Genomic DNA, 57671 nt, shown 5'->3' with positions numbered 1-57671 from the left:
GGCCAATCTGGGACAGAATACTCTGATAATCCTTCTCCATCTTTTCAAGATATTGATTTTCAACGCGGGAAATAAAATCCTTTTCGTGCCGACGCATCATGAGCATGGTGTTGGCCGTTTGGAGAACATCTTTTTGTAATTGAATTAGCTGCTGTTTGGTTGAGTCAAACGAGCGTTCTATGTAAAAGAAAATGGCCAGCAGCGCCATGATGGCAGATGCGCCTGAAATAAGTATCTTGCGAAGCGATTGAGACGTGTCTGAACGACGGTTTGGCATAGCCTAGCATCCTTGTTATGACAGCAAACAGGCTTCAGTTTAGCGCATTGTGGGCTGTAACGAAAATGAAACATTAACGCTTAATTTCTATAAATCAGTCGGTTACTTGTCGGATTAAACCTATCATTTTGCAAATATGTGCGACTTATCTAACATACGGGGTGCTATACCCTAAAGCCAAAGAGAAAGCAGGCGATAACATAGGGAGATAATAAAAGCCTAATAATTTGGAGTAATGTATGCAATGGTTTGACAATACCAGCCTCAGGCTGAAAATGTTGCTTCCTGTGTTGTTGATGGCGGTGATCTTTAGTGGTCTCGCGGTTTACAATGTATTGCTGTTCAACAAACAAGCAGCGATTAATGACCAGCTCAACGATCAAATAACCCCGGTAATGAACTCATTAGAGGATGCTTATCGCGACTACTACCAAGTCGTCGGAGCGAGCTACGCAATGCTGGTCGCCAAAGGTGACCCTATCGAGTTTGATAAGCAGAAGTTCGAGTTTGAAGATAATGCTTATAATGCGGTACCTCGAGTTGAAAAGGTTCAGCAGCTTATCGACTTGGGTATTCTGGATTCGCGTTTCCAACCTTATCTCGATACTTTGCTAAGCGACACGAAGTCGTTTGTGTCTGGCTATGAAGCGATGTTTGTCGATCCAGAGCGGTCTATGGTGGCGTTTGCTGAAAACAAAGAGCAATTAGTGGACTTGTTTACAGCGATGAGAGGTGATCTCAAAGTCATTCTCAATGAAATGGAAAGACTTCAGGATCAGGCGCGTATTGATAGTGACAAAGCGGTGAAAGAGGCCGAGTTTGCCATCGAAGTCGGTACACTGATGGCGATCGTTATTGCATTGGCATTGGCAGCTTGGGTTACGAGGCTTATCGTTAGTCCAATTCAACGTTTAGAGCAATCCATGGCTGACATCGCTTCGGGTGAAGGTGATTTGACGCGCCGTGTGGATGTGACGTCAGGAGATGAAATAGGGCGTCTTGGTCAATCATTTAACCTTTTTGTTGGCAAGATCCAAACCACAGTTACGGAAGTGATTGAGTCAACCTCTCAGGTAAGACAGCAAACACAAGATTTGATAATGCTTGCCTCCGAAATCACCGAATCTTCACAGTCTCAACAGCAAGAGAGCGACATGGTTGCTACGGCCATCAATGAGATGCGAGTTACTAGTGAGAATGTAAGCCAGAATGCTCAAGAAGCCGCACAAGCGACCGATAGAAGTGCCGAAGAAGCAGCGGTAGCAAATCGCGGAATTGGTGACACTGTCACTTCGATCCAAGGGCTAGCTGTTGAGATATCCTCTGCCGAGGAAAGCGTACAGCGCCTAAATCAAGATGTCACTAACATTGTCTCTGTACTGGACGTTATACGTGGCATTGCAGAGCAAACCAACTTGTTGGCATTGAATGCAGCGATTGAAGCTGCACGCGCTGGTGAGCAAGGACGTGGCTTTGCGGTTGTTGCTGATGAAGTACGTTCATTGGCAAGTAAAACACAAGAAAGCACTGGCGATATCCAAACCATGATTGAGCGCCTTCAAGAGGGGACCAGTGTCGTTGTGCATGCAATGGAATCGAGCCGTTCAACTAGTGAACAGACCATCGCTCTTGTGCAAAGTGCATCTAGCGCACTGGGTGAGATTTCGTACTCTGTTGGTATCATCAATGAAATGAACACGCATATTGCAACAGCGGCATCGCAACAAACATCTGTGAGCGGTGAGCTCAATGCGAGTATTCAGAAAATTGCTGAGGATAGCCATAAAATGGCAGAAATCATTAAGCGAGCAGAAGTTTCCTGTGTTGGCTTAGAGCAGCGTTGTCAAAGTCTAGATGAGGTAGTTGGACAATTTAGGGTATAAAGATAAGCGCTGTTGAAAGCGTGAATAATCAATCCCTAGCACCTCCTCTTATCGTTAATAAGGGGAGGCTAGGGCAATCAGTCTAGAGTCACATACTAACACTTCCCCACACCCCTTCTCTATTAACGGACTATAAATACGCTACCGTGGTTAATTTGCTAGTTGAGTCCACTAACAACTCTAATGTTGAAACAGGCCCAACGGGCATCAGATATCGATGTGCTGTTTTGGTCTAGCCCGGTTTTTGATAAGCACGGCATGTTGAAACTGTACATATTTCAATTTGCGACTACTCTCTAAAGTTTCTGTTGGTATTGGCCTTGCCTTTTGTGGGTGAATTTGCTCACGTTATTTTGCAAAGCCCCGCGATGAAACACTATGCGACCCATTTTGGGGCGGTTGTTTTTGATATGTGAAATATTGTTATTATATTGTTAAATGTCGACGTAATGACTCTATTTGAATACATAGCTATTTCAGGGGGTTAATAAGATAACTCTATTAATTAGCGGTTCATGTTTATTATTGTTCTTGTACTTAATTTACGATTGAATGCACATATTTAGTGCAATGGCTTTGGGGTTAATATACTGATATGAATATCAGTATATGTTTATTTCCTTTTTATTCAATAGGTTACTAAGATGTTGTAATAATGATTTACAAACTAAATGTGAAAGCGGCGTTTGCATGGTTATTTGTGATAATGATCAACTTTAGAGGGCGTAACTAAAATAATCGATGGTCAATTATTAAGTTTCCTTTAAATTTATATTTAAAAGTCAAAGCGTAATAAAAGCTGTGTAATTTCAATAATAAAAGTCAGCTAAGTAAAAACACGCACTATGTCGTCTGATTTTAATTTTTATAAAATAGCTAATAAAGCTAGTTGCTAGGAATGGAGTCACCAATGAAAAAGCTCGCAATAATTACGGGATCAAAAGGCGGAATTGGTTCTGCTATCTCTTCGAAACTCGTTGAACAAGACTATCGGCTTATCGCTACATTTAGTACAGGCAATTATGATTGTGCTAAACGTTGGTTCGATGAGAAAGGCTTTACAGAAGATCAGGTTCGATTGTTCGAACTCGATGTGACGAATACTGAAGAGTGCAAGGAAAAGCTAGGGCTATTGCAACAAGAAGAAGGTACGTTTGACCTTGTTGTTAATAACGCAGGCATTACTCGTGACGGCCAATTTAAAAAAATGTCATCGGATAACTGGTTTGATGTCATTAACACTAACCTCAATAGCGTATTCAACGTAACCCAACCTCTCTTTGCTGCCATGTGCGAAAAAGGCAATGGCCGCGTCATCAATATCTCATCGGTAAACGGACAAAAAGGTCAGTTTGGTCAAACAAACTATGCTGCAGCAAAAGCAGGCATGATCGGTTTTACTAAAGCTCTGGCTGCAGAAGGTGCCCGCGCTGGCGTTACTGCGAATGTTGTGGCGCCGGGCTATACCGGTACACCTATGGTTGAAGCCATGCGAGAAGAAGTCTTGGATTCAATCAAAAGCACTATTCCTCTAAAACGTTTAGCGAAGCCAGAAGAAATTGCAGCGTCAGTGGCTTATTTAGCAAGTGACGAGGCAGGTTATATCACAGGTGAAACTATCGCTATCAACGGCGGCTTATACATGGCGTAATGCTAATAAGGGATAATAATGGAAAGAGTTTTTATAGTTGCAGCAAAGCGTACTGCAATTGGTAGTTTTGGCGGTACCCTTAAAAATATTTCAGCGGGTGACTTGGCGGCAGTCGCAATTAAAGGCGCGTTAGAGTCAACGGCAATATCAGTAGATGATATCGATGAGGTGATTGTCGGTAATGTGGTCAGTGCTAATCAAGGTATGGGTATTGGACGACAAGCATCCATTAAGGCTGGTATTCCTGCAAAAGTCCCGGCTTATACGTTAAATATGGTTTGTGGCAGTGGCATGAAAACCTTAATGGACGCTGCATCACACATCAAAGCCGGCGAAGCTGAAGTAGTGGTTGCGGCTGGAGTTGAGGTGATGTCACAAATTCCATTTGCTATGCCAGCTACAGCACGTAATGGTCATAAAATGGGCGACATGACGGCAAAAGACCTTTTGGTTTCCGATGGTTTGACAGATGTATTTAACGCTTACCACATGGGTGTAACTGCAGAAAATATTGCCAAGCAAGTGGATATTTCTCGCGATGATCAGGATGCCTATGCATTAAGCAGCCAACAGAAGGCAGTAGCGGCGATTGAGGCGGGTAAGTTTGAACAAGAGATCGTCCCGGTTGAAGTAAAAGTCCGTCGCAATGTCATCGAGTTTGCTACAGATGAATATCCAAAATTGGAAGCAACGATGGAAGGCCTGGCTAAGTTGAGACCAGCATTCGATCGTGAAGGTAGTGTGACCGCTGGTAATGCATCGGGGATCAATGATGGTGCAAGTGCACTTATTGTCGCTTCTGAGTCGGCAGTCGAACGTTTGGGTCTAACACCACTTTGCGAGCTGGTGGCGAGTGCTCAAACGGGTCTAGAACCCGAGATTATGGGCTTGGGCCCAGTGCAAGCGGTGACCGATGCATTGGCGAAGGCTGAGCTGACCATTTCGGATGTAAACGTATTTGAACTCAACGAAGCCTTTGCGGCTCAAGCTCTTGGTGTGATTAGGAATTTAGCATCTGAGCACGGCGTGTCAGCAGAGTCAATTTTGCAACGTGCAAACCCTAATGGTGGAGCAATTGCCTTAGGTCATCCACTGGGTGCGTCAGGTAATCGCATTATCGTGACTTTGATTCACGAGATGCTACGAGAAAACAAAGATCTAGGTGTTGCCTCTCTATGTGTAGGTGGTGGCATGGGAACTGCAGTCGTTGTTAAGCGCTGTTAATTGTGTTGTCGGAAGCCCAATTTACTGGGATAGATTTGATTTAGAAACTGGAATGTTTATTTCTTAGGAGAAATGATTATGTACACGGATATTTTCAAAGTGATCAACGAGCAGTCTGAAAAAACGTTTGAACCTTATACTAAGTTCAACAAGCTCATGACTAAAAATGTTGAAACGCTCACGGATCTTCAACTGAATGCTATGCGCGCATACAGCGAGCTAGGTGTGAATCAAATGAAGGCAGCAACAGAGATCAAAGATGTGTCATCTCTCGCTGTTTTCAATAGCCAACAGTTGAATACGCTATCTCGTTTGTCACAACAGATGATGGACGATAGCAACAAGCTTCAACAAGTGGCGAAAGAGTTTAAAGAAGACCTAGAAGCGATTACTACTGAAGCGGTTAAAGCGAGCACACCTGCTTAACCTTGCTAGTATTTAGATAGAATACTTATAAATAGAGGGTTGCGGGGGCACTCGTTCCCGCAACCTTTTTTGTTTCCAAGAAAAGGGTTTTAGCTATGTTCCAAAACTTCTTTTCGGACTACCTTGTGAAACTGCAGGAGAGCAACCAGCAATGGTGGAAAGACTTCGAGCAAGGCAAGGCAGCCGTAAATAGCCCTCTGACTAAAGCGATGCAGGAACTCAATGCTGAGGATACTGCAGAGTTTATGGATAAGGCATCCAAGCAACCCGCCGCAATGTTGGATATGCAAACTAAGTGGTGGATGCAACAACTCGAGATATGGCAACGCGTTGCGTTGCAAGCCAGTAATGAGCAAGTTGTTGACGTTGAAAAAGGCGACCGTCGATTCCAAGACGAAGCGTGGAAAGAAGAAGCGTTTTACAACTTCATCAAACAGTCTTACGTTTTGTTCAGTAAAACGTACCTCGATACCATCAACTCGGTTGAAGGTGTGGACGAAAAAATCAAAGAACGTCTCACGTTTTTCTCTCGTCAAACTCTAAACGCTCTATCGCCAACCAACTTTATCGCGACTAACCCAGAGCTTCTAAAACTCACTCTTGAACAAAATGGTGAAAACTTGCTCGCAGGTTTGCAGCAGTTTCAGGAAGACATGGAAGCGAGCGCGGATGTACTGAAAATTCGCATGACGAATACAGATGCGTTCCAGATTGGTGAGCATGTCGCGAACACAGCAGGGGATGTGGTATTTAAAAATGAGCTGTTTGAGCTCATTCAATACCGTCCGCTGACAGAAAAGGTGAATGCCACTCCGCTATTGATCGTTCCGCCGTTTATCAATAAGTATTACATCCTCGATCTTCGTGAGAAGAACTCGATGGTGAAATGGCTGCTAGAGCAAGGTCATTCAGTATTTATGATGTCTTGGCGAAACCCTGGTCCTTCGCAAGCCAAAGTAGAATTTGGCGACTATGTAACGGAAGGGGTGGTTAAAGCGGTAGCGGCCATCGAGTCCATTACCGGTAAAGATCAAATTAATGCTGCAGGCTACTGTATTGGTGGCACAGTATTGGCTTCAACCGTGGCTTACTATGCCGCAAAACGTATGAAGAAGCGTATTGTATCCGCTTCTTTCTTTACTACATTATTGGACTTCAGCCAGCCTGGTGAAGTCGGTGCCTACATCAACGATACCATCATTCGTGCAATAGAACTTCAGAACAATTCACTGGGTTACATGGACGGTCGCTCTCTGAGTGTGACCTTCAGTTTACTGCGTGAGAACAGTTTGTACTGGAATTACTACGTTGATAATTATCTCAAGGGCAATAGCCCCGTCGATTTTGATTTGCTGTACTGGAACAGTGATAGTACCAACGTTGCGGCAGCGACGCACAACTTCTTACTACGCCAACTGTACTTAGAGAACAAGTTGATTGCTGACAAAGGGGTTAAAATTGGCGGCGTTTGGATTGACCTAGATAAGATTCGTATTCCAAGCTATTTCATCTCCACAAAAGAAGACCATATTGCTTTGTGGCAAGGTACGTATCGCGGTGCCTTGAAGATGGGGGGTAATAAAACCTTTGTACTTGGTGAGTCAGGGCATATCGCAGGTATCGTTAATCATCCAGAAAAAGAGAAGTATGGTTTTTGGACAAACTCAACGCTGGATGAGTCAGCGGAAGAGTGGATTAACAACGCCGATCACCACAAAGGCTCTTGGTGGTTGCACTGGAATGAATGGCTGGGCCAATATATTCCAGAAGAACAAGTTGACCCATTCCCAGTGGGCAATGATGACTATCCAGTACTTGGCACGGCGCCAGGTGAGTATGTTGCTCAAACCCTTCCAATCATCGAACCTATCGATGCGAATGAGCAAACCGAGTCAGATACGTCTGAAACAGCGTAAATCATTAAGGGCCCACTGCGGCCCTTAGCTTTTTCTGCTCAGTTCGAGTATCCGTAACATACTTTTCTTTTCTAGGTTGATACGTATGATAAACCCATAACCAGAATCCAAGAGGTTGTTATGGAAATCGAAACACTAGAACAAAAAGTAAGCTACATTTATGGCCGTGAAATTGCCAAGGAGCTTGCTCAAAAATCATTTCCAAAAATGAACATCAAGATCATTCAAGAAGCGATCATGGAAGCGTTTATGCAAAAACCGTGGCCTTTCGATCCAAGTGAAGCGGAAGCGCTCAAAAAGGAGATGGAAGAGAAACGTAAGCTTGCTCAAGCTGAACACTTACAGCAAAAACAGCAATTTGAAGCAACGTTTTTTGAACGTAACGCAGCACGTGAACAAGTCAAAACTCATAGCTCAGGTATTCAGTATGAGATCATTGATGAAGGTGGTGAGCGTCAAGAATCCGATCCGAGTAGCCAATTTTTTATCCGCCACAAGACTTGGCTGTTGAACGGTCAGCAAGTTGATGGGTCTGCACATTTGCCAGAGCCAATGACAGTTATGCTGCATCAGGCGCCCGTGGCATGGATTGTTGCGCTTAAAGAAATGCCAATTGGCGCTACTTGGCGACTGTATGTCCCTTCTCATCTTGCCTATCAAGAAGATGCTCATCCAACGGTACCGGCGGAAACGGCAATTATCTTTGATATCAAATTAGAGTCGATAAAAGCGCCGTAGTATAAATATCTGCGTAGACAGCAAGGCTAGCATTTAATGCTGGCCTTTTTCATGTCGGTGACATTGAATCTTGACATAACAATTACCAATAAATAAAACTTATCTGAAATGGGAAAGAATATAATGCTTAATTGGTTAAAATAGGTTGTTCTTTATGGTGTGATGTTGGTTATTTGTAGAATTAATGCTGACTTTGCCTCGCTATTGGTAACAACTAAAGTGATCTGTGTCACGTCGTGTGATCGGAAAACAAATTTGTGATTCTAATTTCCTAGAGGGTACTGCTAATCTGCTCCGGCTTTTGATGTCTCCATCAACAAGCACTATAAAAAAAAGGAGTAATTATGACTAATGCAAAGAAACCAATGTCACTCACTAGCCGAGTGATTATCGGTATGGTTGCAGGTATTTTGACAGGCTTCGCGATTCGAGGTCTATTTGCTGAGAACGGATTTGTCGACGCGTACATCGTAAACGGCCTTTTTGAGGTTGGCGGTCAGATCTTTATTGCCAGCTTGAAAATGCTCGTTGTCCCACTGGTATTTGTCTCTCTTGTGTGCGGTACCAGCTCTCTCAAGGACGTCACCACACTAGGCCGTTTAGGTGGTAAGACAGTTCTATTCTATGTTGCTACAACAGCAATTGCCATTACGTTGGCCCTCACTATGGGTACGGTATTCCAACCAGGTGCGGGTGCCGACCTAACTGCAGCAAGTTCATTTGCGGCGACAGAAGCGCCATCATTGGGACAGGTTATCATCGATATGTTCCCAACCAACCCTATCAGCGCTATGGCTGAAGGTAAGACCCTTCAAGTTATCGTGTTTGCCGTGCTATTCGGTATCGCGATCAGTGCAGCGGGTGAGCCAGGAGAGCGCATTGCTGCGACATTCCGCGATCTGAATGACGTGATCATGAAGCTTGTTGCGCTATTGATGAATATCGCCCCATACGGCGTGTTCTTCCTAATGGCGAAACTGTTCACAGGTCTTGGCTTGGGTGCCATCTTAAACCTAGCTGAGTACTTCCTAGTGCTTACAGCGACGCTATTGCTACACGGCTTAGTTACCTACAGCGTGATGCTTAAGTCTTTCACTGGACTAAGCCCAATCACCTTCCTTAAGAAGATGGAAGATGCGGTGATGTTTGCGTTCTCGACCGCATCATCAAACGCAACCATCCCTGTTACGATGGAAACTGCGCAAAACCGTTTAGGCGTGGATAACAAAGTATCTTCGTTTACCATTCCACTTGGCGCGACCATCAACATGGATGGTACGGCGATCATGCAAGGTGTGGCGACGGCGTTTATTGCTCAGGCATTTAATATCGATCTGACCATGGGTGATTATCTCACGGTTATCCTTACAGCCACTCTAGCATCAATTGGTACGGCTGGTGTTCCGGGCGTGGGTTTGATCATGCTTGCGATGGTATTGAATCAAGTTGGTCTTCCATTGGAAGGTATCGCACTTATTATGGGTGTTGACCGTCTACTTGATATGATTCGTACCGCAGTTAATATCACTGGTGACAGTGCCGTGACGTGTATTGTTGCTAAGTCAGAAGGTGCGTTAGATCTTGAAAAGTTCAACGACCCAGCGGCAGGTGAGAAAGAAGAAAAAGTTGAGTTGGTACGCAGTTAAGCGCGGTATCAATTCATAAATAAAGGGGTCAGTGCATAGTCACTGACCCTTTTTTGTTTGGTGAGTGTTTCTAAATTAGCTGGCAGGTTGGCTACGATATTTGCCAAAGCAGTAGGTTGCTAATGTGCCCCAAATCGCGGCTAGCAACCAAAGATGATTCCAATGCTCGCGAATTTGGTGCCATTCTGCACCCATTTGATTGAGTTTTAAGAAACCACTGATCGCTGCCTGAGTGGGAAACAGAGCTGCAAACCATTGCATCGGGGCCGGTAACATCTCTACTGGCCAAATAAATCCGGCAGAGAATATAAGTGGCATAGAGCTTATCAGAACCAGTACGGTGACTAGCTCACGTCTTGGCGTGAGGGCGCCGAGTAAGATACCGATAAAGCAAGACGTTAAAAAGAATGGCAGCATCAACGTCAGCATCTCGAATGGATTCGCTAGCTTACTAATACCGTATATATCGAAACTGGCGCCAAAGTAGAACATTCCTAGCAAGTAGTAGATCAATGTTAGCACCAGACTTCGCACTGCAATAACGGTCATTACCGGGCGTGCACTCCAATAACCTTTACCTTGTCTTTGAGTACCACCGACTAACCCCGACGCCATAGCGAGTGTTTGCTGCAGTATCAACACAAACACCGCAGGCACGACGTAATCTACATATCCCATTCGTGGGTTAAAGGTCGGCTTAGCATTGAGTATTGTGGCGGAATACTGCTGGCTAGCGAGCTCCAGAGGCACGCCATCAATAATAAGCTTGGCCACTTTTGCCTTAGCCGCTAATGTGCCACCTGCCTGCGCTAAGCCTTCGACAACGGTACCATAAACCAAAAACAAAGACGCATCACCCGCATAGGCCAGCACTGGGCTTTTACCTAGCATCAAGTCTTTATAGAAATGTTCTGGGATCACCAAGAAACCAGTAATCTCACCATTGATAAATGCATTCTTGGCGTCTTCAATGGTGTGGTCACGTTGCACCACATGAACATTGGGTGTCGCATCAACCATCCTTTCCAATTGATAGCTCGTTTGGCTCTGATCGAGGTTAACAACGGAAATAGGCTGTTCGCGCGGGGTTTGTTGACTGTAAGGCAACGGATACAGAAACGAATAAAATATTACGCCACCGAACACGGTCAGCACCACAACTGGATTGGTTAAGATTGCCCGAAGTTCGAGTTTGATGTGTTCCAGTAATGTCATGCAGACAACTCCTTACTGAGATGCTTTTTGATCAGCAAAGCGGTGAGTCCAAGGGGGAGCGCATAGCCAAGCATCGGTGTTAAATGCATTAAGGATTGGGCCGCATGCACACCATAGCTTGCCTGACTAACTTGAACTTCAATATAGTGACTGATGGGAAGTAGCTCACGCCAAAACAGCGCCAATGGATTCATGTCCGTTGCAGGGAAGGTAATACCCATAAAAGCAAAACTTGGTGCGGTAAAGGCACCAGCAAAGCTCATGGCACGTGCAGCATCACATGTTAAAAAGAAAAACAGCGCGCCCATGATCGTACAAGCGACGGTAGTGACCAGTTGAGCGATGATAAGCACTAACCAGCTACCCTCCATGGGCCAGCCTATGATGTCATAGAACCAAACCAGAAATGCAAATCCCAGTGTCGAGAACCAGACAAAGTAGGGCACAAGTGTCGCTGTCAAACGGCGAAGCTGCTGACTTTCACCAAGCCAAGGCTTGATGCCCGCTACCCGGTAGTTAGCACTGAGAACCAGCACCGTAAAGGAGACGATCGCGATTTGCCAAATGGCGGGGACGATGGCCGTCACCAGAAATTGCGCGTAGTTGGTACCCTTGTTGAATAGAGGTGTGATTTGCGTTCGCACCGACACCGCTTTGCCTGCGGCCGCCGCTCCAGTGGTGTTGCCTTTAGCCAGAGCTTTGACAATATCAACTTGAGCGTTAAACGTACCTTGAGCTTGTAACGCAGCCGAATTAATCAACCGACCTACCAGGATATACTGACTGTTGTAAAACAGCGTGACCTGCGGCGGCATGGATTTGACTATCGACTTATCGAAACCATAGGGAATATACAAAATCGCATAAATATCGCCATCTATCAGCGCCGTTTTGGCGGCCCCGATGTCGTTATACTGATGGTCGACACTGAGCATTGATGTAGCATCGTAGTTACGGACAAGTTTTTGCGATAATGTACTCTGGCTTTGGTCTACCACGCCAATCGGCAAGCTGTTGGCTATCCCTTGAGAAAATATCCAGTAGATAGATAGACACAAAACAACCGGCACCCAAGTGAGGCACGACAATAGCCATTTGTCGCGCCGCAGTAGATGCCACTGGCTACGGAAGTGGCTTTTGACTAGCTTGCGCTTTTCGACACTATAACCTGTCGCTTTAGATGAAGAATGGAGTGTACCGTGTGGCATATCGCGTTCCTAGAGTTCTACAACCAAACTCATACCCATACGAAGCGGAGCATCATCGACCGGACGTGCTTCTACCTCAAAGGTGCGCAAATCAAAGCCTTGAGTCGCATCTGTTGAGCGCCAAGTAGCAAAATCACCCATCACGGCTACGTGGGTGACCTTAAAGGTAATGGTATCGTCTAGGGCAGGAACATATGCATCGAACTCACTGCCTTTTTCGAATTGACTTAACGCATCTTCACGAACATTAAAGACCGCCCATGTGTCTTTAGTATCGATAACCGTCACTACAGGGAAGCCCTGCGGTGCCAATTCTCCACTGTGCAATAGCACTTGAGATACTTCGCCGTCAAACCAAGAATGAATCTGCGTATCAGCTGCATAGGCTTCGACTTCTGCAACTGCACCCGCTGCCATGCGAGCTTTCTCTGCTGCGGCGAGTTTGGTCTCGTCACGCGCACCTTCTTTGGTCATTTGGAACATCTGATAAGCGGCACTTTCAGTGTACTTCGCGGCTTGCCACTGAGTTAATGCCTCATCGCGCTTTTGCTCGGCTACTACGCCATCTTTATATAAGTTATTAACGCGAAGGTAGGTTTTCTCCATCAATGCCGCTGCCGCCTTTGCTTTGCGCCATTGGTCTTCTGCTGCCTTAATTTGCTGCTGTCGTGCGCCAATTTCAGCTTCTTTCGCCAATGCGCCAGCAGCCTTTTCACCCGCAACAGCCTGTTCTAGCTTGGCTTCGATTTCAGGGCTATGAATGGTAAAGATCAATTGACCTTCTGCCACAGTATCACCCTTGCGTACCAGTACGTCGTCGATTCGGCCAGGGACTTTGGATGAAATACTGTATTGCTGAGATTCGACTTGACCTTGAATACGTAGCGCAGGGGTTTGGTAAGCATCGAAAAACTTATAGCCAACCCAACCAATAACGGCAACGGCGCCTAGTGTAACTAAAGTGGGTTTTACCTTGTTCATGATGCATCCTCAGATCGTAATTGTGCAGGAGTAATCGCATTGTATTTATACGTTGCGAAGTTATTCATCTCGCTAGAAAGGGCGAGTAATTTGTTTAAAGACAGGAGATATTGAAAGCTAGCGGCATCTTGTTGAGTTTTTATGCTCGCAAGATACAGCTCGGCATCGACCACATCCAGAGAGCGTCCTAGGCCTTGTGAAAACGCTTTTTGACGGAGTTTTAGGTTTTCTTGAGCCAGTTTGATGCTCGAATTAAGCCCTTGAACTTCATCCAGCGCCTGCTGCGCTTCAAGATAGGTTTTCTCGACTAAGACACTGAGATCTTGACGAGCTTGTTTACGCAAAAATTGCACTTGAGAAACGGCACTGCTTGCCGCTTTCATTTGTTCGCTGCGGCCAGAGTTTTCTAATAACGGTACGCTAACTCCAATGCCTACCAGCCAGTCAGGCTTGAGCTGACTGGTCAACGAGTCACCGTGATACAAGCTGTAATCACCATAAGCGTATACTTCGGGATAGTATTTACCTTTTTCCGCTTTAATTAAGCTACTGGCTTGCTTTTCTTTGGCATCAAGGATGGCGAGACCAGGGTAGGTATCGAGAGTTTGATCGATAAACGCATCTAATGGTGGCAAGGTACGGTTGATGAACAGTTCATCACGCGGCTCAACCTTCTCGACTTGGCCGAGTACTTGCGTCAATGCTGCCTGAGCAATGTTCAAGCTATGTTCTGCTTTCTTGCGTTCAACGACCGCTTTGTCCAAAGAGGCTTCCGCTTGCAGACGCTCGACGCGAGCGATTTGGCCTTGCTCTTCGAGCTTGATGGCAAAGTCACGGTGTTTGGTGAGACCTTTTTCAACCGCCATTCGAGTATCGACCACGTTTTTTGCCAAAATAACGCTGAAATAGTACTTACTCAAATCTTCGTAGCGTGCTTGTACTTCCATGGCCAATTGGCTGCGGGCTTCATCTTGTTTGCCCTCGGCAGCAGTTTGTGCCGCGGTGATACGACCACCTGTAAAAATAGGCCATACAGCGCGGATTGAAGAGCTAAATATTTCTTTATTTTCAAGAGTAGAAGTAACGCCGCCAAGAGCGTTAGCAAGCTGACCTAAACCGGGTACGGCACCAATAGCCGATAGGTCGGGCAAACCACTTAGGCTTTCGGCAAATTGCTGTCCACTTAACGTAACATCTTGATCTAATCGAGTGTAGTTTGCTCCAACCGTCACTTTGGGTAGATTCAAACTTTTTGATGCGTCTTTAAGGTGGCCATATCGCTCTACGTTGGCACGTTGTGCAGCCAAGGAGTTGTTGTTCTGTTGAAGCAGTTGCCATGCTTCATCAAAAGCGACCTCTGCGGCAACAGTGCCAAATGAAAGCGATCCTAATAAAACGCCCATGGCCAGTGGCAGGGACTTTAACTTCATGAATGCTCCAAACAGGTGTTTATAAATTTATCTAGAGTATATGCTCTAATAAAATACTGTGCAATAACTTAACTATAGTCGGTATTTCGAATATAGCGCATGTAGGTGATTGTTTTTTCGAATTTATTAGCTTGTATGGGCGGCATCATAAAAAAGCAACACCGTCGAGATGTTGCTTTTTTGTCTAGCTTTCGTTGTTAGTCAATCGTGAGATGTTAATCACACCACTAGTCGTAGGAAGGGCATAAATAGCCAGCTCTCCACAACAAGTGCTTCGATTGCTTGAGAACCTTGAGTACTTCACTACCTGACATCTGAGGCGATGAGAACGAGACGACAACGTCTTGCTCTAAATCGTCCTCTAACGAGGGTGTGGTCTGATACGCCCTTACATGAGTAAAGGTGGCACGTCGGTGTTGCGACAGCAAAGCCCTATCAAGGCAGATTCCAAAACAGTCTCGTTCCATAATGATTCCCTTATCAAATACCTAATATTGCTATTAGTTACGGGTACTACTGCTTCATTGATTATTGTTTTTTTAATGATGTTTCAGCCAGCGTGAGTCGCACGGTGAACAGACAAAGCGAGATGCTATCGGTGTAGCTGGTTGATTCCTTTTCTACTATACGGGACAGATCCCCCGTTGTTCTAAAATTAACCTAAAAATGGTGTGATCATAGTCAGGTTACAGAATGAACATGATTGCAACATGGCGAGAGTGTAAATTGATGTAAAAACCAACAACATAGTTGTAACCCAAACAAAACAGTTGAACAGTTCACAGAACGCTAGGGGTTTGAGTGCTGGCATGTTGCATTACTGTTACATTAGCGTCTGGGGGAGCATCAAAATGAAATGGAATCAGATAAGTTTTCGATACCGAATGCTGATCATCATGACGGTATCGGGATTGTTGCAGTTGCTTGTCTTAACGCTCGCAGGCTTTAGTTACATTAAACATTCTCAAGAGCAGGAAATGGGTCTAAAAGCCCAAGGCGTGGCGACGTTTCTGGCACAGTCTTCTGCCGTTATTCACATGATAGAGTATGACACCGCTTCGTTGATGCAAGACCGATATCGTGGTCTCACGGAAATGATTGGCGCGGCGTTTATCGTTATCGGTGATAAACAAGGCATTCGTCTTATACATCCTGTGGATGAACGTATTGGTTTACCAATGAAAGGGGGCGACAACGACCTTGCATTAATACACGGCCAATCCTATGTTTCGTTCGCTGAGGGTTCTTTGGGAAAATCGGTTCGAGGAAAAGCGGCCGTTTTCGATCAAGATGGCAATATTATTGGTGTGGTGTCTGTCGGCTATTTGCTCGATAGATTGCAAGATCGTATAGAGCCCTATTTACTGTTTCTGTTAGGGATGGCGGTGTTGGTTTTGATAGCCAATGCCATTGTTTCGTATTTTATTTCTAGGCGCTTCCAAAAAGCGATTCTCGGCTTCGAGCCAGAAGAAATTGGTCGATTGTACGGCGAGCTCGATGTCACCATGAGCACCATTAAAGAAGGGGTGATCAGCATCGATACTCGTGGTGTGCTTCGCTCCATTAATACCAGTGCATGCGAGATCTTAGGCCTGGTTAAAGATGAGGTGATAAATCAACCGCTAACGAAAGCATTACCACACTCAGATCTCCAATCTCTAATTGACAGTCAAGAAGCGGATCACGACATTGAACTTTTTCTTAATCAGCAGAGAATTGTTGCAAACAGAAGTCCAATTGTTGTCGACAATAAAGTGATTGGTGCGGTGTCGAGTTTCCGACGTCGTGATGAAATTAGCGAGCTTACTGATCAGCTGTCACAAACTAAAGCCTACGCTGAAATGCTACGCTCTCAAACTCATGAACACCGCAATAAACTCAATACCATCAGTGGGCTGGTCCAAATGGGTGAAGTGGAAGCGGTGCAAAACCTTATCGGACAAGAGACGGCGCATTACCAAGCGCTGATTGAGTTCTTGCGCGAAACGGTTAAAGACCCTCTGATTGCAGGCATGTTGCTTGGAAAAACTGAGCGTGCACGCGAGCTAGGCTTGACCTTGAGTGTCGACGAAGAAGCAAGGCTAGAGCCTTTACCCGAAAACATTAATGCCGACGATCTGGTGACCATATTGGGGAATTTGATTGATAACGCGTTTGAGGCAAGCTTATCTGCGATAAAGGAAACACCAACAGAGCGATTAGAACGCTCGACTATCGAAGTGTCGGTGAGCGACTTTGGTAATGAAGTCATACTGGAAGTTATGGATAGAGGCTGCGGATTACCGCCCCATTTAAATGTAGATGCGCTAACCACGCGCGGCGTATCAAGTAAAGCGGCACACAATCGCGGTGTCGGTTTATTTCTGGTTAAGCAACTGACAGAACGCTATCAAGGGCAGTTAGAAATGGCAGAAAATGACAACATTGGCACTCGTGTGACCGTATATATTCCTAAGGATGGATTAGCATGAATGACTTAACGCGAGTCATGATCATTGAAGACGATCTCAAGATTGCCGAGCTTCATCGTCGCTACTTAGAGCAGATGGGTGGCTTTGACGTTGTGGGCATCGCGACATCAAAACTGGAAGCAGAATTGCAGTTAGAAGTACTTGAACCCGACTTGGTGATGCTGGATGTCTATTTACCGGATGGGACAGGGATTGAAATACTGGGCCACATTAGAGGTCTAAATCAGAAATGCGACGTTATCTTAATTACGGCAGCTCGAGATGTAGAGACACTGCAACATGCTATGCGTGGTGGAGTGATTGACTATTTGCTCAAGCCAGTGATGTTTCCTAGACTTGAGGCTGCCCTTAAAAAGTATCAAAAGCGCACGGAGCAGTTACATCATGCCGATGATCTTAATCAGTCTCTTGTTGATGAGATGATGCAGCAGGGCAATAGCGCTGAGAACAATTCCGAACAGCGACTGCCTAAAGGAATCGATGGTGTTACGTTAGAAAAAATCCGTGGTTTGTTTAAGCAAGATAGCCGCTTTACCGCCGATGAGGCTGGCGAGAGTATTGGTGCAAGCCGAACCACTGCCAGACGTTATTTAGAATTTTTAATCAGCACAGGTGAATTGGAGGCAGATGTGAATTATGGCACGGTAGGGAGGCCGGAGCGCTGTTATCGACGCCAGCAACGTTAAGGCAGAGGCATTGCGCTGAGTAAAACGGTGTTCAGTAGATCATTGACCAAAATGAAAAGCCCCCAGCAAACGCTGGGGGCTTTGTTATCTCGGAATGTACCACTATCATGAACGTTAAGATTCAACCTTCTTTGGCTGATAGAACCACTTTTTCACCAGCGAGAATAGTGAAGGGCCAATCAAAACCAATGCGGCAAGTACAGTAAAGGTTAAGGTAATTGGGCGCTCCCATAAGAAGCTCAGTTCACCATCACTGATCATCAACGCACGTCGCAAGTTTTCTTCCATCAACCCACCAAGAATAAACCCAAGTAATAGTGGCGCAAGCGGGAAGTGTGCAAGCCTTAAAGCAATGGCGCCCATCGCGATGAGTAGCATGATAAACACATCCATCGTGTTAAATGATACTAAGTAAACGCCAGTAATGGAGAAAAATAGAATCATTGGCAGCAAGACGGTTCTCGGTACGGCCAGTAGCTTCGAGATATACGGGATCAGCGGCAGATTCAGAATGACCAGTACGATGTTACCAAAGTACATTGAGATAATGACTGACCAGAATACATCCGGATGTTCAACGAAAAGGCGTGGGCCTGGTTGAATACCGTAAGCAATGAGAGCCCCTAACATGATCGCCGTGGTGCCTGAGCCAGGAATACCCAAGGTTAACAAAGGCACGAACGAACCGCTGGATGCCGCATTATTCGCAGATTCAGGGGCAACCAGACCACGAATACTGCCTTTACCAAACTCTTCACGTTTCTCTTTTGGCGCAAGGTTACGCTCCATACCGTAAGAGAGGAATGCAGCAATCGTCGCACCTGCACCGGGAAGGACGCCAGTAAAGAAACCAAGAATAGAAGAGCGTATAGAGACTGGCGCGACTTCTTTGACTTCTTCCTTGGTAATTTTCATGCTACCGATGTCACTGAGTTTTTTCTGCTCATCTTGGCGCGTATCTTGTTCTGGCTTTAGGATGCCCATCAAGGTTTCACCCAGTGCGAATGTTGCCATAGCGAGGAGTAGGAAGCTAAAGCCATCCATAAGATCGGTTAGGCCGAAAGTAAAACGCTCAACACCGACGCCTTTATCGATACCCACAGTAGACAACATGAGACCAAGAACGACCATCATCCAAGCTTTGACAACTTGTCCTTTTCCAGCAAATGCTGCCACCGCAGAAAGCCCGAGTAGCATCAACGCAAAATAGTCAGAAGATTGGAAACTGAGTGAGACCTTAGCCAATGCTGGCGCAGCAAAGAGCAACATAATGGCGGACAGCGTACCGCCGGTAAAGGAGGAGTAAGCGGCTAGCGCCAGTGCTTTGCCAGCTTGTCCTTTTTGTGCCATTGGGTAACCGTCAAAAGCCGTTACTACAGTAGATGAACAGCCTGGCGCGTTGATCAAAATCGATGAAGTTGAACCACCAAATACTGCGCCGTAATAGACACCGGCCATCAAAATAAGACCTGATGAAGGGTCGAGTCCGTAGGTAATCGGGATCATTAGGGCAATCGCAGAGATTGGCCCAAGGCCCGGTAGCATGCCGATAAAGGTACCGACAAAACAGCCCACAATCACCATCATGATGTTCATTGGCATCACGGCGGTGGAAAGGCCTTGTAAAATTCCGTCTAACATAATGGTGTCCTACCAGATCGTGAAGATGAGTCCAGGCTCAAGATAAATGTCCAAACCTTGAGTCAGTAAAAGATAAAAAACGATGACAAATGGGAATGAAGCACCAAGCAAGACCGCTTTGCGGCGTTCTCCTAACAGGTAGAAACCTGCAAGTAAGAAAAAGCTGGTTGCCAGCACAAACCCTAGATAGGTTAAGCCCAATCCGTAACCGGCCATCAATATCAGAAAACCAATAAGAAGCTTCCAGTTGAAGCTCTGTTCGTTAGGATCGTGGCGATCTGGTTGTCCATTGATAAGCAGCAATATAGATAGGCCAATCCCCACATAGGTCAAAATAGTAGGTAAGGTGCGTGCGGTGAAAGGTTCGTACTCATCACCAGGAAACATAGGGATTAACGACGTTTGGTAGCCGTAACACAAACATAGGATTAAAAATATCATCGCACCTACACGATCACGAGACAGCAAGTTCTCTTTCGTGAACAGCTTAGAGGTGAAATCAGACATAACTCACTCCAAATGGTGAATAGAGAAAAGACCGTATATAAGGGTCGATGAGCGGCGACCAAGTGGGCAAATTGCTCCAGGACAAAGAGCGTTTACCCAAAATAAACCGTTCCCCAGGAGATTAAGGGGTCAGTACTGCTACTGTGAACAATCCAGAATTGAAGGAGTCAAGATTGTCGCTTATATACGGCAAAACTGGTGTACGTTGAAACGTACTTTGAATAAATTGAGGAGGGGCGAACCCCTCCGCTGCCATTACTTGTTTAGGAAGCCAAGCTCAGTCATGAGCGCACCCATTTGCTTTTCTTGGTCTTCAAGGAACTGGTAGAAGTCTTGATCGGGTTTGTAATTGTCGATCCAACCATTTCGGTCACGAACCACTGCCCATTCATCGGTGGTGTACATTTTGGTCAGTGCTGCATTCCACTCTTTGACTTTTTCTTCACTTGCTCCAGGGGCTGCGAAGAAACCGCGCCAGTTTGCAAATACTGTCTCGTTACCATATTCAGTCAGAGTAGGAATGTCTGGAGCAGCTTCAAGACGCTTAGGCGCTGTGACAGCCAGCACTTTCACTTGGCCTGCCTTGGACATTTCTAGCACTTCGCCAAGACCAGTAGAGAGCAATTGGGTTTCACCGGATAGTAGGGCTGCCATTGCTTTACCACCGGCATCATAGGCAATGTAACGAACTTTCTTAGTATCAAAACCTTCACCTTTAAACGCTGCCGCAATCACAAGGTGGTCCATACTGCCTCGGGCGCTACCACCAGCAATTTTTACTTTGCGTGGGTTTTCCTTAAAGTCGGCAACCACATCTTCCCAGGTGTTATATGGAGAATCAGCAGAAGCAACAATGGCACCGTAATCGGCTATCGTCGCTGCGACTGGTGTTAAGTCGCGGAATGATTGTGGAAACACGCCCGTCAATGAGCGAACAACGATAGGTGTAGAGTTCACCATCAAGGTGTCTTCTTGACGTTCAGCCGTTTCGATAAGGTGAGCAATGGCTTTACCGCCGCCGCCACCAGAGAGGTTTTGGAAGGAGACAGTGTCGACAATCTCTGATTTCAGTAACACATCACCAGTGCCACGAGCGGTCATATCCCAACCACCACCTGCACCACCAGGGATCAAGAAATGTATCTTCTCTAGATCTGCAGCGTAGCTACCAAACGAAAGGGTAGCGGCAACGATAGATGCGGCCAGGGTAGGTTTTAATGCCTTTAACATGTTCACGTTCCTTATGTTGACTTTGTTGTCTGCCAGCTTTGAGGGATCTGGCGTGACCTCTTTGGGTTAGTTAAAAGGTTATGTAAATGTTAATCATCCATCAATAAAGCGACGATATTGAGGATAAAGCGCATTAGGTGGATTTTGTTCATAAAGTTCACAGCTTGACGTTAACGTTAGACATTAGTCTATATTGTCGACAATGTGTTTGATTATTGCGCTGTAAGTTGCTTAAATAGTCACCAGTTAATAATTATTGTCAACAATATGCTGACTAGGTAAGTGAAGAAATGAGTGCTGAATTTGTTATAGGGGAGGCTGCTGTTAAAGAGGGAACAAAATCCGAAAATTTAACAGAACAGCTGATAGAAGAGATTGTTGAGGGGCGTATCGCGTCAGGCAGCAAGATTTCTGAGCCTGAATTAGCGAAGCGATTTGAAGTGAGTCGCGGCCCTTTGCGTGAAGCCATCATGAGGCTTGAAGGGCTGGGTTTGATTGAGCGTATACCTCATGTTGGCGCGCGCGTCATTACCTTGTCGCAACAAAAGCTAGTGGAGCTTTATTCCGTGCGAGAGGCGTTAGAGGGGATGGCTGCGCGCTTGGCGGCAAAACACATTAGTGATGACGAGGTCATGGAACTAGAGCGCTTGCTTGAAAAGCACTCAGAGCATATTGATGAAGTGTCCGGTGCATCGTATTTCCATCAACATGGTGATTTTGACTTTCACTACCGCATTATCAAAGCAAGTCAAAATAGCCAGCTAGTCCACTTGCTGTGTAATGAGCTCTACCATCTGCTTCGCATGTATCGCTATCAGTCACCCCGAACACATTCAAGGCCGGAAGCTGCACTAAAAGAGCATTTATTTATCTTGGATGCGATAAAAAACCGCGACCAGGAGTTAGCGGAGCTACTGATGAGAAGACACATCTCTCGCAGCAAAGCGCTAATAGAACAAAACCTAAACTAAATAATGTGAATAGAGGCGCGCTCATTTCGCGTCAAAAGCAAAAGGAGATAAGTATGTCATCTTCACCAGGTCAACTTTTTCGTGACGCTGTCACTAATGGAAATCCACTTCAAGTGGTGGGCACTGTCAATCCGTACTGCGCCATGATGGCGAAAAACGTTGGTCATCAAGCGATTTACCTGTCTGGCGGTGGCATCGCCAATGCATCGTATGGATTGCCTGATCTTGGCATCACCACACTGAATGATGTGTTGGTCGATGTAGAGCGTATTACCAACGCCTGTGATTTACCTTTGTTGGTTGATATAGATACTGGTTTTGGTGGGGCCTTCAACATTGCTCGCACCATAAAGGCAATGGAAAAAGCCGGTGCCGCTGCTGTTCATATTGAAGACCAAGTGGCACAAAAACGCTGCGGCCACAGACCCAACAAAGCGATTGTTACCGCACAAGAGATGGTCGATCGCGTCAAAGCCGCCGTCGATGCGAAAACGGATCCGAGCTTTGTGATTATGGCGCGCACAGATGCGTTAGCGGTCGAAGGGATGGATAAAGCGATTGAGCGCGCTATCGCCTGTGTCGAAGCGGGTGCGGATATGATCTTCCCTGAGGCGATGACATCACTTGAACACTATAAACAGTTCAAAACCGCCCTCACTGATGCCACGGGTAAAGAGGTACCTATCCTTGCCAATATCACTGAATTTGGTCAAACCCCTTTGTTTGGCTGCGATGAGCTTGCCAACGTTGGTGTTGATATGGTGCTTTATCCATTATCAGCCTTTAGAGCAATGAACAAAGCGGCTGAAAATGTGTATCAGCATCTGCTTTCCGTTGGCAATCAGGAAGCGTTGACATCGCAAATGCAAACCCGGGCCGAACTATACCAGCACCTTAATTATCACAGCTATGAAGATAAGTTGGACCAGCTATTTGCTGACAACAAATCTTAGCTAATCGACTTATACCGGAAGTCTAAGAAAACAATTACAGAGACAAACTTAATCCAATAACGAAACACCGCGATAAAAGACCCATGACGGGCGAAGAGCGGGAAAAGGAGTTCAACATGCCTAATTCAGCCATAGGTGGAGCAGGTCTACGAGGCCAAAGTGCAGGTACAACATCGCTATGTACCGTGGGTAAATCTGGAACGGGGTTAACCTATCGAGGTTATGACATTACCGATTTGGCAAACCATGCTCAGTTCGAAGAAGTTGCCCACTTGCTGCTGCGGGGACATCTACCCAATCAAAAAGAGCTAGATGACTATAAAACGATTCTAGTGGGGCTGCGTGGTTTACCTGAAGCCCTAAAGCAAGCACTGGAACTGATACCCGCTGACGCACATCCCATGGATGTCATGCGAACCGGGTGTTCGGTGCTGGGTAACCTAGAGCAAGAGATTGATTTTGCTCAGCAACAGCAAGCGACTGAACGTATGCTGGCGCTCTTCCCAGCCATCATCTGCTATTGGTATCGCTTTAGCCACGAAGGTGTGCGTATCGATACTGAAGACCAAAGTGAAGATTGTATCGGCGGCTATTTTTTGAAAATGCTTACTGACAAAGCGCCGTCAGCCCTTCATAAACAGGTGATGCATTGCTCGCTGATACTCTACGCAGAACATGAGTTCAACGCGTCGACATTTGCAGCGCGAGTCTGCGCTTCCACACTATCCGATATTCATTCTTGTATCACTGCTGCTATTGGTACGCTTCGTGGTCCACTTCACGGTGGTGCCAATGAAGCGGCGATGGACATGATCCAAGATTGGAGAAGCGCGGATGAAGCCGAAGCGAACATCATGCAGATGCTCGCCAATAAAGACAAAATCATGGGTTTTGGTCATGCCATCTATAGGGAAAGTGACCCACGTAATGCACTCATTAAGCGCTGGTCAAAAGAGCTATCGGAAGCCGTCGGTGATACTTACCTTTATGACGTGTCAGTACGTGTAGAGTCGGTGATGAAGCGTGAAAAGGGGCTGTTCTGTAATGCGGACTTCTTCCATGCTTCTGCGTATCACTTCATGGATATCCCTACAAAGCTGTTCACGCCAATCTTTGTAATGAGCCGTTTGACAGGCTGGGCTGCGCACGTTTATGAGCAGCGTGCAAACAACCGCATCATTCGTCCGAGTGCGGATTATGATGGTCCAGAGGCGAGAGAGTGGACGCCGATCGAAGCGCGTGATTAGTGCGAGAGAAGGATGTGAACATGTCGAATAACACTATGAACTATCAATATCGAAAACCGCTTCCTGGCACTCAGCTTGATTACTATGATGCCAAAGCGGCGGTTAATGATATTGAACCAGGCGCTTTTGAGCGCCTGCCTTACACGGCGAAAGTACTGGCTGAGAATTTGGTGCACCGCTGCGAGCCGTCTGAGCTAGAAGCGTGCTTATCTCAGCTTATTTATCGCAAACGTGATAAAGACTTCCCTTGGTATCCAGCGCGCGTGGTCTGCCACGATATTTTGGGGCAGACCGCACTGGTGGACTTAGCGGGTCTACGCGATGCTATTGCACTGCAAGGTGGCGATCCGGCGGCGGTGAACCCAGTGGTAGAGACTCAGCTGATTGTTGACCACTCCCTCGCGGTTGAGCATGCTGGCTTTGACCCGGATGCGTTTGAAAAAAACCGAGCAGTCGAAGAGCGCCGCAATGAAGACCGTTTCCACTTTATTGAATGGTGCAAAACCGCATTCGAGAATGTCAGTGTAGTACCGGCTGGTAACGGCATTATGCACCAGATTAACCTTGAGAAGTTATCTCCAGTGGTGCAAGTGAAAAACGGTGTCGCGTTTCCTGATACGTGTGTCGGTACCGACAGCCATACGCCTCACGTCGATGCGCTAGGTGTAATTGCCATCGGTGTCGGTGGCCTTGAGGCTGAAACGGTCATGCTGGGTCGACCTTCAATGATGCGCCTGCCGGATATTGTCGGAGTTAAGCTCACAGGAGAGCGTCAACCGGGCATTACCGCGACCGATATTGTGCTCGCATTAACGGAGTTTCTGCGCAGTCAAAAAGTGGTGTCTAGCTATCTGGAATTTTTTGGCGAAGGCACTAAGCAGCTTACTATCGGTGACCGTGCAACAATCTCGAACATGACGCCTGAATACGGTGCGTCGGCGGGTATGTTTTACATCGACGAGCAGACCATCAACTACTTAAAACTCACAGGTCGCGAGGACGAGCAGGTTAAGCTGGTGGAACAGTATGCTAAACAAACTGGTCTTTGGGCTGACGAGTTGGTCAATGCGGAATACGAACGCGTGCTTGAGTTCGATTTATCAAGCGTTGAGCGCACGTTGGCTGGACCTTCAAATCCTCATCGCCGGCTGCCTACCGCACAGCTTAGCGAACAAGGCATTGCAGGAGCTTGGGAGCAGAAGTCTGACACTATGCCAGATGGCGCGGTAATCATCGCCGCTATCACATCCTGTACCAACACCAGTAACCCGCGTAACGTTGTGGCTGCTGGGTTGGTTGCCAAAAAAGCCAACGAACTCGGCTTATTACGCAAACCTTGGGTAAAATCGTCCTTTGCGCCAGGATCTAAGGTAGCCAAGCTGTACTTAGAAGAAGCGGGACTGTTACCTGAGTTAGAAAAGTTGGGCTTTGGCATTGTCGCGTACGCGTGCACGACCTGTAACGGCATGAGTGGCGCGCTAGACCCTGAAACCCAAAAAGAAATCATCGACAATGACTTGTACACAACCGCAGTGTTATCAGGCAATCGAAACTTTGACGGACGTATTCACCCTTATGCGAAGCAAGCGTTTTTAGCATCTCCACCTCTCGTGGTTGCTTATGCGATTGCGGGAACGATCCGTTTTGATATTGAACGAGATTCGCTGGGTGTCGATGCTAAAGGAAATCCTATCTATCTCAATGATATTTGGCCGAGCGATGACGAAATCGATGCTGTTGTTAATGCGCACGTTAAGCCTGAACAGTTCAATCAAGTCTATCTGCAAATGTTCAAATTAAACGATGAAGCGGCAAGCTCTAGTCCACTCTATGATTGGCGAGAGATGAGCACCTACATCCGCAGACCACCTTATTGGGAAGGGGCACTGGCTAAGCCTCGCACACTTAGCGGCATGAGACCGCTAGCTATCCTCGGAGACAATATTACCACTGACCATTTGTCGCCATCTAACGCTATCTTAGCGTCCAGTGCAGCGGGGGAGTACCTCACCAGCATGGGCGTGCCCGAGGAAGACTACAACTCTTACGCTACCCATCGCGGGGATCACTTAACCGCTCAGCGAGCAACCTTTGCCAACCCGAAACTGTTCAATGAAATGGTCACTGAAAACGGCGACGTTGTTCAAGGCTCATTGGCTCGAATTGAACCAGAAGGCAAGGTCACGCGCATGTGGGAAGCCATTGAAACCTACATGCAGCGTCAGCAACCTTTGATCATTGTCGCTGGTGCTGATTATGGACAAGGGTCTTCACGAGACTGGGCGGCCAAGGGGGTTCGACTGGCGGGTGTTGAGGCGATCGTTGCTGAGGGCTTCGAGCGAATCCACAGGACGAATCTCGTTGGTATGGGGGTATTACCGCTGCAATTCAAAGCGGGTACCGATAGAAATACCTTAGGCCTAGATGGCACTGAAACTTACGATGTCGTCGGGGATATTGCTCCGGGTTGTGACTTGGCTCTAGTGGTCACGCGGGCCAATGGCGACAAGCTTGATATTGCTGTGACGTGCCGATTAGACACGGAAGACGAGGTTGCCGTTTATTCATCTGGTGGTGTACTGCAGCGATTCGCACAAGACTTTCTCGCGAAATAGGGGACGTAGCATGAGCAAACAAATAAAGGTGCCTGCCACGTACATGCGCGGAGGGACTAGCAAAGGTGTGTTCTTTAGCCTCGAAGATTTACCAGAAGCCGCAAAGCAGCCTGGCGTTGTTCGAGACCAACTGTTGATGCGTGTCATTGGCAGCCCCGATCCCTATGCCAAGCAGATCGATGGTATGGGAGGGGCAACATCGAGTACCAGTAAAACGGTGATTGTGTCGAAAAGTAGCCGCCCAGACCATCACATCGATTACTTATTCGGTCAAGTGGCCATTGATAAGGCGTTTGTCGATTGGAGCGGCAACTGCGGAAATTTATCAGCTGCAGTGGCGCCGTTTGCCATTCATAGTGGCTTAATTGATCCAAGCGTGCTCCCTGAAAATGGCATAGCAGAGATTAACATCTGGCAAGCCAATATCGAGAAAACCATTGTGGCTAAAGTGCCGATGGTGGATGGCGAGGTTCAAGAACTGGGTGACTTCCTTCTCGACGGCGTTACCTTTCCAGCGGCGGAAATTGCGGTAGAGTTCGTTGACCCGAGCAGCAGTGGAGGCTCGATGTTTCCAACGGGGAACTTGATCGATGACCTACATGTACCAGAAGTCGGCGTGTTCAATGCCACGATGATCAACGCGGGCATTCCAACGATCTTCATCGAAGCGGCCGAACTTGGCCTCGAAGGTACTGAGCTGCAACAAGACATCAATAGCGATGCCAACTGGCTTGAAAAGTTCGAAACCATTCGCGCTCATGGGGCATTGAAAATGGGATTGATTGACTCTATTGAGCAAGCGGCAACGCGTCAGCATACGCCAAAGATTGCCTTCGTTTCCGAGCCTAAACCTTATCGCTCTTCAAGTGACAAAACCATCGAGGCGGCAGATGTCGACCTATTAGTCAGAGCGCTGTCGATGGGTAAGCTTCATCACGCCATGATGGGCACGGCAGCCGTTGCCATTGCTTGCGCTGCGAGCGTAGAAGGTACGGTGGTTAATATGGCTGCTGGTGGTGGTGCTCGTGAGGGAGTGACCTTTGGGCACCCATCGGGAACGCTCAAGGTGGGGGCTGTAGCTTGTCAATCAGAGCAAGGCTGGACGGTCGATAGAGCCATTATGAGTCGAAGTGCGCGGATCCTTATGGAAGGCTGGATTCGTGTACCTTCGGATACGTTATTGATCAAAGACGTTTCAAATTATTAAAGACATATTGGAGGACGCATTATGTCTGCATATCAAAAAGAGTACCAATGGGCAGAGCAACAACCGGAATCCTTCTGGCAGCATCAAGCGGAAAATATTGATTGGTTTGAAGCGCCGAAAACCATCTTGGCGAAAGACGACAACGGCATCGAACGCTGGTTTCCTGATGGGGAAATGAATACCGCATGGCTAGCCTTGGATTATCACTGTGAGCAAGGCCGAGGCGATAATACGGCGCTGATTTATGACTCACCTGTCACTGGTGTTAAAGAGCGTTATAGCTACGAGGTAATGCGTGACAAGGTGGCGAAAATTGCTGGAATGCTGGCATCGCAGGGCGTGACGAAAGGCGATAGGGTGATTATCTATATGCCGATGATCCCAGAGGCAGCGATGGCGATGCTAGCGTGTGCCCGTCTTGGTGCGATTCACTCTGTGGTATTTGGCGGCTTTGCTCCTAATGAACTGGCGGTACGAATTGAAGATGCAGAGCCCAAGGTCATTATGACCGCCTCTTGTGGCATTGAAATCAACAAGGTTCTGCCATACAAACCGCTGGTGGATCAGGCCATTATGGACAGCCGCTGGAAACCAGAGAAGGTACTTGTGCTGCAACGCCCTCAGTGTTTAGCTGAGCTAAACCAAGAGCGTGATCTTGATTGGGCAGAGCAATATGAACGTGCTCTACCTCATGCGTGTGTGCCAGTATTAGCTACCGACCCGCTCTATATTCTGTATACCTCTGGCACGACGGGTAAACCGAAAGGTGTGGTACGTGATAACGGCGGTCACGCTGTGGCGATGAAATATTCCATGAATGCCATCTACAACATGCCAACCGATGGGGTGTTTTGGGCAGCATCCGATGTCGGTTGGGTAGTGGGGCACTCTTACATTGTCTATGCACCGCTGATTCATGGTTGTACGTCGATTCTGTTTGAAGGTAAACCGGTGCGAACGCCAGATCCGGGTGCGTTTTGGCGGGTTTGTGAAGAGCATCAGGTGAAGGTTCTGTTTTCCGCTCCGACAGCGTTTAGAGCGATTAAGAAAGAAGATCCAGAAGGCTTAGAGCTTACCAAGTACGATTTAAGCGCTTTAGATAGTATCTTTATGGCGGGCGAGCGGCTCGACCCACCAACACTAGAGTGGGTACAAAGCCACACTAGCAAACCTGTTATTGACCACTGGTGGCAGACGGAAACCGGATGGGCAATCTCATCGAATCCTGTTGGGCTTCAGTCAATGCCAATCAAAGCGGGTTCTTCGACCATGCCCAGTCCTGGTTTTAAAGTCGAAATCTTAAATGAGTTAGGGGAGCCAGTTGGCGCCAACCAACAAGGTTTTGTGTCACTAAAACGTCCGCTTCCACCAAGCTGCCTAACCACGGTGTGGCGCAATCACGATAGATTTGATTCTGGTTATCTAAGTCAATTTGAAGGTTACTACGTCTCTGGTGACGGTGGGTATCTCGATGAAGATGGCTACTTGTTTATCATGGGTAGGGTAGACGACGTGATCAACGTGGCTGGGCATCGCCTCTCAACTGGTGAAATGGAAGAGATTGTTGGTGGTCACCCAGCTATCGCTGAATGTGCGGTCGTGGGTGTTCATGATGACTTAAAAGGTCAACTGCCACTCGGTCTTGTTGTACTTAAAGACGGCGTGAAAGTGGACAGTGGGGCATTGGAAAGTGAGCTAGTCGGTAAAGTACGTTCTGAAATCGGTGCGGTAGCGTGCTTTAAGCATGCACTGGTTGTCGACAGACTGCCAAAAACACGCTCAGGCAAGATCTTACGTCGCGTTATTAGGCAAATCGCCGATGGCGAAACCTATACTGTCCCTTCCACGATAGATGATCCTGCGAGCCTATCTGAGATTGAAAAGGCGCTTCATCCGAGTTAATTGGCAGATTAGAGAGGTAACTCGTTACCTCTCATCCATTTCAACCGAACTCATGTGCCACATTTTAAGGACATGGTTCGGTTTTTCGCAGGTACCAAACAGCATTTGATACTTAGGAACAAACGGCTCTCCAATGTAGGTGGTACGACTAAATTTGCCGGTTTTAACATCCACCTGAGTGACTACACGCCCTTTGAAATTCTGAAAAATAATAAATTGGTTACTTTTGAAGACGAGTTGGTCTTGGTAGAACCAGAATTGATCTGCAGAAGTGTCCAAGCGGCATTTCAAAGGCAGCTCTGCGCTGAATGCCATCGTAGTAGGTAGTAAACCGACGAGTAACCAAAAACGAGAGAGTTTCATAACCAATCCTTGAGTTTTTCTGTAAGTATAGTGAGGTTTTCCCCAGCCTTGACGGGCGCGCCCAATTGTTAGATTTTTTTATTTGCACATCCCTGACAAAACCCTCACACTATGCGCACATTTGTGACCGGCTATTTCAACCACTAAATCGAGCGTATTCCGATGACTTCACCTCGCATCTCACTTCGTTCTGCGACTATTCAAGATCTCGATATTCTTAATGATTTAATGTTTGAATTGCATGATCACCACCATAGTGCGGTACCGACAGATTTCAAATCTGCTGATGAAGTACAACAAGAAAAAAGCATCGCCCGCTATTTAGATTCACCCGATTGCTTGGTGTTGGTTGCAACTGCATCCTCTATAACCAAAAGTGACAACCCAAAGATTGTCGGTTTCGTTACCGCCCAGTTTTGCGAACTCACTTCACCCATTAGCAAGCCGAGTTTAGTCGGCAATATTGATGAGCTGTTTGTAACGCCATCGTGGAGACAACACGGTATCGCTGAGGCTTTGCTTGTTGAGGCTCAAACACGCCTAGAACACCTCGGTGCAACACAGCTTATGGTTGAAGTCTGGGATTTCAATCAATCGGCATTGAATCTCTATAAGAAGCAGGGATTTTTCCCTCACATTCATTGTCTTAGAAAAAAAATATAAATTAGGATTATTCGTGACTCAATTATTGAGCCATTGGTTTTTTTTGTGCTTGCTCGCGATTTTTACTGCAAATCTGAGTTTTGCTGCATCTGCAGAATCATCGCCTGAAGTATCCAGTAAGGGGGCGATAGGGCAAGCTGTGCGTAAAGCCAGCCAACACCCATTGCCGCTCGCACCGCTTGCGCCCTCGATTCGCGGGTCTTTGTGTATTGTCAGAAGTAAAGATCGTTTGTTGCTCGTAGATGAGATCATCACGGGTAAGCTGTCGCTGCCTGGCGGAACGATAGAAAATAATGAAGACCCACGCCTGACTGCTCAACGAGAAACATGGGAAGAAGCAGGGTTGGTTGTCGATGTAGGCAGAGAGCTTGGACGCACCCGCCAAGCCATTTTTTTTGAATGTCATGTTGAGTCGGAAATCATCGCTTATGAAGCGACAAAGCTCTCAAAAGGAATTGAATTACCTATCTATTTCGCTCCTCACTTTGGAGTAGAAGTCCGAAGTGCAACATTGATTCAACCTAAGTCAGTTGCGCCAAAGGACTACCGCTATCCAAAACAGTGGCCGTTGGTTAAAGGGATGTATGAGGCAGTCGGTAACCAACCGATCCAGTTTATCGATAACCTCATTGAATCAGCACCGACGGTTCACCAGATCGAACTGGGCTGGCTCGAGAGCGCTCAAGAGATATTAATGCAAGCGCCTTTGCATATTCGCGAGGTGGTAGTGTGGGGCGGAAGAATTTTATATGTTCTGGTTCAGCCTCTGTTTCTAATGGCATTCTTGCCTCTGTTTATTTGGCTATGGGGACGTCACTTTACCGGTCAGTTGATGTTCGCAGTGACTGCCACTTCTTTGTTTATTCTGGTGGCTAAGCAGGGCTTTGGTTTTCCGGTTCCCCATGCGTACCTGCCTTCTATCAATTACACCGACCGAAGTGGGTACAGTTTTCCGGATTTGCTCATTGCAAATTGGGTCTCGATTTCCACCATCGTCATGAGTCAGATCCATACAAGATTTAGAACCTTGTTCATGTTTGCGTTTGTCATTGTTAGTACCGTGTTGGTGTTCTATCAGTTTATCAGTGGCGGTGCGTTCCTTTCTGATATGTTGGCTGGCGCCTTGCTGGGTGCGCTTGTGGGGTGGCACTTTGTTCGCCACTCCCTGAGTTTAGCTGTGAGTGAAGTGTATACATTCACCCGAACACGAGTCTGGTTGGTGCTTACGACAGTGGCAGCGCTCCTTTGCTATGTCTGGCCGTTCCCAACATTTTTAAGTTGGCTTGGACTTTGTTTAGGTATGCTGCTATTTACGCTAGCAAGTCGAGTTCGCCTCCCGCGTTCTACCATGTGTTTAAAAGAGTTGCTGTTATCGCTGGTTCTTATCCTTATTGTGCTCCTTGGGTATTTTCAGTTGGAAAACTTGTTTTCTCACAGCGGGTTAGGTTCGTTGTTGCTTCAAGTATTCGTAACGCCCGTACTCATTTTGGTTCCGGCTTTAGTTATGGTGCTGTTTAGAATTCAAGATCATCAAGGCCGTGGCGTAAAAGGGTAAATGCCGATAGAAGTCGAGAGATAAAATGAAGACTGACTGAAAGAGGAGGTTTTTATGATTATCGCTTTGATTGCGGTTTGTTCGGCGTTTATGTCGAGTGTCGCAGTGCAGGTAAACGGCGCCGTTGATGCGGCATTAGATAGCATTGCCGACATTATGTTTATGTAAAAAAAGGTCTGATTATTCAGACCTTTTTTTGATCAGTCTAACGACATTATGCCGTTGCAGCGACTTTGTTTGTGCGGGATTGCGCGGCAAAGTAGAGCTTAGTTTCTTCAATGACGACACCACGAAGAAGCACTAAACCAATCAGGTTAGGTATGGCCATCAAACCATTGACGATATCGGCGATAATCCAAATCATATCCAGATGCAGGAACGCGCCGGAGGCGACCAAACCAACGAAAATGATTTTATAAGGTAGTACCGCTTTCGTGCCCATCAGGAATACCACGCAGCGCTCACCATAGTAGTTCCAGCCAAGAATCGTTGTGAAGGCAAAGAACATGAGACCAATAGAGACCAGCATTGGACCAAAGTACTCAGCGTTAAGACCGGTCGCAAACGCGTGAGTGGTCATTGCTGCGCCAGCAAAGTCACTTTGCCATGCACCAGTGAGAATCAATGCCAAACCCGTCATGGTACAAATGATGATGGTATCGATAAAGGTACCTGTCATCGAGATGAGTCCCTGACGAACGCAGCTATCAGTTTTCGCTGCCGCTGCTGCCATTGGTGCACTACCAAGACCACTTTCGTTAGAGAATACGCCGCGAGCGATACCCGATTGGATCGCTAGCATGATGCTCGCGCCGACAAAGCCACCAGTTGCAGCTGTGCTACTAAACGCTGAAACAACGACAAGTTGTACCGCATCCACAAGCTTATCAGCGTTCATGATGATAACGCTGAGACACGCCAGTACATAGAATACCGCCATAGTTGGTACGACTTTACCTGCCACCTTAGCAATTGATTGAATGCCACCTAGGGTAACGAAAGCGACTAATAGCGTGAGTACAGCTGCTGAAAGTTCGCGTGATACACCAAACGAAATTTCGCTGGCATCAAGAATGGCATTCACTTGCGGAAAAGTACCGATACCAAAGCATGCTACACCGAGGGCAAATACTGCGAACATGGTCGCGAGAAACTTGGAGCCTACGCCATCTCGAAGATAGTACATAGGGCCGCCGAGCATTTGGCCTTTGTCGTCCACTTTACGGTATTTCACTGCAAGCAAGCATTCCGCGTATTTGGTTGCCATACCAAATAGCGCCGCAAGCCACATCCAAAATAGCGCACCGGGACCACCAAGTTTAATCGCCGTTGCAACACCAACGATATTACCTGTACCAATTGTGGCAGAGAGTGCGGTACAAAGAGCTGCAAAGCTAGACACATCGCCTTGGCCAGATTTGTCTTTGGTAAATATAAGTTTTAACGCAGTCGGAAGATGGCGGAACTGTAAAAGACCCAATTTAAACGTGAAGTAAACGCCGGTACCGACCAACAAAATAAGTAGTGGTGGACCCCAAACGAATGAGTCAATGGTTTGTAATGTAGATTGAAGATTGTTCATGATTTCCCCTTAATAAAACAAAACTTAAGGAGAAGAGAGAAAGGGCAGTACGCTCGATCAAGCATGGCATGATCGAAGAGGACTACTCATATCGCTAAACACTGGCATAGCGCCAGTTACTGAATTGAGTGTTTCAATGTTGCTATTCTCTCCTCTGTCCTTTTGCCTGAGAGTTTCACTCATCATAGAAATGAGCTTGCTCCTTCGGCGACCGCTTTCTACCAACAAGTAGTACGGTTCTCTCCAGAGGTTCCTCCAACTACAGTCCTCACTTTATCCTTATCAATTGATAAGCTCTGATTTCTCAGAATAAAGCACCTGAAAGATTTACTTCTTCGGCGGGTAGTTTTAACTAAATGTAAACATCTAGTTAATTACCACTCTCCTGCAGTCTTCATTGGAACAAATATCTAGATACTAGATAATCTGTGAACGCAATCCTAGCGTATTTAAATAGCGATGTCATGAAGAAATTTACAATTTTATTTGAGCAAATAGGGTAGCAAAGTCAACCATTTGGTATATTTGAAATGTTTCTGACGTAAAATTCGATTAAGTGGGGTAAAGTGTCGCGCTGTGCAGTGAGCATAATGTGGGCTTTACCTGACTTTCAGGACTTCCCTTAATACAAGGAGATGTATATGACTCGACTGTTAGCGATCGCTTTTCTTGTCGTGCTTGCCTTTATGCTGTTTCGCTATCGGACTAATGAAAAAGTCCAGAAAGTGGTCATAGTCACTGCCATATCAGCGTTTGCGATTTACGTGACGACGCTGGTAATTTCAGAATTAATTCGATAGTTATGGTCACTCTCAGGAGTAGGTGTGGATAAGCAACAACAAAACCAGCAAACCGAGAACGATGACGTTGTTGTCATCGAGCAAAAAGATAATCGAGCTCGTCTTTATATAGGGATCGCAGCTGTGCTGGGTATGGCAACTGGCGGGCTCATAGGTGCTTCGGTGACTCAAAAAGATTGGCAGCAGCGCTATGCGGATCTGGAATTGCGTTACCAACAAACCGTGACTCAAACCCAAGGCCATGAGCAAATTTTGACTGAGCAACTGTCTATGGCAGAGGAGAAGGCACAGTTGAAGCTTCGCAAAGCTGTAGAAGAAAAAGTGGCTGAGAATCAGGAGCAAATCGACGCTCTTCAGGTTCAAATTGCCAAACTAGAGCAAGATAAAACGGATCTGCAGAATCAGCTATCGAATAAAAAACAGCAGCTAGTGAAACAAGAGAAAGAGAACACTCAGTTGGTGCGTAAAAATGACATTCAAAGCTCGATGTTTGAACAGTCGCAAGAGCTGTTTAAGCGAGAGGCTGAACTCAAAGCTGAAGTTGCTAAGCTAGAGCAAGAACGAGCGCAAATCACTCCAAACCTGCAAAGGTTAAAACAGGACTGTGACTTGTATCTTGAAGGTACATCATGGGACGCGAAATCAGACTCGTGTGAACGTTATGACTCTGCGACGTCATCACTGAGCCAAATTGAACAGATGCTCAAAGTACACAATATGGATCTTAACCATATTGCTACTTTGAAAACTGAGTTGGGCATCCAATAGCACTCGGTTCGCTTCCTTTTGCTTTTTACTATGTGTAACAACAAGCAAGAGGAAGTACTTTCCTAGCAAATACGGGCTGCATCAAATCTTAATGCAATTGATACGTCTCTCTGCGAATCTTCTTCACACCTAACTCGTAATTCTTACCACCGCACGTGGCTCGCTTACTTCAAACTTCTAGACTGTCGTAAACATCTAATTCAGCGCCATTTTAAGTAGAAGAATGGAGAGACATTTAACGTGTATAAGCCGATGGAAAAAGTATCGACACTCGTTGTTTTTGCTGCACTAGCGGCAAAAGTGGACGCGCACGGAATTCAATTTCTTGACCAAGCCCCCAACGTCACTAACGCATTGGAATACCATCAGGATATTGACCTTGCTAGCTATTATGTCAGTGAAAAACTTGATGGAATTCGAGCAATTTGGACAGGGAAGGAGTTGGTCACACGATCCGGTCGCATTTTAAATGCTCCCAAATGGTTCGTTAAGGATCTACCTGAGATAACGATTGAAGGGGAGTTGTGGGCAGGAAGAGGTGGCTTTGGACAAGTGCAAAAAACAGTGCTTGATAAAGTGCCCGATTCATCACAGTGGCAAGCGATTACTTTTATGCTGTTTGATGTGCCAGGTCACTTAGGTTCATTTGAACAGCGATACGGTTACCTAAAAAACTATTGTGAGTCGCTGCCGTATACGCACATTCAGTGTGTTGAACAAAAGGTTGTAGAGACGCACAAAGACCTACAAGCGTTACTCACTCAGGTGACCCACGATGAAGCTGAAGGCTTAATGCTCAAAAAGCGCCATGAAATTTATCACCCAGGGCGAAACGACAGCTTAATTAAAGTGAAAACCGTTCAAGATACCGAAGGGATTGTCGTTGGATATAAACCAGGAAAAGGAAAATACGACGGCATGATGGGGGCAATACTCGTGGAGATAAACGGTGGTGTTCGGCTGTATATCGGTACGGGCTTTACCGACGAGGAGAGAGCCAATCCACCCGCAATAGGGAAGACGATTATGTTTAAGCATAATGGGTGGACTGAAAATGGCATTCCGCGCTTTGCGCGATACCATCGCATACGAGAGACGGAGTAACAAAGATAAGGCTTTTATCGATTCACCACAGAGGACAAATCGCGACCACAGCGTTTAAAAAGACGTTTCCAGTAGTCGACATGTGCCCGGTTTGCTTGTTTGAAGGCGAGATGCCTTGCCTCTAGGTTGTAGCCGCTGTCATCCGTGGTCTGGAGCAGTGCCGATACAAACAGGGTTTGAGCTGACAATGCCTGATATTCAGAATCTAGGTAAGAGAGGTAGGGTTGCACCTCTTTCACAAAGACGTTGTTGAAGACGTTAACCAGATAGTTAAAGCGCGACTTGTCGCGGTTTTTACCACAAGGAATGCTATCGTCAAATTGATTGAGTTGCGCTGTGACCGTTTGCAACCATCGCTCACTCGCTTCCAAAGAAAAAGCCAAGCGCCCAATCACGTTCTGTTTCTCAAGTATTTCTTGATAGTCAGTCAGTAGTGGCGGGCGCTCAAGGGTTCCTCGTTCACTGGTAGCAATGAACTTGGCAACAGCGTTGAAAGCCTCTAATGGCTCTCTAATTTGTAATGCATGGCTGGCATCGCGCCGCACAATCCAATCCGAACCACTGAGTTGCAGCCGCATGGCATCACTGGTGTAAACAAGATTAAAGAAGTAGTCAGGTAAGTACTGGTACTTCATATCCAAGATTGTCTGTAGACTTTCTTTAAGCTCTGGCTCAATTTGATTTGAAGTTAAGCAGCGCTCAAGCCCATCAATAAGCTGCAGTTGGTAGTCGAAGTTTCTAAACTGATCCTGAACTTTGCCAAGCACCGAGTTGCGCTCTGCAATTAAGCCAAATAGATTGCATTTTCTTAGCTGATAGCTGTCTACTAGACCAAGAGTCGTGCGTGGTATTTCTTTGGTAAGCTGGCGCTTTGCGGGAAGCTCGACCAGCTCAAGAACTGGGGCAGGGATGAGTTCACTTTGCTGAATGTTGGCAATTCGCTCCTGGTAATCAAGAAAGCGCTCACTCGGTGTATCGCTAAAACAACCTGTCATCATTGCAATGAAAAGTAGTAGTGGTGACTTGGCGATTAATTTCATTGAAAGCGAAATCTCTTTAGTGCGCACGGTAAGTCTGACTCCCTGAGGTGCGAGTGAACTTTGTCTGCCTCAATTACCTGTTACGTAATCATAGTGCATAGCTGATCATTAGGAGGTTTGAGATAAATGCCTATCTTCTCACAAACCTCAAGAGATAGATCTTTTACTATGGATGGTAATTGATGACTCAAACAATGGAGCTGAAATGAGTGAGCAAGTAAAACTGGACTACGTTGAATTTGCGGCCCGTGATTTAGACAAAACAAAGCGTTTCTTTACTGCTGTATTTGACTGGTCTTTTCAGGATTATGGCGATGACTATACCGCGTTTGAAAATCAAGGTTTGAATGGTGGGTTCTATCGTGCAGATTTATGTTCAACCGCAGCGAATGGCGGCGCACTACTGGTCTTCTATAGTGCCAACATTGAGGCAACATACAAAAAGGTTGAGGCCAACCAAGGTGTGATTATTCGCGAAATCTTTGACTTTCCCGGCGGTTGCCGTTTCCATTTTACTGAGCCAAGTGGCAACGAGTTCGCTGTTTGGTCTGAGTTACGTTAGTATCAACGTGCTGAGTAGACAATAAAAATGAGGCTCTGAATCACTTCAGAGCCTCATTTTTTGCGTGAATAGAACGCGTGAACTTAGTAAATGACTTTCACTTTCTTCGCGCAGCTCACTGCTTCATCTACCGCTGTTTCTAGCGATTTACGTTTAGTCAATACCACACCTAAACGGCGACGACCGTCGATATCTGGCTTACCGAACAGGCGCACTTGAGTTTGTGGTAGCGCTAGCGCTTCATCAAGACCTTCAAAACGAATGTTGTTCGAAGTGCCTTGGCCAAGAATCACGGCTGATGCAGCTGGACCATATTGTGCAATGCTGTTGACTGGCATACCGGTAAACGCACGTACATGAAGTGCAAACTCTGACATTTCTTGAGAAATCAGTGTGACTAGGCCCGTATCGTGGGGACGTGGCGACACTTCGTTGAAAATTACTTTGTCACCTTTAACGAACAGCTCTACGCCAAAAATGCCGTAGCCACCAAGTGCGTTAACCACTTGCTCAGCCGTGTACTCCGCCGCTTTACGTGCATTCTCTGTCATTAACTGTGGCTGCCAAGATTCGCGGTAGTCGCCATCTTCTTGGCGATGGCCAATAGGCGCACAGAAGTGAACGCCGTCAACCGCACGTACAGTCAGCAATGTAATCTCGTAATCAAAGTCGATGAAACCTTCTACGATGACCCGTCCGGCGCCAGTGCGACCACCTTCTTGAGCATATGTCCACGCTGTCTCGATGTCTGCTTCGGTTTTGATGACACTTTGACCTTTGCCCGAAGAGCTCATTACCGGCTTAACGACACAAGGGACACCAACGTGTTCAACCGCCGCTTTGAAATCGTCATAGTTGTCTGCAAACTGGTAAGGGGAGGTGTTCAATCCCAGTTCTTCTGCTGCTAAGCGTCGGATCCCTTCACGGTTCATGGTGAGTTTGGTCGCATTCGCAGTAGGGACAACATTGAGTCCTTTGTTTTCAAGCTCCACTAACTTGTCCGTTGCGATGGCTTCAATTTCAGGAACCACATAGCTCGGCTTTTCTTTTTCGATGATGGCTTCTAGTGCTTCCCCATCTAACATGTCAAGTACATAGCTACGGTGAGCCACTTGCATTGCTGGTGCGTCTTCGTAGCGATCGCAGGCGATGACTTCTAAACCAAGTCGCTGACATTCGATGGCGACTTCTTTACCCAGTTCACCAGAGCCCAACAGTAATACACGTGTAGCGTTTTCACGAGTTGCTGTACCAAACATATAAAATCCTTGACGTTCATGAGGAAGAATTGCCGAGGATCATACTGGATTATCTTCAAAAAGCAAACGTTTGCGTGGAAAATAAATCGAGATAGTAGAATCACCAAAAAAATAGCCTCGCGATAGGGCGAGGCTATGATTATTGTTCAATAAAGCTGATTTCGTTCAATAGAACAGTTGGCTAAAGAGCGACATATTCCAATGGAATATCTGGGTCGATAGCTTCTAGCGTCGCTTGTGTGTCAGCTAGATGGCTAATTTTACCGGAGGCCATCTCTGCAAGCGCCACGAGTTGAATATCTTCGAACGACTGCCCTGCTAGTAATAGTTGCATGAAAGCAACTTGAAGCGGAGGCAGGCTAGGGTTGAATGCCGCGTTTTCCGCATAAGCACCTTTGAAGGTATTGCCGTCTTTAGTGCTAATAGCAACGCCACTAAGGTTCTTAGTATAAGGCGAGTGGCTTTGATTTAGCGCATCAACAGCAGCGAGAACCAATGTGTCTGTTTCATCGGTTGAGAGCCCGTGCTGTTTAGGACTCATTAGCGCATCGGTAATACCTAAATCTTTAGGACCGAACGATTCTGGTAGGTACTCTTGTAACGTCATTTCATCACGTTGAGGCAATTGCACAACCAAAGAATCGGCGGTGGTCAGCTCATTCATGAACTGACGACAGTGGCCGCAAGGACTGTAGTTGATGGTGATGTCCTTCAGACCAGTTTCACCTTTCATCCAAGCATGGCTGATAGCGGACTGCTCGGCATGAACGGTTTGACCAAGTTGAGCTCCAATGATTTCCATGTTGGCACCAAAATACAGGCGTCCGGATAATCCACGAACGATCGCGCCAACAAAAAACTCTGAAATCGGCGCATAGGAATACGCTGCTGCAAAAGGTAAAAGGGCGACACGCAGCTCGCTATCGTCAAGACCAGACAAAGCCTGGAGCTTTTCAAACTGCTCTTTGGATAAAGTCGCATCGAAATCTGGAGCCGTTAAAATAGGCTTTAAAAATGTAGCAATATGCTCTGGAATGTCGGCCAACGCAGAATCAAAACGATCAGTCATGCGGTTTCCTATGTGATGAAGTGTTTTGTACATTCTAAGCAAGTTTTGGGGATATAAAGGTGATGATGATCACATGTATGGTTGCAACAATTGTAAAAGTTGCAATATAAGAGTGATGTCACACAAAGAGCGGGTTGCTAGTTCTGACAACCCGCAATAGGTATTAGTGAAGCCAATGGCTCAACCAAATCGAAAAGGCGAACATTGATGGTGCTAAGACTGAGGTAATGACACCGCATATTACTAGTGCTAGGGAGCTAAACGCGGCATCGCGAGGATCTTTTTCAGCGCTTGTAGCAGTGCCTAAGGCGTGAGATACCGTTCCCATGGTGAGACCTTTCGCAATAGGGTGGGTGACGCCTAATAGTTGGTAAATTGGATAGGCCATAATGGCACCGAATAGGCCAACAAGTAACACAAGGATGGCTGCAATCGCAGGCTCTCCGCCAAGATGACTAGAAACCTCCATTGCGATAGGAGTAGTAACGGACTTACCAAGCAAGCTAGCAATAAGCTCCATGTCTGCACCCAGCAATACGGCGATAATCGATGCCGTAAACATAGACGCGATGCTTCCTACACCGCAGGCAAGGGCAATGATGCGCCAGTTTTGGCGTATCTGAGGAAGTTGCTCGTACAGAGGGTAGGCTAGAGCAACAACCGCAGGTTGAAGCAAGTAGCTGATCCACTCGTTGTCTGCATAGTAGGTATCAAATGGTACATTCAGTACCAGTAGCAGAGGGATCAGCATTGCGATGCTAAGTAAAAGCGGATTGAAAATGGGATTCTTCGCTTTTATGGCAATAAAGCGTGCAATAAAAAACACGATAACGGTGACAGGAAGCCACATATTACTTGTCTCCCTTCTTTAAAAAGCGATCAAGGAACACCGAAAGCACAATCAATACGATCAAAGATCCACCCACAGCACTAGCTAGAATAGGGAGTGCGTTGCTCACTAGCATATCGAAGTGATTCATCAGGCCGACACTTATCGGCACAAAGAGCAAAATCATATAGCGAATAAACACATGAGCTCCGGGTTGCACTAAGCGAACCGGGATCATGCCGGTGGCTAGGCCTGCAAATAGAAGCAACATGCCAAACACACTTCCAGGGATGGAAACGTCGAGTAGGCTTTGAAGGGCGTTACCTAACCAAAGTGAAACAAAAATAATGGCAAAAGAGGCTACATAGCGAAGCACGGTTTTTAGCATGGCTTCCTCTTAGTAAAAAATAGAGTGTTCATACAGTGGGCAGCCTAAACATAGAATAATTAGGCTGCCTTCGACTACGTGGATGAAGGTGTTAAGAAACGAGACGCTCCACGTAGCGGTAGACGGATTTTAGTATGGCGAGCTTTTTCTCGTCAGACTCATGTTCGTGAACTAAGTTTTCCATATTTAGCATGTAATCTTCAATACGACTTTCGAAAAACTCACGACAATGATTTGCCCACCTTGTCTGCTCCGACTCATCAAGCGTCCAAGCGAAGTGGCGCGCGCGATATCGGAATAGCAGAGGCTCAATTCTAGAATCACAAAAACTAATGTCTAATGCAGATAGATTATTCGGTTCTGTCTCGCGAATAATATCCATCGCACTTTTATCCGCAGGAGTGAAGAATCCGCTGTAGAGTTGAGTATCGACATCATTGTCTTCTGCATATTCACGTTCAATGCTGTAGAGGCCGATCAACTTCTCACGAACTTCTGGGTGCTGCTTAATAAGCGCAAGGTTTTTTAAACACTGCTCACGGTCAATACCAATGTTCGCTGCATTTTCGGCAGTGAGTGTTTTGGCCGGCGCTAGAATTGGGCACTTGTTTAAGTGAATAAGCTTGAGTGGCACTGGAAGCTCATCTTGACCGAGTTCATCGCGCTTGGTGTAGAGTCTTTGGTGCAGCGCTTCAACATCAAGATCGAGCAAAGGCTGAGGATCTTTCGCTAAATCCGCGACAATAACTGCGTTTTGATTAGTAGGATGCCAAGCAATTGGTACGACCCAGCTAGTGTACTGACACTCTTTCCCGAGCATTCCTGAGACGTGCATTAGTGGCGTCATATTGACGATATCAACCAACTCGTTCAACTTGCGCTTTTGGCGCATGGAATAGAAATAATCAAACAGCTTAGGCTGAGCCGCTTTGACTTTTTTCGCGAGCTCAATAGTAGCGATGACATCGGCCATCGCATCGTGAGCATTTTCATGCTCAATACCGTTGGCAACAGAAAGGTGCTCCAGTTTGAAGCTAGTAAATCCTTCTTCATTTTCTGGCCACTCAATACCATCTGGGCGCAGTGCGTGACACGCTCTCATGACGTCGAGCAGATCCCAGCGAGAGTTGCCGTTTTGCCAGCTCCAAGCATAAGGATCGATGAAATTGCGGTAGCAGGTGTATCGAGTCACTTCATCGTCAAAGCGAATGCTGTTATAGCCGAGACTGGTGGTATTTGGCGTCGCTAATTGTTCATGGATCTTGGCGATGAACTCAGGCTCCGAGAGCCCTTTTTCTTGGCATAGCTGAGGGGTAATTCCGGTAATGAGCGCAGCTTCTGGTGAAGGAAGGTAATCGGCGGGTGGTTGGCAATAAATGACCAAAGGCTCGCCAATGATATTAAAGTCTGCATCCGTTCTTACCCCAGCGAACTGACAAGGTCTGTCTTTCGCCGGGCTCACCCCCCAAGTTTCGTAATCGAAGAAGAAAAAAGTGGGTTGGTGCTGAGACATGGGGCATGCTTCCTTTGTTCTGAGAGAGAGCCTTTACAATCAGGGCTTTCCGTTGAGTCCATATTAGACCACCGCTGCCAAAACATGGCAATCAACAATCTATTTTTAAGATGTTGTTGCTGCCTAATTGCGCATTTTTTTGTACTTCTGAAGGAAATATACAATACGGCCAATTGTTTACTATATTAAAAGAAAAAAGGCGAGGTACATTACATGGGACGTGTGCCGATTATGATGTTGTGCGCCACACTGCTTTTAGGCTGTGGTGAGAAGGAAACGACGCAATCTCTACCTAAAGATGTCACCGTGGTAACGGGTCTTCAGCCCGGTGCCAGTTTGTTGTATCTCGCTCATGCCGCAGAAAGGTTTGAAAAGCAAAATCTTAACCTGACAATCGAACCTAGACCCAGTGGGACATTAGCGCTTCGTTCAGTGATTGATGGTGAAATCGATGCCGACGTCATATTCGCCGCGGATATTGCCTATCTCGCACGTCAACATTTACTACCGGATTATCGTGTAGTGGCGACGGTCTTTGATTCAGATAACTCCAATGCTATTGCAAGCCTGCAACCATTTTCGAGCCTCGCGGATCTCGAAAATAAGGTGCTTTGTACGCAGTATGTATCAGCGCTGCACTTTTTTGGACAAGCTTTGGCGGAGCGAAGTGGTGCGCAAAATGTCATCTTTAAATTTGTGCCCGTCTCTGAACTAAATCGTCACCTTATTGAAGGTGAATGCGACTATATAACGATTCGAGAGCCCTTTGTTTCAGAACTTATTTCTCAAACAAACCAGACCGGCTTTGTGAAGTATTTTCCCGGAACCTTCCTTCAATATGAATTGATGCTGGCGCATCGACGCCTTTCCGATGAAGACGTATCGCGATTGCTGCTTGCGATGATTGACGCAGAGTCCGTCCTTGAAGAGCAGCCTGATTATGCCAAGCAAGTGCTGATGGACAGTTTTAATGCAGATGCCAAACAAGTGCAAAAGCTTCTCGCAGATAGCGTGTTATCGGTGTCACTTTACCAGCCTCTCATCGCGTTGTTTGATCGAGAGTTTGTATGGTTGCAGTCGCATGGTTTGTCGGCAGACTCAACGACTGATACGAAAAACCTATTGAGACCAAAACCGCTTCGTGATGCCGCGCCGCTTAGACAGACGATTTTAGACTATGAAAACGAGTATTAAGCAAATCTTAACCCTGTTTGTTACTTTGGTTGCTGCTTTCATGCTGACCACGGCCTACCTATCCCAAAAGCAAAACGCGGTGAGAGATGACGTACTGTCGTTGGATGAGCAGGCTTTTGAAATCAGTCAACAAGCATCACGTTTGAACGTCATTGTCGCTGATTATAATCTCTATCGTCGTTCTGAATCTTTAACTCAGTGGTCAGATACCCTAGACAAGATTGAGAAGCAAGCGGGTCAATTACTCAACATCACTCAACTAGAAGAGAAGATGTTGGCCAAGCGTCTGTCTACTGATATTTCACGGATTCGAATGCAATTTGAGCGATTGAGCGAAGCAACGATAGATAAGGACATTCAGTGGATTACCATCAATCTGAACACTTACAGTCAGAATCTGATCACTCAACTGCATAACTTGAGTGAAGAGGCGAGACAGCTCGCGGCGCTCGAGTTATCGAGACTATCTTGGAATCAAACCGTGGCGGTGGGCAGTACTACGTTTCTCTCACTTGTCGTTTTGATTGTGCTATACACAGCGTTGATCGTGCCGCTTAAAACTGTGCGACACGAAATGAAGAAAATCGGCCAAGATTATGCTCATTATGACTCGAACCACTCCAAATACTCCCGTATTCGAGAATGGCATGAACTGTTTCAAAGCCTAGAAGAGATGTACCGGGAGCTCCAAGTGACAACCGTGAGTAAAAAAGAGCTCGTAGCAGAGGTCGAGATGCGTAAAGAGGCAGAGGGAAACGCCGTCTCTCTCGCTCGAACCGATTTTCTTACCGGCCTACCTAATCGATTGAGCTTTTTTGAGCGCTTTAAAGTCCTGCTTGAAAACAATCGAAGCGCGTTCTTGTTTTTCCTAGATATCGATAACTTTAAGTCAGTGAATGACAACTTAGGACATTTAGCTGGTGATACACTGTTGAAAACGGTGAGCGCGGCTATTTTACAGCTCTCTGATGAGCGTGACAGTATCGCTCGTTTGGGCGGAGATGAATTCGCTATTCTACATTTCACGGACAGTGAGCAAGAGGCGCTACTATTTGCGCGTGAGTTACAAGCCATAATTCGTCTTCCGGTGACCTTTGAGTCTACCCAGCTTAGAATTGATTGCTCGATAGGGATAGCACGCTTTCCAGATGACGGCGTAGAGATCAAGTCGCTACTTTCCTGCGCAGATACTGCAATGTATTTTGCTAAGCGCAATCCGGTGAGTACATCAGGCATTCAGCGTTTCACGATTGATATTGGTGAGGCGAGCCGACGTAAATTCAGTTTATATCATAAACTGCGCAGGGCGGTTGAGCAGGGCAGTTTCGAAGTCTGGTTTCAGCCTCAAGTGGAAGTAGGTACTTTGAATGTGACGGGATTTGAGGCTCTGCTACGTTGGAAGCAAGATGATGGCAGTTACCTGAGTCCGGCTATCTTTGTTCCAATGCTAGAAAGAACCGTTGATATTATGCGGGTTGGCGAGTTTGTGTTTGAAAAATGCATAGAGTTTCAACGTAGCTTGGAGAGCAACGGTTTCAATCATACTGTATCGATCAATATCTCTGCCGTACAACTTGAACATGAGCACTTTATTCCATTTTTGAAACGCAGGGTACTTGAAACAGGACTGAGTGCGAGCCGCTTTCCACTCGAACTGACCGAAACCGCGATATTTCGAAATAAACAGGAAACACTGCTTTCTCTAGACCGACTCAAAAAAATGGGCTTTTCGTTGCAGTTGGACGATTTTGGCACTGGTAATGCCTCGCTAGATTTATTGAAAAACTTCCCATTCTCGACCGTTAAAATAGATAGCTCCTTCACTAAAGAGGCAGCCAATAAGCCCGAAACACGAGCGATCATTAAAGCCATCACTTTACTGTCTAAGGAGCTCAGCTTTGATATTGTTATTGAAGGGGTAGAAACGGTACAGCAGCAGGCTTTTGCGAGAGAGTACGGCATTAAGGTTGCACAGGGGTTCTATTATGCCAAAGCGATGCCAATGAATGAGGCGATCGCTTGGCTTGAACACTATGACCTCTATTCCACAGCGCTCTAACTACTTATACGCAACTCATTTTGTTTCGTAATTAATTATCGGCCATTTGGACGTCTAGACGTTGACAAGTCTATTGGTTGAGATTAGTCTGCTCGCCTTTCTGTCATCGACGCGACTTTTAGTATGTCTACACAACATAAAACCTCTCAATCAGTTCAAGCTTCTGGCGTAGCTCTGTTACCTCTTGCACTTTTTTTAGCTCTTTTTATTGGAGTAGGTAGCTACCTATCTTGGCAAGGGGTTGAATTTGCTTTCTATCAGCTACCAGCACCGATTGCAGCGCTTCCAGCTGTGGTATTAGCAGTCTTGCTGAGTAAAGAGAAGCTTAACCGTGCTATTGAGCAGTTTTTACGTGGTGTTGGCCATCAAGACATCGTTGCAATGTGCATGATCTATTTGTTGGCTGGTGCTTTTGCTGCGGTCGCTAAAGCCTCGGGCGGCGTAGATGCAACGGTAAATCTTGGCCTTTCGGCCATCCCAACCAGTATGATTTTGCCAGGCATTTTTCTTATTTCTGCCTTTATTGCCACTGCAATGGGTACGTCAATGGGAACAATCGCAGCAGTTGCTCCGGTTGCTCTTGGAATCGCCCAGTCAGCGGGAATGAGCATTCCGTTGACGGCGGGTGTAGTGCTGAGCGGTGCGATGTTTGGCGACAACTTGTCGATTATCTCGGATACCACTATTGCAGCGACGCGCTCTCAAGGGTGTCACATGAGAGACAAGTTTAAAGAGAACGTCAAAATCGCGATTCCCGCTGCGTTAGTTGCGATGCTTATTTTTGCTTTCAACAGTTCGGCGACGACTTTACCTGAAACTGACGCAATTGAGTGGCTGAAAGTAATGCCTTATTTGGCCATTCTTGTACTTGCGGTATCTGGTTTGAATGTGTTCGTTGTGTTGACTGTCGGTATTTTGCTTGCTGGTGGAGTGAGTTTGCTATCTGTTGATGATTATAGTCTAACGACACTCGGCCAGGACATTTACACTGGTTTTGGCAATATGCAGGAAATTTTCCTGTTATCGATGCTAATTGGCGGTTTGAGCGAGCTGATGCGCCAGCAAGGTGGATTGGCATTTTTAACTAAGTTAGTGAGTCGAGCTATTCGAACTTTTGGCTCGACCCATGATAAAACGTCAAGCCGAAGAGCAAGTGAGTTTGGTATCGCTGGTTTGGTTTCAATGGTCAACTTATGTACTGCGAACAACACCGTGGCGATTATTGTGTCGGGCAGTGTGGCTAAAGAGTTGGCCGATGAGTATCAAGTCGCGCCAAAACGTTCGGCAAGTCTACTAGATATCTACTCTTGTGTAATCCAAGGGCTGCTTCCGTACGGTGCTCAGGTATTATTGCTAGGCTCGGTATTTAACTTGTCGCCATTAGATATCATCGCAAATTCTTACTATTGTTTTGCTCTAGCGTTAGCGGCTGTCGTGGCAATTTTCCTTAAACGTTCTTAGGTACAGATACAAAGGCGGTTTGTTAGAAGTGGAAGTGCTGCTTGTTGTTGCAAATGATTCTCCATAATTCCTTTGTGATACATTTAGTAACAAAAGGTAGAGCGTCGGCTAATATTGAAAGAGTGTTGTGATTTGGTTAGCGAGTGGTCAAATGCTTCGTTGGATGATTGACAAAGTGTTTTGCACGTAAGTAACCTAAACGGGTGACAATTCAAGTCTAGCAAGCGGAAAGTTGTACTTGCTAACCCATATTAGCCAAGAGGAAGTAGCATGTCTGAATTACAAATTATTAAAGCCGACTACTCAGCAGTGTCCGAGCTGTGTGCCATGTTCTTGGATGCGTACGCAGATAATGAAGCGATGCAAGCCGCGTTGCGTCAAGATGAAGTGGCAGACTTTGCCCATGATTGTTACTGGCGTTGGGCAGTGGGTGAATGGGGACTTGCTGGTGGTGAAGTTTACACAACACCTGAAAGAGATGGCTGCGTTATCATGCGTCCGCCAGGCACTCATCAACCCGATGTGATGCAGAAAATGGAAGTGTTATCTATCGTTACTCGCATGATGGGCTCTAATCGAATCGAGATTGCTAAAGAAGTGTGCGAACAAATGCTTGCTGTACCACCAATGCAAGATTGCTACTGGCTATGGGGCTTGGGTGTATCTCCGAAAGCAGGCGGTAAAGGTTTAGCAAGTGCACTGATTAAAACGGTCACTGATCAAGCCGATGCGGCGGGCAAGCCAACTTACGTCGTTGCCTCAAGTGAAAAGGTCGTGAAGACGTTTGAACGACGTGGTTTTGAAGTCCTTTCTAAGAGTGAAAACTTCCCTTACTGGTTTATGTTACGCCCAGTTCAAGGTTAAACGAATATTGATGAAAAACGCGCTAGTTAAGCTAGCGCGTTTTTTTATGCCAAAATTGCGAGAGAGAGTATAGAAACAGACCAACCTTTTCGGGCTATTCAAACAGGTGTGGTAGCGTTGTTTGACTTAAATATGGCTTTTTATCAATCTTTTAAGGTGGGTTTTCATTGCTTAAGTATACAACGGTACTCTTTATCCCATTACTTTTGAGTGGCTTAGTCGGTTGTAAAGACAATCACGAGCTGCATCAAAACCCACCGCAATATATTACGGATCAAATTGAGCCTTATATGCCGTTGGCACTGGAGTTTGTTAAGAATAACGAACGGCGTGCACTAGAAAATGGTGTCCCATTATTGCCTCAGTATATGGACATTGCTCTGCGTGTGGGTATAAAGCATCCCGAGAAGGTTAGGGTATTGTATGTTGATGAACTGCCCATGCCCCAAAATGAATCTCTTAAGTTTCAAATGGAGCGATTAGGGCTAGATTCGCCATACTTAGTTGGGATGACGTATGGCTATGGTATTTACATTAAGCATGCGGCAAAGGGTGATAAGCTGCTACTGTCCCATGAATTAATCCATGTGCGTCAATCAGAGGAGCTTGGCCTAGAAGATATCACCCGCGAATACTTTTTACAGTTGAAGATATTTGGTTATCGAGAATCGCCAATTGAGATTGAGGCGTATAACAACGCCCTCAGATACCTAAACTGATGCCATTGAAGGGCGCGCTAGGATAGTCTAGCGCGTATGCTACAGTTCATTTTCGATATTGATGACTCGGTAAAGCTTGTCAAACACTTTGCTTGAACCACCATAATTAGGTTCTTTGTTTTTCAGTTGATTCCCACGAGTCCACTTCAATTTTCCTCGGTTACTTCTCTCCACTTTCCAATACAAGCTCTTGTCTCCAAGGAGGTAGTGCTCTAACTGCCGGGCAAACTCTTCACTTTCTATCATGACGCCAAACTCTAAGTTCAAGAAGTCTGAGCGTGGGTCAAAGTTAGATGAACCGATATAGCTCAACTTACCATCTAGAATAAATGCCTTGTTATGGTAGTGCCCCTTACGGGTATTCACATTCTTCAAGTGTATCGCGTGAGTATCGTATTCGTAGATGCTCACGCCTTTATCAAGAAGCTCATCTCTGTGTTTTTCATAGTAAGCTGGCACAAAACCTGAATCATTTGATGCCATCGAGTTAGTCACTAGCGTTATGTCTGCGCCGTGGTTTGCAAAGTCAGTGACAACTTTAAAACCGTCTTCATTTAGCAGCATGTAAGGTGTCGAAATCAGCAGCTCCTTTTTAGCGCTTGGGTAGCGGTATACGAAATGCTCAATACGGTGACGAAAGTAGGGCATCGAGTCATGGAGCTTTTCCGCTGAGTCGAAAACCGGTGTTAGCTTGGCTGCAATATAGCTTGGCTCTTGTAATGCTCTGACTCTACTTTCAATATCTGCGATTACGTTCTGCTTACTCTTAGTTACCTTTTCAAAGGTGCGATGAAACGACTGTAATGGTTTTTTATCTTTAAACTCGATAAGAAACTCAATATCTGAAGTGTAGTAAGCGTTCCAATGTTCTTCGAAGTTTCTTTCGAAATCCTCAGTAACCTCGCCTTGAACCAGTATGTCTAGGTCGAAAAAGTTGTTTTTAGGCTTATAACTGAAGTAATCGTCACCAATATTTCGTCCACCAAGCACCAGTGTTTCACCATCAATGTTCATGTATTTTTCGTGCAAGCGATGGTCGAGGTCTTTTTGATGTTTTTGAAAATCGAAGGCGCGCGTCAACCAGCCCGCTTTTCGCGAATTGAACGGATTAAAGATCTGAATATCCAAGTTTTCGTGCGTTGCGGCAGATGCCAGCCACTTTTCATTGAAAACGAGCAAATCGTCTAGAATGATTCTAACTTTTACGCCACGATCGGCAGCTAATACGAGTTCGTTTAGAAATAGAAGACCCGTGGTGTCTTTATTCCAAGAGAAATATTCGATGTCGATACTGGTTTTCGCGTTACGGACCAGTTCTATGCGTCTAGCGATAGCTTCTGGCGCACTTTCAACCAACGCGACTTGGCCTTTGACGGTCTTAAATTCCCAATCATTTTGGAACTGCTCTGATACCTCTGGCTGGGGTGCCGCACAGCCCGCTAGGGTGAGTAACGTGAGGGTAATAAACGCGAGTTTCGATTTGAAAAGTGGCATGGTTCAATACCTATATTAAGGTTGAATCCATTCAACGTTCGATGAATTATTGGATGTCGGCCCACTTTCTAGGAACCTTCAGAGATGGTTTCTTGACCTGCTTAGGTGGCTCGATATCACCAACGGCTTCTTTCTCACAAGGCTCAGCTTTGCGTTGAACGATGTAGAATCGGGTGTTACCTTTTTGATATGTACAGTACCTAAGCTTGTCTTTGATATACCAATCTTCTAAAGGCGCGTGGATACGCCACGCGGCATCGCTACCGGCATGGACAGACAAAGGAAATCCAATCGCCAAAATAACTAAGAGTTTTGTATAAAGTTGAGTATTCATTTTGGGTCGGATAACCCCGCCTTAGCGGGGCTATAGCTATATATTGATTATTTGTACTCGATAACTTTTGCTACATACTCAACCATGTCTGAGTTACCAACCATATTCTGGTAAAAATCAACAGAGAAGTATTTTGGTGCATCGCGCTCAATGTGTTTCGCGATGTTTTTTGATAGCTGGTTAGGGTTCATTGCGCTGTAAACGTGAAACTTTTTAGTTTGCTCAAGGCCCATTTCTTTTGCTTCTTCACGGGTGATATAAACTTCTTTGAAATCTTGTGCTAGGGTGCCTGTGTATGTCACATATTCAAAATTTGGTGTTTCATCAGTAACGACATACATATCTACAGTGCCGTCTACTTGCTCTAGGTGACTCATTTCTTGGTTAATAATGTCCAGGTTAGTTTCGTGAGATTGGTGTGGCTGAGCAAATGCAGTTGCAGAAACGGCAGCGATCATTGCAGGGATTAGTAGTTTTTTCATGTTGTCCTCTCGAAGGGGTGTGTTGTTTCGTTAGAGAGGATATTAACGGTAGGGAATTGAAACGTTTAATCGCGTTTGAAGGATGGAACCCTCTAATGAGGGTTCCATATTGTTTTGCAAACGTCTAACTAGACTTCCCATATTTTTCGAGAGCTTCTTTGTTGGTCTTCTCTACATATGACACTAGAGTACTAACGATCTCCGAATGCAGAGTTCGAAGGTGTTTTGAATGTGGTGAACAAACTGCCATTGGAACTCGAAACTTTTCTTTCATTACTGAGAGTTCAACTTCTACAAGATTGTCAGTATTAAAGTCGGTATAAGTTACTAATCTAGGGAGTAAGCCCCAACCAACATTGTCGCGAATCAACTCCAACGCTAATGATAATTGATCGACCACTTCATAGTCTGATGAAGATATAGTTTTATTTTCCATGTTGTCTTCAATCATACTTTTGATGACGATTTGCTTCTGAGATTTTAGCGACGACCAGCGTTGTTCTTCGGGTAAGTTAAGGACTTCATGGTCTTTTGACACGAAAACGCTAAAGGTGATGTTATTGACCAGTGTAGAGTCGATGCTGCTCATGAGAGAGCGGTTGTCTACGTTAATGATTCCAAATTGTATCGTGTCTTCCTTTATTCCCTCCAATATGTCAACCCGGTTGCGAATGATAAAGTTGACCTTCATATTTGGATGCAACTCGAGTAACTTTCTGCGAACGTGACTGATAGCACGCGGCGGAAGGAAGCTATTGTAAGCAATTGTTATCGATTCCAGTTCCCCGTAGGACAAACTTAGAGCGAGCATATCGAAAGAACGGGCTTGCTCTATGACCTGCTTTGCGTACCGATAAAGAAGGGTTGCATCTTCTGTTGGCTGCGCGGTTCTTCCCACTCGCTCGAAGAGTTCAACCGCCAACTCATCCTCTAAGTTACGGATTACTTGTCCAATTGTCGTTCTGTGCTTGTCGAGCGCTTGAGCTGCTTTGCTGAACGATCCTTGTTCGTACACCGCAACGAAACTCTGTAGTTGTTCAATGCTGAAGTTCATATACATCTCAATCTAGTTGTTGTGCCGGTGAAGCCTAGCATCTCAATCAAGAGAAGAGATGTGTAAACTACCGATAACATTGTAATAGTTTGTTTCAGTATAGGTGTGAGGATTGGGTCCTTCAAACGCGATTAATCGGATTTTTAAATCTAGTTAATAATTCTCCTCGTTGAGACAGCAAGCCCAGAAAATTTAGCACGCAGTTTAGTTATCTTTTTGTGCCTCTGGTATTACGCCGCTCAACCGTTCCCGTGAAAACAAGGAGTTACACACGCAATCTGAATACTGGCGACGGTTTATAGACTTGGACCCGCCGAACTAGGTTATTCACAATGCTAAAGCTTAAAACACTTTCTCGCGCTACTACGATGTTACTACTGCCGCTTGCTATTACAACGAATGCCTTTGCCGAAGAGCAAACTTCAACAATAAACAATAGCGAAGTCGATATTCTAGAACATTACGGTGTACCAAAATATCTACCAAAACTGGCTATTAGCTCAATGCTTCAAGGTGACCATGTTGTTGAGCATGCACGTAAAACCGAAATATTAGACGGTGTTCGTGTTGATAATGAAGTGTATTTGGTACAGACAACAGATACGAAAGGCAACATCGACCTGCGTATTAAATATGACCCTTCTAAGGTTGATGAGAATACGGATCTTATCGAGAATATTGAGAACATCACTAAGGCTGAGTATAAGTTACGTCAGTACGCGGAGATGTATGACAAAAACTCTGTCGTTGTTACTGAATTAGATAATGGCGATCTTGAGATCGAGTTTAATTACTCAAAATATACTTTGCCTCAAGATATTGCGTACTTTCGTTTCATGCGAGGCAAACTACTACTTTCTGATGGTCAGCCTGTATCGTTAATTGTCACTAACAATTCGCCTTTTAATCAGGGTGACAATGCGATTGAAACCTACAAGCAGATGACATTTTTCGACAATCTTCCAAATGGTCGAGTAGTGGTAAACAAAAAAATCATTACTGCTGAAGGTAAGAAAAAGAAGAAAGACCTCAGCCTAGAGATCGAACTAACACCGGTTGTTTATTACGATGAAGACCTAGGTGCAGTCGTTCAAGACCAGCCTCTGCTTTCAGAAGTGTCAGATCCGCGAATGCGTGAAGAGTACGTAAAGCTGGACAGAACGTTTCCACTGATGGCTGACATGGTTCGTCGTCAAGGTATTGATGTGCCGCTTCCGTTTGGTATTTCTGCGTCATATCGACGTCAGGATATGGATTTCAACTTCACTGATTTCAACATTGGTGGTTTGCAACTAGAAGGCATTGTTGATCCAGAGAACACGATTGCTCACGTTACTGCTGAATCATATACCGTCCGGGGTGATGTGAATATCTTACCGTTCTGGAATGTTTTCGGTTATGTCGGTCAAATTGATGTAGATGCGATTGTAGATGCGCAAACACAACCGATTAACATTGGTCCAATTGGATTTGATCCAATCAACTTTAGCGTACCGGTAAAACTTCAGTATGACTTGATTGGTGTTGGTACAACGTTGTCTATGGGGTACAAGCAATTATTCGCGTCAGTTACAGCAACATATTCAAAGACTCGTCTAAAAGGTTCTACCGCCGATTGGGGTGATGGCATTGTGACTGCTCAGCCAATGCTAGGTTATCAATTTGCAGACTGGCGTGCACAGTTCTTTGTTGGTGCAGAATATCAAGCATTAAAGCCAAGCATGACCGGTGATTTAGGGCCTGCATTAGGTGTGGATACAAGCATTGAATATGACGTAGGTGTAAACCTAAACAAATGGGCCTACATGGTCGGCTTCAACAAGCAGATCGGTAAACACTACAACATGACTTTCCTTTACAACAAAGGTGAGACCCGTGACTCATTCACAGTTAACCTCGGTTACCGTTTCTAATCGAGCTTAGACCAACGTTTATTTAAGAGATATCGCAATGACAACTAAAAAATATTCGATTGTGCTTCTAGCACTGGTTTTGAGCGCCTGCTCTTCACAGCATGCTTTAGAAGACCGAGTAACAAAAGAGAATTACACCGAGGTTAACCTCCAACACTCAGAGCAATTTAAAGGTGAAGAACCGTACCGATTTTGGGGTAACGAAGGTCCAGAGTTTTTATTAGAGAGCAAATACCACCCATCATCAATTACCGTGAGCGGAGAGCGAATGAATATTCTCGCGCTATCAGGCGGTGGTGCTAATGGAGCGTTTGGTGCTGGTGTAATTAATGGCCTTTATGATGCGGGTAAGCTTCCAGATTATTCGATTGTCACCGGCGTTAGTGCTGGTGCGCTTATTGCGCCGTTTGTTTTCACTGGCGGTGAAGATATTCATAAACTTCGTGACGTAATGCTAAGCCTTGATGATCGAGAAGTTTTGGGCAAAAAGAACTTTCTGAATACGATTTTTAAAGATGCCTTTACTAACGGCAAAAGCTTGTTCGAGCTGATGGAAACGACCTACGGCGATGACATGATTGCAAAGATTGCCGAGCAGCATCGCTTGGGTAAGCGCCTATTCATTGGCACGACTCATTTCGACTCAGGCAAGCAGATTACTTGGAACTTAGGTGAAATTGCTGCAAGTGATTTACCGAACAAAGCGGAGTTAATTCACCAAATCTTGGCCGCTAGTGCTTCGATACCAGGAGTGTTTCCTCCACAGTTCATTAACGTGGAGTACGAAGGCGAAACGCTCGAGGAGTTGCATGTTGATGGTGGTCTAACGTTCCAAATGTTCTTTGATCCATCAAACTTTGACTACGGCCAGTTGAGTGAGGCTATGGGCTTAGAACAACCCCCTCAAGTTCACGTAATTCGAAACGGTACGCTTGAGCCAGGTTACAAGCAAGTAAAAGACAAAGGCATGGATCTGTTGTCGCGCAGTATTAGCAACTTGACGCTTCAACAAACGCGTGGAGACATGTATCGCATGCTCTATATGAGTGAGCGCAATGATTATGACATCGCGTTTACCTATGTGGATACATCGTTTAAAGCTCATAAAAAAGGTAAGAAGATGTTCGATGCTGAATACATGAACAATCTTTACAACTATGGCTATCGCAAAGCGCAAGGTGAAACCTTGTGGGTGACTGAAGCACCTTAACGAACACAAAACAATAACAACACTCCACCTTTGGCTCGATTAATACCAAACGGGAACAGTTTGAGCGGTATTAATCGGGTCTTTTTTATTTGGCGATTTTCCCATGATTAAAATCAATACACCTTTTTCGACAGCAGCACTATTTGCATTTTCCATTTTTGCTAGTCCTTTCAGTAGTGCGATGATTGATCCGCAAGATGGATATCTGGATATGGGCGATTACCTGGCGAACAATGCCTATGGTTTTTTGCCTGTTCCAATTGTGATTACCGAACCGGCAATTGGTGTGGGAGGCGGTATGCTTGGTATGTTCCTTCACGAGTCTGACGAAGAGCGCGAAAAACGCAAGCAACATGCATTGACATCACTCGATGGGGGTGCACAACTACTGGCTCCAGCGATTACCGTAGCTGGTGGTGCGTATACTGACAATGGTACTTGGATCGCACTCATTGGTCACCGACATACCTGGAATGAAGACAGTATTCGTTATATCGGTGGAGCAGGTTATGGCCATGCCAACATCGATGTCTACAAAAGATTTCAGGGAGATGGTTTACCCGGCTTTATTGACCCTTATTCTGGCACCCTAGGTATGGGAACCGAAAGTGAAGGCTTTTTGATGAAGCAGCGAGTATCGTTTCGAGTTCCAAACAGTGACTTGTTTTTGGGGGTGTCGCAAACCTATTCGAGTTTCAGTACTACCGTCGATTCTCTCTCGCTGGATATTAATGATCGTAACCTAGAGATGTCCAATCTTGGAGCAAATTTTGATAGCTCACTATCTGCTCTGGGGTTAGTAGCCGAGTACGACACAAGAAACAATCTGTTTTTCCCAACTAAGGGCTCGTCCGTGGTTGCAGAATATCTTGTCTACGATTCTGCTTTAGGCAGCGATTTTGATTACGCGACATTTGAGGTCGATGCCTATCAATACGTGCCAGTAAATAAGCATTTAACCTTGGCATTTGCCGGTTCATACAGCTCGCTAAACACTGATGAAAGTTACCTACCACCTTTGGCAAAGCCTTATATCAATATGCGTGGTGTAGCTGCTTATAAATATCAAGGTGACGAAGTAAGTACATTACAAGCTCAGGCGATGTGGCATTTGAACCATCGTTGGACCATCAACGCCTTTTATGGCGTTGGCTCAACAGCAGAAGAACATAATGAACTGTTTGAAGATACGGTCGATGCTTATGGTGTCGGTTTTCGCTATCAGATCGCGAGGCGTTACGGTATCCATGTGGGCGTCGATGTGGCATTTAGTGAAGATCAAGGCACGGCTTACTTTCAAGTTGGCACGGGGTTCTGAACCATGGATATGAATAGCTTCTTAATGACAGCCGCGTTGGCATTTTTGA

At 45.8% G+C, this 57671-nt stretch carries 51 protein-coding genes and 1 riboswitch (2 of these 52 cut by a window edge); of the genes, 30 read left to right on the top strand and 21 right to left on the bottom strand.

All coding sequences use genetic code 11. The features are described 5' to 3' along the window. Positions 1–277 carry the beginning of an ATP-binding protein gene (locus AAA946_RS08730; protein ID WP_338164512.1) on the bottom strand. It extends 2159 nt beyond the left edge of the window, so only the first 277 of its 2436 coding nucleotides appear in the window; the start codon lies at positions 275–277; its stop codon lies beyond the left edge, outside the window. Positions 278–516: 239 nt separating this feature from the next. On the opposite strand from AAA946_RS08730, the gene AAA946_RS08725 reads away from it, so the two are divergent. From AAA946_RS08725 to AAA946_RS08695, 7 genes are all read left to right on the top strand, one after another. After that, complete coding sequence (locus AAA946_RS08725; RefSeq protein ID WP_338164511.1) at positions 517–2160, top strand: methyl-accepting chemotaxis protein; 1644 nt, start codon at positions 517–519, stop codon at positions 2158–2160. Between the two features lie 910 nt (positions 2161–3070). Beyond that, a complete protein-coding gene (locus AAA946_RS08720) occupies positions 3071–3811 on the top strand; it encodes an SDR family oxidoreductase (protein WP_338164510.1) in 741 nt (246 codons plus the stop codon). Positions 3812–3829: 18 nt separating this feature from the next. After that, positions 3830–5035: an acetyl-CoA C-acetyltransferase gene (locus AAA946_RS08715; protein ID WP_338164509.1), complete on the top strand. Its 1206-nt coding sequence runs from the start codon at positions 3830–3832 to the stop codon at positions 5033–5035. 78 nt (positions 5036–5113) lie between these two features. Further along, entirely contained in the window at positions 5114–5461 is a 348-nt protein-coding gene (locus tag AAA946_RS08710) for a phasin family protein (protein WP_042472759.1), read from the top strand. A 95-nt stretch (positions 5462–5556) separates the two neighbouring features. Then, positions 5557–7377, top strand: a complete 1821-nt coding sequence (gene phaC, locus AAA946_RS08705) for a class I poly(R)-hydroxyalkanoic acid synthase (protein ID WP_338164508.1) — start codon at positions 5557–5559, stop codon at positions 7375–7377. 120 nt (positions 7378–7497) lie between these two features. Continuing rightward, positions 7498–8115 carry an FKBP-type peptidyl-prolyl cis-trans isomerase N-terminal domain-containing protein gene (locus AAA946_RS08700; RefSeq protein ID WP_338164507.1) on the top strand — a complete coding sequence of 206 codons (618 nt, stop codon included), beginning with the start codon at positions 7498–7500 and terminating at the stop codon, positions 8113–8115. Positions 8116–8459: 344 nt separating this feature from the next. Next, positions 8460–9761 carry a dicarboxylate/amino acid:cation symporter gene (locus tag AAA946_RS08695; protein WP_338164506.1) on the top strand — a complete coding sequence of 434 codons (1302 nt, stop codon included), beginning with the start codon at positions 8460–8462 and terminating at the stop codon, positions 9759–9761. A gap of 75 nt (positions 9762–9836) precedes the next feature. Here AAA946_RS08695 and AAA946_RS08690 read toward each other — a convergent pair whose 3' ends face one another. From AAA946_RS08690 to AAA946_RS08670, 5 genes are all read right to left on the bottom strand, one after another. Continuing rightward, entirely contained in the window at positions 9837–10976 is a 1140-nt protein-coding gene (locus AAA946_RS08690) for an ABC transporter permease (protein WP_338164505.1), read from the bottom strand. Further along, a complete protein-coding gene (locus AAA946_RS08685; protein ID WP_338164504.1) occupies positions 10973–12184 on the bottom strand; it encodes an ABC transporter permease in 1212 nt (403 codons plus the stop codon). Before AAA946_RS08685 ends, AAA946_RS08690 begins: the two co-directional genes overlap by 4 nt. 9 nt (positions 12185–12193) lie before the next feature. Then, positions 12194–13165, bottom strand: coding sequence for an HlyD family secretion protein (locus AAA946_RS08680; protein WP_338164503.1), 972 nt, complete (start codon positions 13163–13165; stop codon positions 12194–12196). Then, complete coding sequence (locus AAA946_RS08675; RefSeq protein ID WP_338164502.1) at positions 13162–14595, bottom strand: TolC family protein; 1434 nt, start codon at positions 14593–14595, stop codon at positions 13162–13164. The genes AAA946_RS08680 and AAA946_RS08675 overlap by 4 nt, the downstream gene beginning before the upstream one ends. A 227-nt stretch (positions 14596–14822) precedes the next feature. Beyond that, positions 14823–15062 (bottom strand): cation transporter, encoded by a 240-nt coding sequence (locus AAA946_RS08670; protein WP_338164501.1) that lies wholly within the window; start codon positions 15060–15062, stop codon positions 14823–14825. A gap of 384 nt (positions 15063–15446) precedes the next feature. Here AAA946_RS08670 and AAA946_RS08665 point away from each other — a divergent pair, with 384 nt between their 5' ends. Both AAA946_RS08665 and AAA946_RS08660 read left to right on the top strand, forming a co-directional pair. After that, positions 15447–17066: a sensor histidine kinase gene (locus tag AAA946_RS08665; protein ID WP_338164500.1), complete on the top strand. Its 1620-nt coding sequence runs from the start codon at positions 15447–15449 to the stop codon at positions 17064–17066. Beyond that, positions 17063–17752, top strand: coding sequence for a response regulator (locus AAA946_RS08660; protein WP_338164499.1), 690 nt, complete (start codon positions 17063–17065; stop codon positions 17750–17752). Before AAA946_RS08665 ends, AAA946_RS08660 begins: the two co-directional genes overlap by 4 nt. 114 nt (positions 17753–17866) lie before the next feature. Here the strand turns inward: AAA946_RS08660 and AAA946_RS08655 are convergent, their stop codons facing one another. From AAA946_RS08655 to AAA946_RS08645, 3 genes are all read right to left on the bottom strand, one after another. Continuing rightward, positions 17867–19393: a tripartite tricarboxylate transporter permease gene (locus tag AAA946_RS08655; RefSeq protein WP_338164498.1), complete on the bottom strand. Its 1527-nt coding sequence runs from the start codon at positions 19391–19393 to the stop codon at positions 17867–17869. A gap of 9 nt (positions 19394–19402) precedes the next feature. Continuing rightward, positions 19403–19900, bottom strand: coding sequence for a tripartite tricarboxylate transporter TctB family protein (locus AAA946_RS08650; protein WP_338164497.1), 498 nt, complete (start codon positions 19898–19900; stop codon positions 19403–19405). Between the two features lie 255 nt (positions 19901–20155). Then, complete coding sequence (locus AAA946_RS08645) at positions 20156–21130, bottom strand: tripartite tricarboxylate transporter substrate binding protein (RefSeq protein ID WP_338164496.1); 975 nt, start codon at positions 21128–21130, stop codon at positions 20156–20158. 290 nt (positions 21131–21420) lie between these two features. Here AAA946_RS08645 and AAA946_RS08640 point away from each other — a divergent pair, with 290 nt between their 5' ends. From AAA946_RS08640 to AAA946_RS08615, 6 genes are all read left to right on the top strand, one after another. Beyond that, complete coding sequence (locus AAA946_RS08640; protein WP_338164495.1) at positions 21421–22101, top strand: GntR family transcriptional regulator; 681 nt, start codon at positions 21421–21423, stop codon at positions 22099–22101. Positions 22102–22154: 53 nt separating this feature from the next. Then, complete coding sequence (prpB, locus tag AAA946_RS08635) at positions 22155–23054, top strand: methylisocitrate lyase (RefSeq protein ID WP_338164494.1); 900 nt, start codon at positions 22155–22157, stop codon at positions 23052–23054. Between the two features lie 116 nt (positions 23055–23170). Then, complete coding sequence (gene prpC / locus AAA946_RS08630; protein WP_338164493.1) at positions 23171–24301, top strand: bifunctional 2-methylcitrate synthase/citrate synthase; 1131 nt, start codon at positions 23171–23173, stop codon at positions 24299–24301. Between the two features lie 20 nt (positions 24302–24321). Beyond that, positions 24322–26916: a Fe/S-dependent 2-methylisocitrate dehydratase AcnD gene (gene acnD, locus AAA946_RS08625; RefSeq protein WP_338164492.1), complete on the top strand. Its 2595-nt coding sequence runs from the start codon at positions 24322–24324 to the stop codon at positions 26914–26916. Between the two features lie 10 nt (positions 26917–26926). Then, positions 26927–28123: a 2-methylaconitate cis-trans isomerase PrpF gene (prpF, locus tag AAA946_RS08620; RefSeq protein WP_338164491.1), complete on the top strand. Its 1197-nt coding sequence runs from the start codon at positions 26927–26929 to the stop codon at positions 28121–28123. Positions 28124–28144: 21 nt separating this feature from the next. Further along, entirely contained in the window at positions 28145–30025 is a 1881-nt protein-coding gene (locus AAA946_RS08615) for a propionyl-CoA synthetase (RefSeq protein WP_338164490.1), read from the top strand. A 24-nt stretch (positions 30026–30049) separates the two neighbouring features. Here AAA946_RS08615 and AAA946_RS08610 read toward each other — a convergent pair whose 3' ends face one another. Further along, a complete protein-coding gene (locus AAA946_RS08610; RefSeq protein ID WP_445206068.1) occupies positions 30050–30388 on the bottom strand; it encodes a hypothetical protein in 339 nt (112 codons plus the stop codon). Positions 30389–30550: 162 nt separating this feature from the next. Here AAA946_RS08610 and AAA946_RS08605 point away from each other — a divergent pair, with 162 nt between their 5' ends. Further along, positions 30551–31051: a GNAT family N-acetyltransferase gene (locus AAA946_RS08605; RefSeq protein ID WP_338164489.1), complete on the top strand. Its 501-nt coding sequence runs from the start codon at positions 30551–30553 to the stop codon at positions 31049–31051. A gap of 13 nt (positions 31052–31064) precedes the next feature. After that, the gene (locus tag AAA946_RS08600) at positions 31065–32606 is read left to right on the top strand and encodes a bifunctional NUDIX hydrolase/phosphatase PAP2 family protein (RefSeq protein ID WP_338164488.1); all 1542 of its coding nucleotides are present in this window, start codon (positions 31065–31067) and stop codon (positions 32604–32606) included. Between the two features lie 214 nt (positions 32607–32820). Here the strand turns inward: AAA946_RS08600 and AAA946_RS08595 are convergent, their stop codons facing one another. Then, positions 32821–34188, bottom strand: a complete 1368-nt coding sequence (locus tag AAA946_RS08595) for an alanine/glycine:cation symporter family protein (protein WP_338164487.1) — start codon at positions 34186–34188, stop codon at positions 32821–32823. Positions 34189–34332: 144 nt separating this feature from the next. Beyond that, a riboswitch (glycine riboswitch) is annotated at positions 34333–34445 on the bottom strand. Between the two features lie 384 nt (positions 34446–34829). Between AAA946_RS08595 and AAA946_RS08590 the strand changes: the two genes are divergently transcribed. The 3 genes from AAA946_RS08590 to AAA946_RS08580 all read left to right on the top strand — a co-directional run bounded on the left by AAA946_RS08590 (position 34830) and on the right by AAA946_RS08580 (position 36860). Continuing rightward, positions 34830–34988, top strand: a complete 159-nt coding sequence (locus AAA946_RS08590; RefSeq protein WP_338164486.1) for a hypothetical protein — start codon at positions 34830–34832, stop codon at positions 34986–34988. A gap of 24 nt (positions 34989–35012) precedes the next feature. Continuing rightward, entirely contained in the window at positions 35013–35756 is a 744-nt protein-coding gene (locus AAA946_RS08585; RefSeq protein ID WP_338164485.1) for a chromosome partitioning protein ParA, read from the top strand. 240 nt (positions 35757–35996) lie between these two features. Beyond that, positions 35997–36860, top strand: coding sequence for a DNA ligase (locus AAA946_RS08580; RefSeq protein WP_338164484.1), 864 nt, complete (start codon positions 35997–35999; stop codon positions 36858–36860). A gap of 14 nt (positions 36861–36874) precedes the next feature. On the opposite strand, the gene AAA946_RS08575 is transcribed toward AAA946_RS08580, so the two are convergent. Next, complete coding sequence (locus AAA946_RS08575) at positions 36875–37900, bottom strand: DUF3080 family protein (RefSeq protein ID WP_338164483.1); 1026 nt, start codon at positions 37898–37900, stop codon at positions 36875–36877. Positions 37901–38105: 205 nt separating this feature from the next. Between AAA946_RS08575 and AAA946_RS08570 the strand changes: the two genes are divergently transcribed. After that, positions 38106–38462, top strand: coding sequence for a VOC family protein (locus tag AAA946_RS08570; protein WP_338164482.1), 357 nt, complete (start codon positions 38106–38108; stop codon positions 38460–38462). A gap of 83 nt (positions 38463–38545) precedes the next feature. On the opposite strand, the gene purT is transcribed toward AAA946_RS08570, so the two are convergent. From purT to sbcB, 5 genes are all read right to left on the bottom strand, one after another. Continuing rightward, entirely contained in the window at positions 38546–39721 is a 1176-nt protein-coding gene (gene purT / locus AAA946_RS08565; RefSeq protein WP_338164481.1) for a formate-dependent phosphoribosylglycinamide formyltransferase, read from the bottom strand. Positions 39722–39902: 181 nt separating this feature from the next. Beyond that, a complete protein-coding gene (cdd, locus tag AAA946_RS08560; protein ID WP_338164480.1) occupies positions 39903–40790 on the bottom strand; it encodes a cytidine deaminase in 888 nt (295 codons plus the stop codon). Positions 40791–40953: 163 nt separating this feature from the next. Beyond that, positions 40954–41640, bottom strand: coding sequence for a CidB/LrgB family autolysis modulator (locus AAA946_RS08555; protein WP_338164479.1), 687 nt, complete (start codon positions 41638–41640; stop codon positions 40954–40956). A 1-nt stretch (position 41641) separates the two neighbouring features. Beyond that, the gene (locus AAA946_RS08550; protein ID WP_338164478.1) at positions 41642–42007 is read right to left on the bottom strand and encodes a CidA/LrgA family protein; all 366 of its coding nucleotides are present in this window, start codon (positions 42005–42007) and stop codon (positions 41642–41644) included. Between the two features lie 91 nt (positions 42008–42098). Beyond that, on the bottom strand, positions 42099–43520 hold the full coding sequence (gene sbcB, locus AAA946_RS08545) for an exodeoxyribonuclease I (protein ID WP_338164477.1): 1422 nt from the start codon (positions 43518–43520) through the stop codon (positions 42099–42101). A 213-nt stretch (positions 43521–43733) separates the two neighbouring features. Here sbcB and AAA946_RS08540 point away from each other — a divergent pair, with 213 nt between their 5' ends. The 5 genes from AAA946_RS08540 to AAA946_RS08520 all read left to right on the top strand — a co-directional run bounded on the left by AAA946_RS08540 (position 43734) and on the right by AAA946_RS08520 (position 49817). Continuing rightward, complete coding sequence (locus tag AAA946_RS08540; protein WP_338164476.1) at positions 43734–44714, top strand: ABC transporter substrate-binding protein; 981 nt, start codon at positions 43734–43736, stop codon at positions 44712–44714. Next, on the top strand, positions 44698–46773 hold the full coding sequence (locus AAA946_RS08535; RefSeq protein WP_338164475.1) for a putative bifunctional diguanylate cyclase/phosphodiesterase: 2076 nt from the start codon (positions 44698–44700) through the stop codon (positions 46771–46773). The genes AAA946_RS08540 and AAA946_RS08535 overlap by 17 nt, the downstream gene beginning before the upstream one ends. Positions 46774–46896: 123 nt before the next feature. Further along, entirely contained in the window at positions 46897–48234 is a 1338-nt protein-coding gene (locus AAA946_RS08530; RefSeq protein WP_338164474.1) for a Na+/H+ antiporter NhaC family protein, read from the top strand. A gap of 270 nt (positions 48235–48504) precedes the next feature. Beyond that, positions 48505–49098, top strand: a complete 594-nt coding sequence (locus AAA946_RS08525; protein WP_338164473.1) for a GNAT family N-acetyltransferase — start codon at positions 48505–48507, stop codon at positions 49096–49098. Between the two features lie 167 nt (positions 49099–49265). Further along, entirely contained in the window at positions 49266–49817 is a 552-nt protein-coding gene (locus AAA946_RS08520; protein ID WP_338164472.1) for a hypothetical protein, read from the top strand. Between the two features lie 39 nt (positions 49818–49856). Here the strand turns inward: AAA946_RS08520 and AAA946_RS08515 are convergent, their stop codons facing one another. The 4 genes from AAA946_RS08515 to AAA946_RS08500 all read right to left on the bottom strand — a co-directional run bounded on the left by AAA946_RS08515 (position 49857) and on the right by AAA946_RS08500 (position 53181). Beyond that, a complete protein-coding gene (locus tag AAA946_RS08515) occupies positions 49857–51311 on the bottom strand; it encodes a phospholipase D-like domain-containing protein (protein ID WP_338164471.1) in 1455 nt (484 codons plus the stop codon). Between the two features lie 46 nt (positions 51312–51357). Beyond that, on the bottom strand, positions 51358–51645 hold the full coding sequence (locus AAA946_RS08510) for a hypothetical protein (protein ID WP_338164470.1): 288 nt from the start codon (positions 51643–51645) through the stop codon (positions 51358–51360). Between the two features lie 47 nt (positions 51646–51692). After that, positions 51693–52127: a hypothetical protein gene (locus AAA946_RS08505; protein WP_338164469.1), complete on the bottom strand. Its 435-nt coding sequence runs from the start codon at positions 52125–52127 to the stop codon at positions 51693–51695. Between the two features lie 124 nt (positions 52128–52251). Beyond that, on the bottom strand, positions 52252–53181 hold the full coding sequence (locus tag AAA946_RS08500; protein WP_338164468.1) for a LysR family transcriptional regulator: 930 nt from the start codon (positions 53179–53181) through the stop codon (positions 52252–52254). A gap of 332 nt (positions 53182–53513) precedes the next feature. On the opposite strand from AAA946_RS08500, the gene AAA946_RS08495 reads away from it, so the two are divergent. From AAA946_RS08495 to AAA946_RS08480, 4 genes are all read left to right on the top strand, one after another. Further along, a complete protein-coding gene (locus AAA946_RS08495; protein ID WP_338164467.1) occupies positions 53514–55094 on the top strand; it encodes a hypothetical protein in 1581 nt (526 codons plus the stop codon). Between the two features lie 37 nt (positions 55095–55131). Further along, positions 55132–56304 (top strand): patatin-like phospholipase family protein, encoded by a 1173-nt coding sequence (locus AAA946_RS08490; RefSeq protein ID WP_338164466.1) that lies wholly within the window; start codon positions 55132–55134, stop codon positions 56302–56304. A 103-nt stretch (positions 56305–56407) separates the two neighbouring features. Continuing rightward, on the top strand, positions 56408–57622 hold the full coding sequence (locus AAA946_RS08485) for a BamA/TamA family outer membrane protein (RefSeq protein WP_338164465.1): 1215 nt from the start codon (positions 56408–56410) through the stop codon (positions 57620–57622). Between the two features lie 3 nt (positions 57623–57625). Beyond that, a protein-coding gene (locus AAA946_RS08480; RefSeq protein ID WP_338164464.1) for a cation:proton antiporter domain-containing protein crosses the window boundary here: on the top strand, positions 57626–57671 show its 5' portion. The gene runs 1619 nt beyond the window's last position; only the first 46 of its 1665 coding nucleotides appear in the window; it begins with the start codon at positions 57626–57628; its stop codon lies off the right edge, out of view.

Source organism: Vibrio sp. 10N (genome assembly GCF_036245475.1).
Taxonomy (GTDB): Bacteria; Pseudomonadota; Gammaproteobacteria; order Enterobacterales; family Vibrionaceae; genus Vibrio.
Note: the sequence above shows the minus strand (reverse complement) of the source record. Positions and strands in the feature narration are given on the sequence as shown.

Bases quoted from the DNA above. Each gene is read 5' to 3' on its own strand.
- AAA946_RS08725 (WP_338164511.1), top strand. From the start codon at position 517: ATGCAATGGTTTGACAATACCAGCCTCAGGCTGAAAATGTTGCTTCCT.
- AAA946_RS08720 (WP_338164510.1), top strand. From the start codon at position 3,071: ATGAAAAAGCTCGCAATAATTACGGGATCAAAAGGCGGAATTGGTTCT.
- AAA946_RS08715 (WP_338164509.1), top strand. From the start codon at position 3,830: ATGGAAAGAGTTTTTATAGTTGCAGCAAAGCGTACTGCAATTGGTAGT.
- AAA946_RS08710 (WP_042472759.1), top strand. From the start codon at position 5,114: ATGTACACGGATATTTTCAAAGTGATCAACGAGCAGTCTGAAAAAACG.
- phaC (WP_338164508.1), top strand. From the start codon at position 5,557: ATGTTCCAAAACTTCTTTTCGGACTACCTTGTGAAACTGCAGGAGAGC.
- AAA946_RS08700 (WP_338164507.1), top strand. From the start codon at position 7,498: ATGGAAATCGAAACACTAGAACAAAAAGTAAGCTACATTTATGGCCGT.
- AAA946_RS08695 (WP_338164506.1), top strand. From the start codon at position 8,460: ATGACTAATGCAAAGAAACCAATGTCACTCACTAGCCGAGTGATTATC.
- AAA946_RS08690 (WP_338164505.1), bottom strand. From the start codon at position 10,976: ATGACATTACTGGAACACATCAAACTCGAACTTCGGGCAATCTTAACC.
- AAA946_RS08685 (WP_338164504.1), bottom strand. From the start codon at position 12,184: ATGCCACACGGTACACTCCATTCTTCATCTAAAGCGACAGGTTATAGT.
- AAA946_RS08680 (WP_338164503.1), bottom strand. From the start codon at position 13,165: ATGAACAAGGTAAAACCCACTTTAGTTACACTAGGCGCCGTTGCCGTT.
- AAA946_RS08675 (WP_338164502.1), bottom strand. From the start codon at position 14,595: ATGAAGTTAAAGTCCCTGCCACTGGCCATGGGCGTTTTATTAGGATCG.
- AAA946_RS08670 (WP_338164501.1), bottom strand. From the start codon at position 15,062: ATGGAACGAGACTGTTTTGGAATCTGCCTTGATAGGGCTTTGCTGTCG.
- AAA946_RS08665 (WP_338164500.1), top strand. From the start codon at position 15,447: ATGAAATGGAATCAGATAAGTTTTCGATACCGAATGCTGATCATCATG.
- AAA946_RS08660 (WP_338164499.1), top strand. From the start codon at position 17,063: ATGAATGACTTAACGCGAGTCATGATCATTGAAGACGATCTCAAGATT.
- AAA946_RS08655 (WP_338164498.1), bottom strand. From the start codon at position 19,393: ATGTTAGACGGAATTTTACAAGGCCTTTCCACCGCCGTGATGCCAATG.
- AAA946_RS08650 (WP_338164497.1), bottom strand. From the start codon at position 19,900: ATGTCTGATTTCACCTCTAAGCTGTTCACGAAAGAGAACTTGCTGTCT.
- AAA946_RS08645 (WP_338164496.1), bottom strand. From the start codon at position 21,130: ATGTTAAAGGCATTAAAACCTACCCTGGCCGCATCTATCGTTGCCGCT.
- AAA946_RS08640 (WP_338164495.1), top strand. From the start codon at position 21,421: ATGAGTGCTGAATTTGTTATAGGGGAGGCTGCTGTTAAAGAGGGAACA.
- prpB (WP_338164494.1), top strand. From the start codon at position 22,155: ATGTCATCTTCACCAGGTCAACTTTTTCGTGACGCTGTCACTAATGGA.
- prpC (WP_338164493.1), top strand. From the start codon at position 23,171: ATGCCTAATTCAGCCATAGGTGGAGCAGGTCTACGAGGCCAAAGTGCA.
- acnD (WP_338164492.1), top strand. From the start codon at position 24,322: ATGTCGAATAACACTATGAACTATCAATATCGAAAACCGCTTCCTGGC.
- prpF (WP_338164491.1), top strand. From the start codon at position 26,927: ATGAGCAAACAAATAAAGGTGCCTGCCACGTACATGCGCGGAGGGACT.
- AAA946_RS08615 (WP_338164490.1), top strand. From the start codon at position 28,145: ATGTCTGCATATCAAAAAGAGTACCAATGGGCAGAGCAACAACCGGAA.
- AAA946_RS08610 (WP_445206068.1), bottom strand. From the start codon at position 30,388: ATGAAACTCTCTCGTTTTTGGTTACTCGTCGGTTTACTACCTACTACG.
- AAA946_RS08605 (WP_338164489.1), top strand. From the start codon at position 30,551: ATGACTTCACCTCGCATCTCACTTCGTTCTGCGACTATTCAAGATCTC.
- AAA946_RS08595 (WP_338164487.1), bottom strand. From the start codon at position 34,188: ATGAACAATCTTCAATCTACATTACAAACCATTGACTCATTCGTTTGG.
- AAA946_RS08590 (WP_338164486.1), top strand. From the start codon at position 34,830: ATGACTCGACTGTTAGCGATCGCTTTTCTTGTCGTGCTTGCCTTTATG.
- AAA946_RS08575 (WP_338164483.1), bottom strand. From the start codon at position 37,900: ATGAAATTAATCGCCAAGTCACCACTACTACTTTTCATTGCAATGATG.
- AAA946_RS08570 (WP_338164482.1), top strand. From the start codon at position 38,106: ATGAGTGAGCAAGTAAAACTGGACTACGTTGAATTTGCGGCCCGTGAT.
- purT (WP_338164481.1), bottom strand. From the start codon at position 39,721: ATGTTTGGTACAGCAACTCGTGAAAACGCTACACGTGTATTACTGTTG.
- cdd (WP_338164480.1), bottom strand. From the start codon at position 40,790: ATGACTGATCGTTTTGATTCTGCGTTGGCCGACATTCCAGAGCATATT.
- AAA946_RS08555 (WP_338164479.1), bottom strand. From the start codon at position 41,640: ATGTGGCTTCCTGTCACCGTTATCGTGTTTTTTATTGCACGCTTTATT.
- AAA946_RS08550 (WP_338164478.1), bottom strand. From the start codon at position 42,007: ATGCTAAAAACCGTGCTTCGCTATGTAGCCTCTTTTGCCATTATTTTT.
- sbcB (WP_338164477.1), bottom strand. From the start codon at position 43,520: ATGTCTCAGCACCAACCCACTTTTTTCTTCTTCGATTACGAAACTTGG.
- AAA946_RS08540 (WP_338164476.1), top strand. From the start codon at position 43,734: ATGGGACGTGTGCCGATTATGATGTTGTGCGCCACACTGCTTTTAGGC.
- AAA946_RS08535 (WP_338164475.1), top strand. From the start codon at position 44,698: ATGAAAACGAGTATTAAGCAAATCTTAACCCTGTTTGTTACTTTGGTT.
- AAA946_RS08530 (WP_338164474.1), top strand. From the start codon at position 46,897: ATGTCTACACAACATAAAACCTCTCAATCAGTTCAAGCTTCTGGCGTA.
- AAA946_RS08525 (WP_338164473.1), top strand. From the start codon at position 48,505: ATGTCTGAATTACAAATTATTAAAGCCGACTACTCAGCAGTGTCCGAG.
- AAA946_RS08515 (WP_338164471.1), bottom strand. From the start codon at position 51,311: ATGCCACTTTTCAAATCGAAACTCGCGTTTATTACCCTCACGTTACTC.
- AAA946_RS08510 (WP_338164470.1), bottom strand. From the start codon at position 51,645: ATGAATACTCAACTTTATACAAAACTCTTAGTTATTTTGGCGATTGGA.
- AAA946_RS08505 (WP_338164469.1), bottom strand. From the start codon at position 52,127: ATGAAAAAACTACTAATCCCTGCAATGATCGCTGCCGTTTCTGCAACT.
- AAA946_RS08500 (WP_338164468.1), bottom strand. From the start codon at position 53,181: ATGAACTTCAGCATTGAACAACTACAGAGTTTCGTTGCGGTGTACGAA.
- AAA946_RS08495 (WP_338164467.1), top strand. From the start codon at position 53,514: ATGCTAAAGCTTAAAACACTTTCTCGCGCTACTACGATGTTACTACTG.
- AAA946_RS08490 (WP_338164466.1), top strand. From the start codon at position 55,132: ATGACAACTAAAAAATATTCGATTGTGCTTCTAGCACTGGTTTTGAGC.
- AAA946_RS08485 (WP_338164465.1), top strand. From the start codon at position 56,408: ATGATTAAAATCAATACACCTTTTTCGACAGCAGCACTATTTGCATTT.